43 protein-coding genes and 3 tRNA genes (1 of these 46 only partly in view) are annotated in these 57671 nt (G+C 58.7%); 15 read left to right on the top strand and 31 right to left on the bottom strand.

Features of this window, described 5'->3' with window-relative positions:
• From HMPREF2779_RS08285 to HMPREF2779_RS08245, 9 genes are all read right to left on the bottom strand, one after another.
• Window positions 1-2568 carry the 5' portion of an HtaA domain-containing protein gene (locus HMPREF2779_RS08285; protein ID WP_105361284.1) on the bottom strand. 204 nt of this gene lie to the left of the window's left edge, so only the first 2568 of its 2772 coding nucleotides appear in the window; the start codon lies at window positions 2566-2568; its stop codon lies off the left edge, out of view.
• A 224-nt stretch (window positions 2569-2792) separates the two neighbouring features.
• Complete coding sequence (locus tag HMPREF2779_RS08280) at window positions 2793-4400, bottom strand: enoyl-CoA hydratase (protein ID WP_105361283.1); 1608 nt, start codon at window positions 4398-4400, stop codon at window positions 2793-2795.
• A 351-nt stretch (window positions 4401-4751) separates the two neighbouring features.
• Complete coding sequence (locus HMPREF2779_RS08275; protein WP_233992327.1) at window positions 4752-5873, bottom strand: hypothetical protein; 1122 nt, start codon at window positions 5871-5873, stop codon at window positions 4752-4754.
• A gap of 538 nt (window positions 5874-6411) precedes the next feature.
• A complete protein-coding gene (locus tag HMPREF2779_RS08270; RefSeq protein WP_105361282.1) occupies window positions 6412-8139 on the bottom strand; it encodes a propanediol dehydratase in 1728 nt (575 codons plus the stop codon).
• A gap of 319 nt (window positions 8140-8458) precedes the next feature.
• Complete coding sequence (locus HMPREF2779_RS08265; protein ID WP_105361281.1) at window positions 8459-10429, bottom strand: adhesin; 1971 nt, start codon at window positions 10427-10429, stop codon at window positions 8459-8461.
• Between the two features lie 550 nt (window positions 10430-10979).
• On the bottom strand, window positions 10980-11987 hold the full coding sequence (locus HMPREF2779_RS08260; RefSeq protein ID WP_105361280.1) for an NADP-dependent oxidoreductase: 1008 nt from the start codon (window positions 11985-11987) through the stop codon (window positions 10980-10982).
• A gap of 211 nt (window positions 11988-12198) precedes the next feature.
• Window positions 12199-13869, bottom strand: coding sequence for an LPXTG cell wall anchor domain-containing protein (locus tag HMPREF2779_RS08255; protein WP_105361279.1), 1671 nt, complete (start codon window positions 13867-13869; stop codon window positions 12199-12201).
• A 483-nt stretch (window positions 13870-14352) separates the two neighbouring features.
• Window positions 14353-15153: an SDR family oxidoreductase gene (locus tag HMPREF2779_RS08250; RefSeq protein WP_105361278.1), complete on the bottom strand. Its 801-nt coding sequence runs from the start codon at window positions 15151-15153 to the stop codon at window positions 14353-14355.
• Window positions 15154-15288: 135 nt separating this feature from the next.
• Window positions 15289-15603, bottom strand: a complete 315-nt coding sequence (locus tag HMPREF2779_RS08245; protein ID WP_105361277.1) for a penicillin-binding protein — start codon at window positions 15601-15603, stop codon at window positions 15289-15291.
• 205 nt (window positions 15604-15808) lie between these two features.
• Here HMPREF2779_RS08245 and HMPREF2779_RS08240 point away from each other — a divergent pair, with 205 nt between their 5' ends.
• The 4 genes from HMPREF2779_RS08240 (at window position 15809) to HMPREF2779_RS08225 (ending at window position 21590) form a co-directional block, all read left to right on the top strand.
• Window positions 15809-16123 carry a hypothetical protein gene (locus HMPREF2779_RS08240; RefSeq protein ID WP_105361276.1) on the top strand — a complete coding sequence of 105 codons (315 nt, stop codon included), beginning with the start codon at window positions 15809-15811 and terminating at the stop codon, window positions 16121-16123.
• A 19-nt stretch (window positions 16124-16142) separates the two neighbouring features.
• Window positions 16143-18875, top strand: a complete 2733-nt coding sequence (gene valS / locus HMPREF2779_RS08235) for a valine--tRNA ligase (protein ID WP_105361275.1) — start codon at window positions 16143-16145, stop codon at window positions 18873-18875.
• A gap of 725 nt (window positions 18876-19600) precedes the next feature.
• Entirely contained in the window at window positions 19601-19807 is a 207-nt protein-coding gene (locus HMPREF2779_RS08230; protein ID WP_141754884.1) for a hypothetical protein, read from the top strand.
• Between the two features lie 184 nt (window positions 19808-19991).
• A complete protein-coding gene (locus HMPREF2779_RS08225; protein ID WP_049337994.1) occupies window positions 19992-21590 on the top strand; it encodes an LssY C-terminal domain-containing protein in 1599 nt (532 codons plus the stop codon).
• A gap of 140 nt (window positions 21591-21730) precedes the next feature.
• Here HMPREF2779_RS08225 and HMPREF2779_RS08220 read toward each other — a convergent pair whose 3' ends face one another.
• From HMPREF2779_RS08220 to HMPREF2779_RS08195, 6 genes are all read right to left on the bottom strand, one after another.
• On the bottom strand, window positions 21731-22372 hold the full coding sequence (locus HMPREF2779_RS08220; RefSeq protein ID WP_105361274.1) for a DsbA family oxidoreductase: 642 nt from the start codon (window positions 22370-22372) through the stop codon (window positions 21731-21733).
• A 189-nt stretch (window positions 22373-22561) separates the two neighbouring features.
• Window positions 22562-23929, bottom strand: a complete 1368-nt coding sequence (gene clpX, locus HMPREF2779_RS08215; RefSeq protein WP_070686543.1) for an ATP-dependent Clp protease ATP-binding subunit ClpX — start codon at window positions 23927-23929, stop codon at window positions 22562-22564.
• A gap of 442 nt (window positions 23930-24371) precedes the next feature.
• On the bottom strand, window positions 24372-25061 hold the full coding sequence (locus tag HMPREF2779_RS08210) for an ATP-dependent Clp protease proteolytic subunit (protein ID WP_012903382.1): 690 nt from the start codon (window positions 25059-25061) through the stop codon (window positions 24372-24374).
• Between the two features lie 5 nt (window positions 25062-25066).
• On the bottom strand, window positions 25067-25720 hold the full coding sequence (locus tag HMPREF2779_RS08205; RefSeq protein WP_005505718.1) for an ATP-dependent Clp protease proteolytic subunit: 654 nt from the start codon (window positions 25718-25720) through the stop codon (window positions 25067-25069).
• A gap of 320 nt (window positions 25721-26040) precedes the next feature.
• On the bottom strand, window positions 26041-27342 hold the full coding sequence (gene tig, locus HMPREF2779_RS08200) for a trigger factor (protein WP_105361273.1): 1302 nt from the start codon (window positions 27340-27342) through the stop codon (window positions 26041-26043).
• Window positions 27343-27449: 107 nt separating this feature from the next.
• A tRNA-Pro gene (locus HMPREF2779_RS08195) sits at window positions 27450-27524 on the bottom strand.
• A gap of 268 nt (window positions 27525-27792) precedes the next feature.
• Between HMPREF2779_RS08195 and HMPREF2779_RS08190 the strand changes: the two genes are divergently transcribed.
• Both HMPREF2779_RS08190 and HMPREF2779_RS08185 read left to right on the top strand, forming a co-directional pair.
• Window positions 27793-27863, top strand: a tRNA-Gly gene (locus HMPREF2779_RS08190).
• A 357-nt stretch (window positions 27864-28220) separates the two neighbouring features.
• On the top strand, window positions 28221-28466 hold the full coding sequence (locus tag HMPREF2779_RS08185; RefSeq protein WP_083309675.1) for a hypothetical protein: 246 nt from the start codon (window positions 28221-28223) through the stop codon (window positions 28464-28466).
• A 106-nt stretch (window positions 28467-28572) separates the two neighbouring features.
• Here HMPREF2779_RS08185 and HMPREF2779_RS08180 read toward each other — a convergent pair whose 3' ends face one another.
• Together HMPREF2779_RS08180 and HMPREF2779_RS08175 are read right to left on the bottom strand one after the other, a co-directional pair.
• Window positions 28573-29457 carry an Fpg/Nei family DNA glycosylase gene (locus tag HMPREF2779_RS08180; protein WP_105361272.1) on the bottom strand — a complete coding sequence of 295 codons (885 nt, stop codon included), beginning with the start codon at window positions 29455-29457 and terminating at the stop codon, window positions 28573-28575.
• Between the two features lie 103 nt (window positions 29458-29560).
• Entirely contained in the window at window positions 29561-30052 is a 492-nt protein-coding gene (locus HMPREF2779_RS08175; RefSeq protein WP_005505713.1) for a ribose-5-phosphate isomerase, read from the bottom strand.
• Window positions 30053-30431: 379 nt separating this feature from the next.
• On the opposite strand from HMPREF2779_RS08175, the gene pepN reads away from it, so the two are divergent.
• Both pepN and HMPREF2779_RS08165 read left to right on the top strand, forming a co-directional pair.
• Complete coding sequence (gene pepN / locus HMPREF2779_RS08170) at window positions 30432-32981, top strand: aminopeptidase N (RefSeq protein WP_049337988.1); 2550 nt, start codon at window positions 30432-30434, stop codon at window positions 32979-32981.
• Between the two features lie 289 nt (window positions 32982-33270).
• A complete protein-coding gene (locus HMPREF2779_RS08165; protein ID WP_233992326.1) occupies window positions 33271-34428 on the top strand; it encodes an SGNH/GDSL hydrolase family protein in 1158 nt (385 codons plus the stop codon).
• 143 nt (window positions 34429-34571) lie between these two features.
• Here the strand turns inward: HMPREF2779_RS08165 and HMPREF2779_RS08160 are convergent, their stop codons facing one another.
• Together HMPREF2779_RS08160 and HMPREF2779_RS08155 are read right to left on the bottom strand one after the other, a co-directional pair.
• On the bottom strand, window positions 34572-35177 hold the full coding sequence (locus tag HMPREF2779_RS08160; RefSeq protein ID WP_105361270.1) for a phosphatase domain-containing protein: 606 nt from the start codon (window positions 35175-35177) through the stop codon (window positions 34572-34574).
• A gap of 276 nt (window positions 35178-35453) precedes the next feature.
• Complete coding sequence (locus HMPREF2779_RS08155) at window positions 35454-36317, bottom strand: DUF8185 domain-containing protein (RefSeq protein ID WP_105361269.1); 864 nt, start codon at window positions 36315-36317, stop codon at window positions 35454-35456.
• Window positions 36318-36522: 205 nt separating this feature from the next.
• On the opposite strand from HMPREF2779_RS08155, the gene HMPREF2779_RS08150 reads away from it, so the two are divergent.
• Complete coding sequence (locus tag HMPREF2779_RS08150) at window positions 36523-37431, top strand: acyl-CoA thioesterase (protein ID WP_049363065.1); 909 nt, start codon at window positions 36523-36525, stop codon at window positions 37429-37431.
• A gap of 134 nt (window positions 37432-37565) precedes the next feature.
• On the opposite strand, the gene HMPREF2779_RS08145 is transcribed toward HMPREF2779_RS08150, so the two are convergent.
• From HMPREF2779_RS08145 to HMPREF2779_RS08135, 3 genes are all read right to left on the bottom strand, one after another.
• Window positions 37566-38141 (bottom strand): HdeD family acid-resistance protein, encoded by a 576-nt coding sequence (locus HMPREF2779_RS08145; protein WP_105361268.1) that lies wholly within the window; start codon window positions 38139-38141, stop codon window positions 37566-37568.
• A gap of 290 nt (window positions 38142-38431) precedes the next feature.
• Window positions 38432-40111 carry an energy-dependent translational throttle protein EttA gene (gene ettA / locus HMPREF2779_RS08140; RefSeq protein WP_070633972.1) on the bottom strand — a complete coding sequence of 560 codons (1680 nt, stop codon included), beginning with the start codon at window positions 40109-40111 and terminating at the stop codon, window positions 38432-38434.
• 77 nt (window positions 40112-40188) lie between these two features.
• Window positions 40189-40794, bottom strand: a complete 606-nt coding sequence (locus HMPREF2779_RS08135; protein ID WP_105361267.1) for a CGNR zinc finger domain-containing protein — start codon at window positions 40792-40794, stop codon at window positions 40189-40191.
• 90 nt (window positions 40795-40884) lie between these two features.
• Between HMPREF2779_RS08135 and HMPREF2779_RS08130 the strand changes: the two genes are divergently transcribed.
• Together HMPREF2779_RS08130 and HMPREF2779_RS08125 are read left to right on the top strand one after the other, a co-directional pair.
• Window positions 40885-41637, top strand: coding sequence for an MBL fold metallo-hydrolase (locus HMPREF2779_RS08130; protein ID WP_105361266.1), 753 nt, complete (start codon window positions 40885-40887; stop codon window positions 41635-41637).
• Window positions 41638-41764: 127 nt separating this feature from the next.
• The gene (locus HMPREF2779_RS08125; RefSeq protein WP_105361265.1) at window positions 41765-42181 is read left to right on the top strand and encodes an MmcQ/YjbR family DNA-binding protein; all 417 of its coding nucleotides are present in this window, start codon (window positions 41765-41767) and stop codon (window positions 42179-42181) included.
• Window positions 42182-42862: 681 nt separating this feature from the next.
• Here the strand turns inward: HMPREF2779_RS08125 and HMPREF2779_RS08120 are convergent.
• The 8 genes from HMPREF2779_RS08120 to ffh form a co-directional block, all read right to left on the bottom strand.
• Window positions 42863-43150: an antibiotic biosynthesis monooxygenase family protein gene (locus HMPREF2779_RS08120; RefSeq protein ID WP_005508125.1), complete on the bottom strand. Its 288-nt coding sequence runs from the start codon at window positions 43148-43150 to the stop codon at window positions 42863-42865.
• Window positions 43151-43359: 209 nt separating this feature from the next.
• Window positions 43360-44295 carry a tRNA (guanosine(37)-N1)-methyltransferase TrmD gene (gene trmD, locus HMPREF2779_RS08115; protein WP_105361264.1) on the bottom strand — a complete coding sequence of 312 codons (936 nt, stop codon included), beginning with the start codon at window positions 44293-44295 and terminating at the stop codon, window positions 43360-43362.
• A 3-nt stretch (window positions 44296-44298) separates the two neighbouring features.
• Complete coding sequence (gene rimM, locus HMPREF2779_RS08110) at window positions 44299-44961, bottom strand: ribosome maturation factor RimM (protein ID WP_005505693.1); 663 nt, start codon at window positions 44959-44961, stop codon at window positions 44299-44301.
• A gap of 181 nt (window positions 44962-45142) precedes the next feature.
• Entirely contained in the window at window positions 45143-45388 is a 246-nt protein-coding gene (locus HMPREF2779_RS08105) for an RNA-binding protein (RefSeq protein ID WP_012903360.1), read from the bottom strand.
• 2 nt (window positions 45389-45390) lie between these two features.
• Window positions 45391-45804 carry a 30S ribosomal protein S16 gene (gene rpsP, locus HMPREF2779_RS08100; RefSeq protein WP_105361263.1) on the bottom strand — a complete coding sequence of 138 codons (414 nt, stop codon included), beginning with the start codon at window positions 45802-45804 and terminating at the stop codon, window positions 45391-45393.
• 332 nt (window positions 45805-46136) lie between these two features.
• The gene (locus tag HMPREF2779_RS08095; protein WP_049345639.1) at window positions 46137-46625 is read right to left on the bottom strand and encodes an NUDIX domain-containing protein; all 489 of its coding nucleotides are present in this window, start codon (window positions 46623-46625) and stop codon (window positions 46137-46139) included.
• A gap of 12 nt (window positions 46626-46637) precedes the next feature.
• Window positions 46638-49412 carry a hypothetical protein gene (locus HMPREF2779_RS08090; protein WP_105361262.1) on the bottom strand — a complete coding sequence of 925 codons (2775 nt, stop codon included), beginning with the start codon at window positions 49410-49412 and terminating at the stop codon, window positions 46638-46640.
• A 115-nt stretch (window positions 49413-49527) separates the two neighbouring features.
• Window positions 49528-51105: a signal recognition particle protein gene (gene ffh, locus HMPREF2779_RS08085; RefSeq protein WP_105361261.1), complete on the bottom strand. Its 1578-nt coding sequence runs from the start codon at window positions 51103-51105 to the stop codon at window positions 49528-49530.
• Window positions 51106-51452: 347 nt separating this feature from the next.
• Between ffh and HMPREF2779_RS08080 the strand changes: the two genes are divergently transcribed.
• A tRNA-Leu gene (locus HMPREF2779_RS08080) sits at window positions 51453-51535 on the top strand.
• Between the two features lie 219 nt (window positions 51536-51754).
• Here the strand turns inward: HMPREF2779_RS08080 and pyk are convergent.
• Window positions 51755-53218 (bottom strand): pyruvate kinase, encoded by a 1464-nt coding sequence (pyk, locus tag HMPREF2779_RS08075; RefSeq protein ID WP_105361260.1) that lies wholly within the window; start codon window positions 53216-53218, stop codon window positions 51755-51757.
• Window positions 53219-53739: 521 nt separating this feature from the next.
• Between pyk and HMPREF2779_RS08070 the strand changes: the two genes are divergently transcribed.
• The 3 genes from HMPREF2779_RS08070 to HMPREF2779_RS09260 all read left to right on the top strand — a co-directional run bounded on the left by HMPREF2779_RS08070 (window position 53740) and on the right by HMPREF2779_RS09260 (window position 56865).
• Window positions 53740-54312: a flavodoxin domain-containing protein gene (locus HMPREF2779_RS08070; RefSeq protein WP_049327782.1), complete on the top strand. Its 573-nt coding sequence runs from the start codon at window positions 53740-53742 to the stop codon at window positions 54310-54312.
• Between the two features lie 677 nt (window positions 54313-54989).
• On the top strand, window positions 54990-56318 hold the full coding sequence (locus HMPREF2779_RS08065; protein WP_233992325.1) for a lysozyme: 1329 nt from the start codon (window positions 54990-54992) through the stop codon (window positions 56316-56318).
• A gap of 127 nt (window positions 56319-56445) precedes the next feature.
• Window positions 56446-56865, top strand: coding sequence for an LGFP repeat-containing protein (locus tag HMPREF2779_RS09260; protein WP_233992324.1), 420 nt, complete (start codon window positions 56446-56448; stop codon window positions 56863-56865).
• Window positions 56866-57671 lie beyond the last annotated feature (806 nt).

The following is a 57671-nucleotide window of genomic DNA, read 5'->3' as shown; positions in this document are numbered from 1 at the left end:
ACCCAAGTTGTCGGACGCGCCGGAATCAGCATCAGAACCGCCGTTGGAGCCGCCCTTGTGACCGGCAGTGTTCTGGTCGGCGGTGCTGCTCTCAGAAGCAGAAGCGCTCGCGGAAGCGGAAGCGCTCGAAGATGCCGACTCGCTCGCCGAAGCGGTCGCCGAAGCGGTCGCCGAAGCGGTCGCCGATGCGCTGCTGGAGCTGCTTGCGGAGCTCGATGCGCTCACAGAAGCAGACGCGCTAGCGGACTCGCTCGCCGAGGGGGTCACGGCGGGAACGCTCGGAACCGCGGTCGGGGATGCGCCCACCGATGCGCTCGGGGTTACAGAAGCGCTCGGGGCAACAGAAGGCACCACGGACGCGGTCGGCAGAGACGGCGAGGTGGGCTCCTCCGAAGGCACTGCGGTGGGTTCTGCGGTCACGCTGGGCTCAGCGGTTGCAGAAGGCTCCACGGTCGGCTCCGCAGTGGGTTCAGCAGTCGGCTCAGCGGTCACGGTCGGCTCAGCAGAAGGCGCGACGGTCGGTGCCACGGTAGGCTCAGCAGAAGGCGCGACGGTCGGTTCAGCGGACTTAGTGGGCTCTGCGGTCGGAGCTACGGTGGGAGCAACGGTCGGCTCAGCAGGCTTAGTGGGCTCAGCGCTCGGCTCTGCAGTAGGAGCAACGGTCGGCTCGGGTGCCTTAGTCGGCTCAGCAGAGGGCGCCTCGGTCGGTGCAACAGTCGGCTCTGCAGGCTTGGTCGGCTCAGGTGCCGGGGTCTGTTCCGGTGCCGAGTTCGCTGCCAGACGGTTCAGCCACAGCTGATCCTCGTAGGTGTTCGGGTTCTCGAAGCTGGTCGGGTAGATAATATCGCCGTTGGGCAGTTCGAGAGCGTTGTAGCCGCCGCTCTTGTCGGTCTTGCGCATCGAGGAGAGAACCACCTCGTTCACCTTGTTCAGGGTGTCGTCCATGAACACCAGGCGGGAGCCGGAGGCGTCCACCACAACCACGTTGCCCGCGCGGGTCAGGAACATGGTGGCAACCTCGGTCTTCTCGAAGCCCTCAAGAGTTGCGGACTCGCGAACCACGCTGAAAGTGCCGTTCTCGTACTTGAGAATCTGCACCTTACCGCCGTACCAGTTGTTCCAACGGTAAATGTATCCCTTGGGGCTGACCAGGGTCGAGGGCAGGGCGGTGGTGTACCCCTCGGGCGAGGAGTTCGGCACCAGGGACACGCCGTTGCTGCTCAGGTGCAGCAGGTGGCCCTTCTGGACTACGTTTTCGCCAGCCGCATCGTAGATGGAGGTCGACGGCGCGTACACGAAGCTGCCGTCGGGCAGCGGTGCGAGGGTCACGGTGTTGTTGGAGAACGCGTCGCCGTAGTACTCGTCGAGCGAGTATGCGTTCACAACCTGCGGGTCGATAGAGTCGGGTTTCGGCAGGGCCTGCGAGGTTGCCTTGCCGGATGCGTCAATGATGGTCAGCTTGCCACCGCCCTGACCGTCAATGCTGACGATGCCCCAGGTGTTGTTGGCGGGGTTGTAGCCGATTGCCTTGACGGTGGTGGTGCCGAGGTCTGCGTCGGAGTAGGTGCCGGAGGAGACGAGCTTGCCTTCGGCGGTCACGGTGTACAGCTCGGGCTTGTTGGTCTCGCTGCCGATGACGAGCATGCGGTTGCCGTCAGCATCCACCGCAAAAACGCCCTTGATTGCCTTCAGGACGCCGGTGTCGGTCATCTTCAGGTTGGAGCTGGTCAGCACGGTGTAGGTGGTGTCACCGCTGAAGCTCGGGGGTGCCACGTGCACGATGTGGTTCTGACCCAGACGTGCGGTGTTCTGGGGCTGGTTCACACCCGCGCCGGTGTTGTAGGACTCAGCGACGCTGTAGGCGCTCTTGGGGGTGTTAGCTGCGCTACCGTTGTAGGAGATGCTCAGCGGGTCGAGGCTGGCGCCTTCGTTGTAGAAGTCAGAGAAGGCGTGGTTACCGTCGGCGGTCAGGTTCGCGGAGATGCCGCTGATGCTGACCACGCCGTCCTTCTCGCTCTGCTTAGCGGTGCCGGTGCTCAGGGTCGCCATCTTGACTTCCATGGGGCCCTCGAACTTGCCGGAGGCGTAGTTCTTGGTGCGCACGGTCATGTAGAGGGAACCGGTGCCGTCAGCGAGGTTCAGTTCCACGCGGGGGTTGGAGAAGGTGAGGTTCAGGGCGCAACCGGTTTCGGGGTCCTGACCTTCGGCGCAGTGGCCGGTGAACCAGAGACGGCCGGCAGCCTGCAGGGTGACCTGCTTACCGTCTTCAGAGACGGTGGTGGAGGTCGGGGTGAAGGTGAACTGCTTTGCGGTTGCGTCCCAGGCTGCGCCGTCGGTCATTTCGCGGGGCATACCGTTGTAGGACAGGAAGGAGGCGCGCACGCCCCAGCCGAAGGATGCGCCAGCGGTTGCCTGGTCGCCTGCTGCGACGTTCTGTGCGGCAACGTTCTGGGCGGCGATATTAATGTTCTCGGCGAGAACGGGTGCCAGGGGCAGGGCAACAGCGCCAGCGACGGCGAGGGCGCAGGCTCCCTTGGAGAGGCGGGTGCCAGATGTGAAAATTTTCATTGGTGTGTATCCATGCTATCGACATTGTTAGGACAGGCTTACTATATCGATAGTGTGAGCATTTCTCAACATCAGATTCCAAGAAACCATTTTGTGACAGCGCACGCGAAATATACCGCACCACCTGCACCAATACCCTCGCACGCCGACGACTACATTCCGCCAAGGTAGAGCACTGAGGCAGTGCCTACTCCCCTAGCTTCGCTTCCCCAGACTCTCTTCACCTAGTCTCGCTTCGAAGAGTTAAAACGCGACATACCCAGGGCACCAAGAATCAGACCGCCACCCAAAGTCACCAAAATCGGCAACAGAGGCGAGGACTTCTCAACCCCGCGAGTAATTTGCGCCTCCGTTGCCTTCACACCATTCGGCAATCCAGAATCAGTACGAACCTGAGAGGAAGAACCGTTCAGAATCGCGGCACGGCGAGACTGAGCCGCCGAATCGGTACCCGAGGGCAAATTAGACTCGGGGGTCACCACCTCAACAGGCTGCGCCTCCCCGGTGCGGTACCCCAGCGCCGAAGAAGACGCGGTGGCAGAGCTACCGGCAGCGCGCGGAACAGAAATCGTGGCGTCATTAGTACCCGGAGCCATGGCAGTATCAGCCTGAATACCGCGGGTCTTAGACCTGGAACCCGCAGCGGGTGCATTCACACCGGATGCGTCCGCAGTCTCAGAGGCAGACGCGGAAGATACAGCAACCGGCTTCTCCTCGTTCACATACGAAGAACCGGACGATGATCCACCGCCCTCAGAGGACGCCTGAGTCACCGTAAAACGCACCGTATTGAGCTGAAGGTTACCGTCACCGGCAGCATCAAAAGCCGCCACCAGGTACGTCCTACCAATCTGCAGGGACGCGCCGGGCACGCCAATCACCGCTTCAAAAGCGCCCGCAGAAATAGATTCCGGGCCAACGTGCACAATGGCGAGCGCATCGCCCACAGTGTTGCCATTGGAGTCGATTTCCATGACGATCAGGTCGTAGCCCTTGTCATTCTGGGGGAAGTTCGTGGCACGGACCGTGACAGGCTTCGTATCATCCTGAGAGTCACCCTGCGAGTCCTGAATGGACAGGTGCGCCTTGCCCTTGCGCTGGTTCATCGGGTCATACACGCTATTGTCTTCGGAGATAACGTACTGACCAGAATCCTTGTTCTGCGGGTTATCTACGGTACGGCGAACCGTGTCACCGTTCGTATCGGTGGATGACGTAGGGGTGGGCGAAGGCAGGTTTACCGCCTCGGGACTTGGGGCGGCAGTTGCCTCAGCGGTTTCTGCTTCTTCACGCTCAACATCGGCCGGAGGTTCAGTGGGCTTTGCCTTACCGTTACGCGGATCGACGGCCTGAGCTAGACGCTTCCCATCTTCTTTAACAAAAAATTCGTAGGAGATGTTGTTGATGCTATCGGTCAGAACGATGACGTACACAACTTCTTTTTCCTTGGCGAGGCTCATCAAGAGGCTATATTCGCCCCCATTCTCTCCCTCGGATACCCGCGGGTTCTCAACAATGGAACCGCCGTATTCACCAGTCACGGTGTAGAAGTCGATGTCTACCAGAATGTCTGTAACGCTCAGCTCTATAGGGAATCCGTTCCACCGCAGCAGAAAACCGCCCTCTTGAAGCTGCGCCTGCAAGGTGATATTGGATGCCGCGTTCCACTTCTGCGCCTTCTGTTCTGCGTTGTGGCCAACGCTTTTGGGCGCCGCCGAATATGTGGTGACGGGGGGTTCAGCCGCAATGGAGGGTACAACAAATCCGCATTGAAGTCCCGCAATCAAAAGGGTTGCGGTGCCAACACGGTACTTTATTGATTGAGTGCTCATGCGGTACGTCTTTTCATGGTGGAATTGATGCGTGCTAACGGCATGTCTTCGTATGCTCCTGGGAGCCTCCATGGATGTAAGGTCCCGGAAAGGTCATACCTCACTCCGCCTCGCAATTTCTGCCGGTGAAGACATAGCAGTAACGCGCACCTATTTATCGGTTATTTCAACCCTATCACGAATATTATGGTTCGTTCACGCGAAATTAGATGCTTTTGAACACCCTGAACGCGCAATTCACTCCCATAATCTGCAACTACAGATTATGGGAGTGAGAGATATCTCAAGGCGTATATAAGGCAGGAACAAACGACCTGCCCGTAGACGCCTCTCACAAGCGTGCCAAGGGCATTAAGAACGCAGGATACCCCTGCGGTGAGCCGTCCACACGGCGCCAACCACCAGTGTCAGACCAACGCCACGAATAGCCCAGAACACCCTACCATGCTGAGCACCCTCTTCGCTGGTAGGAGCCGCAACAGAAACCGTAGCATTCACACTGTCCTGGCGGTCAGCGTTCGTATTGGACTGCACCTGGGTGGTGGTCGAATTCACCACGGCAGAACGGGTATTGGCTTCCGAGTGGATGACGGGCGTGAAGCCTTTATTGCCATTACTGGAGGTGGCATCACTCGCGGGTCCCTGGGCGACCGTGCCGGAATTTGCGGCAGCCGCATTAGACGCCGGATCAGAACGCATCAGGAAGGCAGCGTACACCGAGCCGCTCTTCAGCAGAGAACCAGGCATGCCGATAGCCACACTGAACTCGCCGTCCACAATGCTGTCAGGACTGATGCGGGTGTACGAGATGGCCTCGCCCTCAACGTTGCCGTTCGCGTCAGATTCAAACACCGTCAGGTCGTAACCGCCTTTGTAAGCGGGCAGGTGCTTGGCGCTAATGGTCACGGGCTTAGTTTCAGAGTCGGAGCGGACCTCAGCGTATTCAACGCTCAGCTTCGGGGGAGTCTGGCTGTCGCGGGATGCAGTGGTGCTGCCGGGAATTTCCTGAACCTTCTGCATATGAGGGGACTCATTGGAAGTTTCAGCAGGCGCAACCTCGGAGGAAATCTCCTGGTTTCCGTTCTGCTGGTTTAGTGTCTGTTCGTTCTTCTTTTCTTCTTCGCGGATCTTCGCCAGAGCCTTCAACTCATCAGCGGTCAACTGGTGGTTGCCCTCATTCTGATCCGCATACACCTCATCAGAGTCATCCTCAACCGGGATAGTGTGCGGCACAAGGGATCCATCAGAAATCATGAATTCGCCGTAGCCTGCGTCGGTGGTCACCAGATCCATGATGTTCATGGAGTAATAGCCCTTTTGAGGCATCTGTGGCATGTCGAAGGTAACGAGCATTGAGCCGTCATCAGCCCGCGCAATATGCATAGCGGACGGCTCGTAGATGTCAGATACAATAATCGTGCCAGAGGTGCTGTAGTGCTGCAACACCAGATAGACCTTGGGCACATCGCCCACATAGTCACCCTTATAAAAGGGGTACAAGCTTAAGAGTTACCTGACCGTCCTTGATAGATTGCACGCGAAAGAGCATGAATGTGCTTCGGAAGTCGAGTGATAGTCATGTGTGCCATTTCGATCGATGTAGGCGCAAAGCGTGGAATAGGGGCGGCTCACCGCAAGCCGGTGTTTCTATCCAAGTATTTGCGCATCAGTATGTCGGTTACATCCTAGCCCAACACGGATATTGCACTTATTATTGCATTCATATACTAAAACTTTATGTTGCAGCAATTGCCGACATAAAAGGAATTTGAACAGTTTACTGAGATATAAATAACGTAAAATTCGAATACTATAATATATCCCCAATAGTGCATCAAAAAGAGATTTTACCCGGTTCCCGATTACAGCAGAACCCAACGCCCAGGCACACAAAAGATGTCCCACCGAACACGCACCCCATCAGGGCGCACTCAGCGGGATGCCTCTCACTCAGTAGGCCACCTATAGAGAGTCACCTACACGCCTCACAGCGCGCAGAGTGTGCTGAATACTATTCAGCACCCAGCTCCTCAACACCCTCAAGGCGACGATGATACACGTTCACCGCCACAGCACTACCCACAAAAACCACCGAACCCAGCAGGGCAATACTCAACGGCAACGTACCCTCCGGCAGCGGTCCGTTATCCTGAGCGCTCGCCTTCAGTTTCGAACCGACAGAACCATCGCGCGACCTCGAACTACGAGTATAGAAACTACCCGAACCGTCAATACCCCCATTCTTCTGCGGAGAAGCAACAGTCGCCATTTCAGACTCCGAAGACTGATAACCCAGCAGGTTCACCACAGTACGACTAGGCAATAGCGTTGCATAACCAGACATAATCATCGTCTCAGGAGCCTGCACAGAAGTATCAGCCACAGAGCTTCGAGCCTGCGCAGTAATCGCACGAGCAGAACGCTGAGCCTCAACAATATAGCCCAGGGCACCCTCCACCGACGGGATCTTAGCAACATAATCAGCAGCAAGATCAGCAGGCTCAGCAACCATAGAAGGCGCAGAAGAAGCCGACGGAGCCACACGACGACTCGCATCAGAAATTACCGGACCCACCGGGCGGGTGCTAGATTCTGCAGGCTTCGGAGTGTGATTCACCGGAACAGCACGCTGAATCACGCTCACACCAAAAGCGGTGGTCGCCGTCAGCTGCAGCTCCTCAGTGGAGTCACCGCCCACCACAACCACACGGTAGCGTTTGCCGGGGTTCAACGCGGTGCCGGGAACCTTCAAATCAGTGGAGAAAGCACCATCAGCAACCTGCTGAGGATTCACGTGAGTAGTAGCCAGAGGCGAACCCACAGCACCACCATCAGCAGGCATTTCAAAGACCATCACGTCATAACCCAGGCCACTCTCCGCCACATTCCTAGCACTGACGCTAATAGGCTGAAAGTCAGCCGACCCGCGCAACTCCGCAGTAGAGATTTCCAGAGTTGCTTCACGAGTCTCAGCGGGGGCACGTCCATCAGGGCGGTTATGCACCAGCAAACGGTCCTCAGTCACCTCGGCATCGGATGCCGCTTCGGAAGCACTCGCAGAAGTACTCTTCGACGGCGCAGCAGAGGGAGCCGGGGCAGCCGTAGGACGGGGGCTGTCCTTTGCGGCGCTCGGGGATGCGCTCGGGCTTGCGGACACCGCAGGGGCGGGGTTCGCCTCCACCTTTGTGGCGCGGGGAACGCCGGGGGAGGTGTCCGGGAAGAAAATGTTCTGGCGGCTAGCTATAATCTCGTCGACTGTTACACCATGCTCGGGCATAAACTCGACGGAGACAGTCTCGCCGTTGCTCAGATTCTCAATTTCCACCATGTACGGCTGCTCAACGTTGAGGCGCTGGTGGATGCTCAGCTCCATGTTGCCTTCTTCATTCTTTGAGGCAGTCAGCTGAGCTGCGGGTACGGTCATGGTCACCACGACGCCATCTTCAATGGAGATGGCGGACAGGCGAACCTCCACCTGATCCAAAGAAGTTACACCGCCGACCTGCAGGAGAGTGTAGTCGCCAGTCTGAGCCAGCAGATCCAAGGTGATGCTGTGCTGAACGACGTCGGCGGCAACGGAGAGCGGAAGTTCAGGCTTTTCAGACTGCTGAGTCTGCGCATAAGCGGCGGATGCAAAGGTGCCGGGAGCCAGAGTTGCAGGCGCGAGGGCGCCCCCCAAACCGAGGGTTGCGGACGCTACTAGCGCCGCGCCGCGAGCAGTTCGCTGCGTGGAAAACATGGTCACCTATTTTCGTGAGTGAGTGTGATGAATCGTCGCATGACTCCTGCGCCCAAAAGATTGGAAGTAGGCGCAGTATAACGGTTCTCTAATATCGGTGACCGGAGGCGCTTCACAGCGTTTCCCAACCCCGTGTAAACGAGGCGACAAAGAGTTACAGTAATGTATGCAACATCACCATAAATTATAGGCATAATCCTAGATAAACGTAGGCTTAGCCTTAGGAAAAGTTAAAGATGAAGGGGCGCCCAAATCCTATGATTCGGGCGCCCCTTCATCTTCGTGTATATTTTGCCCGTCGGACAATAATTCGCGTGGTTTAGCAGCGAGAGCTGAACTGCATCCCAGTACGGCGACGACGGCTCAAGCGCATACCGGCAAGCAACGACATCGATCCAACAGCACTAATAACCAGCACATTGGAAGCGCCGGTAGCGGCAAGCTGCTCACGCTTCTGCTCAGAAACAGCCTTCTGAGAACCAGAGGCCTGTGCCTTCCGCTCGCCACTCTTCTGAGCCTCGACCTTCTGAGCGGACGCATCCTGAGCACCGGTATTCTGAACCGCAACCGAAGTATCATCCTCCTGCTCGGTAGCGCTCTCCCCCGCCTTCTGCTGATCTGCCGCAGAAGCGGTAGCCTCAGAAGACGCAGAGGCTTCGGGTGCAGCAGCCTCAGCAGAAGCGGTAGCCTCAGAAGACGCAGAGGCTTCGGGGGCAGAGCTTTCAGACTCCGACACCTCGGGGGTTGCGAGCGCATTACCCACGCCATCGCGGTCCACCTTGAAGCCACCGTTCACGATGCGTACGGCGCCGTACGCATCTTCCGCTACAGCACTCACACGGTAGGTAGTGCCGGGCTTAAGAGCAGCACCGGGAATCTGCACATGTGCGGTGAAAGCACCAGTAGAATCAATTTCCGAGACATCAGCCGAAGCAATGACGCCACCGGTTGCTACACCATATTCATCCACGGCGCTCACCATCAGGTGCACCGTGCCGGCACCCTCAAAACCTTGACCACGCAGGGTCAAGGTCTTCTCAGAGTCAGTTTCGGGAACAACGGTTTCTTCCACGTACAGGAGGGCGGCCAACACGGGGTTAGCTGTGTTGTCCTGAGACTGTTCGGCAGAGGTGTCACGAACACGGTCAAAGCGAGTGTTGCGCGGCAGGCTGTAGCGGCGGCCGGGGTTATCCTCGGGCAGTACGTGATCGAACTGCTGCTGTGCAGTGTGCGCAGATACTACGCTCTCAGACTGTGCAGCCGGCTCAGGCTGAACCTTCTCCTCAAACTGCTTCTTCTCAAGCTGTACCTGCTCAGCCATAGCGCGTTCAGCGGTTGCAACCGGCGTGGAGGCGTGCTCTACATTCCAACCATTCATGAAAGGAACCTCAACTTCCTGGGCAGTGTAGCCATTAGCGGCAGACGGCGCGATTTCAACACTGAGCACATAGCGCAGGCCGTCCTGGGCTCGCTGTACTTTTTCAAGCCTGCGACCTTCCACTTCAATACCGTCCAGGAGGGTGCCGTTCATAACGTCGGCACGCGCAGGAGAGGTAGCCAGCAGGATGCGGTTACCCTGGGTATCAAGGGCGTACACGTAGGTCACGACTTCAAAAGCCTGAACCCCACCAAGACCGGTCACCTTGTAAACCACCAGATTCTTATCCTGCGGGATTTCCATCTGACCAGAGAGAATCTGGACACTCAGGGGCTCATCCTGAGTATCTGCAGGCAGTAGCTCCAGGGGTGCGGAGGAGTTGTAGGATACGTCCTCCGTCGCGTAGCCCTTGCCGGGATCAACGACAGCGGTCGCGACGACGTACTGCTGATTGGGGTCGAGGGTACCTGCGGGCAGGGTCAGCTGGGTGCTGAAGCGACCATCCTCCACATCGAGTTCGGGCACGAGGGTCATCGCTACGGCGGAGCCGCGACCCAGCGCATAGAGGGGGTACTGGCGGTATTCGCTCACGTAGACTGCCACACCGTAACGCTCAACAGCACCGCCGGTGAAGCCTTCACCACTGACGGTGATGCTCTGGGAGCGTGCGGGGTTAATGACAACGCCCTGCTCTACGTACACCTGCGGGGAATTCTGGGTAGCGACGTTTTCGATGGGGGTTGCGTTTACCGTGGAGGGAGGATTATCGGGCTCCACCGTAGTTGAGGAGGTGGGCCCACCAGGATTCTGCACCTGCCCATCTGCGTGCGCGGCACCAACACCGGTGACGGTCAGGACGGAAGCAGCAATAGCGGCTGTTGCTCGGGTTTTTGAGTGAGCGGGTTCGGGCATAGAACACACCTTTTTCTGTGAGTGTGAACGATACCCTTCGGTTGATGCCACGGGTTGAAGACGCACGGGTGTTTCTTCGGATCGAGTGTTATAACGTACGGACTAGTTATAACATTCATGTAGTGGTGAAAGTTACCACGAAGGGAATCGCTCTATTTATCGATAATTCCACACTAACAATACTTTTCCATTTATTGCGGTAAATACGCTTTACCTTCCAAGTATTTTCTTGTGCAATAACCCACATAGCATACTTTTCACCTTTCAGAACGCCATCAAGAGCACTCAAAATACATAGACTAGGCAAAACTCTTCAACTCTACCTTGAAGGTCAAAGTTTTATTGCATGCATATGCAGCTTTAATGGATTTGAGATAAAAATATTCTGCACATCCATGCATTTAATTTATTTCTTTTAAGTGAAAAAATTGCAGGTCACAGCGCTTTTTCCCGCACATTGATTAAAAGCGTGCGTACCAATAACCACGCACAAAATAACCCAGCAAAATGATTCCGCCACCCCACCCCAGCACCCTCAGTAATAAACTCCCTATGAATCGGTAATACGAACGACTCTCTTGCCACGCGTATGGCCAGCCTTCAAATCGCGGTAGGCTGCACGGACATCCTCAATCGTGAACCCGTACACGCGATCCAGCCGAATTGACACTTTTCCCTCGGTAACCAGCTCGGCTAGGGCTTCAAAATCCCCGTGTTCCGAGTGGCGGGGGCCTGTAAACTGCGCTCCCCTAATCATGACCTTGGGCGAGGGAACGAGAGTTCCAATGTCTTTACCCTTCAGACCCAGCGAGAATGCCAAGCTGACGTAGTCGCCACCATAGCAGTCCAGGAACTTCGTCACGCGGCCCTCAGCAGCCTTGAGCACACGCTCCCTAACGCCCTCACCGTAGGCAACCGGAACAGCACCCAGTGACCTAACAAATTCGGCATTCGCAGCCCCCGCGATTCCGACGACCCGTGCGCCACGAGCCACCGCATACTGCACGGCGGTGGACCCAATTCCGCCCGAGGCTGCAGAAATGGCCACAGTATCGCCCGCGCCCACGCCAATATGGCGGAAGGCGCCTCCCACAGTCAAGGCCGCGACACCCATTGCAGCGGCATGGTCAAAATCAATAGAGGCGGGCTTAAGCGCAATATCACCGGTATTCACGCAAATTTCCGTAGCCAGAGATCCCCGCTTAGTACCCAGACCGGGGGCACTAACAATGGTTCCGAAGACCTCGTCACCCACATGGTAACCCGATACGCCGGGCCCCACCTCGAGCACCGTGCCGGAGAAATCACGCCCTACTCCACGAGGGAACTGCGATTTCTTTGATTCAAACCAACGGCGGGGGTTCCTGATTTTCATGACGCGCGAGAGCATCCTGAGCTGCGGAGCGCCCTCAAAGATCTTATAGTCCACAGGATTCAGGCCGACCGCACGCACCGCAATCTTTACCTGTCCCTCTTCGGGGTTCTCCCCCGGTACGTTCGCGAGCTTCAGATTCTCCACGGGCCCAAAGCAGTCATACTGCACCGCCTGCACGCTCATCGTTTCTCGTTCCTTTATTCCCGATTCGGGACTCCAAAACTCACAGGCTCAGGAAACCCGCAACAAACAAATCTGCACCGGCTTGTCCAAGTATCGCGATTGTTACGTTCCGCAAAATACCGCCTAAACGCCCTCGCGGTCTCCTAGGAATATTTTATTCCCAAGGAGACCGCGAGGGCGTTTCATAAGACTCTATACGAAAGGATAAACCTTAGAGGCTGCGGCGGCGCAGGAGCATCAGTGCGGCACCAGCAATCAGAGCTGCGGCGCCAACGCCTGCAATACCTGCAACACCCTCAGCACCGGTGTTAGCCAGCTGCGGCTTCGAGGAAGCCGAAGAAGAGGTCGAAGTCGAACCCTTGGTGCCGGAGGAGCCTACGGTGTGGCCCTTGGAGCTAGAGGAGGTAGCAGCAGATGCGTTGCCAACCTTAGCCTTGGGTGCCTGAGAAGAAGGTACGCGGGTCTCGCTCACCACAACCGAGCCATCTTCGCGCATCTCAGCGGTGAAGACACTGGTGGTGCCGTCGCCATTATCGCGAACGGTGGTGTTGTCACCCTCGGTAGCTGCCGGCAGGGTGGGCGCCGGGTGGTCCGCATCGCTCACAACAGCAGTGGTTACTGCTACCTGGTGTACCAGACCATTGGGGTCGCTGGTTGCCACCATTGCGTAGGCGTAACCGGGCTGCAGGCGCTCGGACAGGATGCTGACCTTCGCACGGAAGGTACCCTCCATGATTTCAGAAGCAGGCACATCGTAGGTTGCCAGAGCCTCGCCGGTGATGTTGCCGTCAGCATCCAGGCGGTAGATGTTAATCTGAACGCCCTGAGCAACAGACTCGTGGGTGAAGCCGGAGCCGTTGAAGGTCAGAACGTTGTACTGGTCGTTCGGATCCAGGGAAGCATCCTCGGTGGTGAGGGTTGCGTTCTCGGGTGCCGCGGGAGCCTCGGGTGCAGGGCTCTCTTCCTTCGGAGCTTCCGGTGCCGGGGTTACGGGAGCGGGAGTCTCATCCTCGGGCGCCGGGGTCACGGGGGCAGGAGTCTCATCCTCGGGGACCTCCGGTGTGGGGGTAGCGCTCTCAGTAACCTTGAAGGAGGAGATAGCTACGAGCCTCTGATCGGGCTGACCCTGCGGGTTGCTTACAGCAGCCAGTGCGTAGGATGCGCCTGCGGGCAGCTTGCTTGCCTCAACAGTGAAGGCGGTCTTGAAGGAGCCGTCCTGAATCTGGTCTGCAGACACGGAGACGGTTGCGATAGCCTCGCCGGTGACCTGCTTGTTTGCATCCAGTGCGTAGATGCTGACCTGAACGCCGGGGCCAACCTTCTCGCCGTAGAAGCCGGTAGCAACAACACTCACGGTGTTGAACTGTGCATCACCGGGGAAGTGAGCGTTCTCAATAACGACGGAGGGGTCAGCCTGCTTTGCCTCGGGGGCCGGGGTTGCCGGAGCAGTGGGGGCAGGAGTCTCTGCCTTGGGAGCCTCGGTAGCGTCTGCCTTAGGAGCTTCAGCCTTAGGAGCCTCGGTTGCCTCAGCCTTGGGGGTCTCAGCCTTAGGAGCCTCGGTTGCCGGAGTGGTGGGCTCGGGGGTTGCCGGAGCAGTGGGGGCAGGAGTCTCTGCCTTGGGAGCCTCAGTAGCTTCAGCCTTGGGTGCTCCGGTTGCCTCAGCCTTGGGTGCTTCGGTCTTAGGAGCCTCAGCCTTGGGGGTCTCGGTTGCATTGCCACCAGGCAGGGAAGAAGTCTGAGAAGATGCCTTCTGATCAACAACCTGCTGCTGCTGATTGGCGGGTGCTTCTGCCGCAAAGGTTGCCGGGATTGCTGCCACAGAACCAGCGGTAAAAGCTGCCGCAGCTGCGATCTTGTAAACGCGACGGGTAGTCTTCGACATTTTTCCTCGATCTCTGAATTATCGGTGGTGAACCTACGCGGTGCGCCTCCGTCTTTGGGGGGGCGCGCAGATTCACATATGGGTGTGCTGCTAAAAGGCTAACACCCGACTCTGAGTCTTCTACCCTCTTTAAGCAAGAGTAATGAAATCGTTATAAAACCACCCCTCAAGTTGAGAGTTAACACAGACCAATTGTGGTGTTTTTCGGTCATGTACTGACATATGAACGCCGGTAACCCTACATTTTGATTGCATTTGAGGAAAATATGATACTTTCCATGGATAATTTCACCCCAGCTATTTCACCATGGTGAACCTTAAAGTCTCACGTACTACTTTATGGTTCCATCAAGTACTCCTTGACACCTCTCCCCCGCCCATTCCCACCCCACATGACACCCGGACCCAAGCTCCACACAAGCCACAGATCTCCCGGGCACACCAGCAAAAAGCCTCGCATCAGCGAACGCAAGAGCACAAAGCTTAGCCCTCCTTGCGAATCACCTTAAACTGGCTCGGCTGTGCCACCGGGCGAATCGTAATGCGGTCAAGGTTCACGTGGTGCGGAACGTTCAGAGCAAAAGTCACCGTCTGCGCAACATCCTCGGCAGTCAAAGGCTTCTCAACTCCGGCATAAACACGGTCAGCCGCCTCTTTAGAACCCAGACGGTTCAGGGAGAACTCTTCGGTGTGCACCATGCCCGGGCAAATCTCAATCACGCGCACATTATGCTCTGCCTCTTCCAGGCGCAACGCCTCCGTCAGGCCGCGAGCGCCGAACTTCGCCGCATTGTACCCGGCACCGCCCTCGTAGCCGTGTTCCGCGGCGGTAGAGGTCAGGTTCAGGATTGTGCCGTGACCGTTCAGTCGCAGCGCCTCCGCGAAGGCGCGCACCATGTGCAGAATGCCGAGCACGTTCATCTGGTACATCTTCAGGTAGTCGACCGTCTTACCCTCCGCAACCTTATCCACGCCAATAGCGCCACCGGCAATATTAACCAGGGCGTCAATGGTGCCCTGCTCCTCGAGAATCTGCTCGGCAACGAAGCGCACGGAATGCTCGTCAGTCACGTCGCAGGTCACCGGGTGTGCACCCGTCTCTGCGTAGAGGGTGTAGAGGCGGTCAGTGCGGCGAGCCAGAGCATAGACGGTCCAGCCGCTTGCCACCAGATGCTGTACGGTGGCTCGACCAATACCGCTGGATGCGCCGGTCACCACGGCCACTTTGCCGTCACCGGTATGGGGCAGGAAAGGAGATGCAGGAATGTGGGTGTTCTCAGTCATACTTTAATCCTAGTAGAGTGATGCCCGCGGGTGCTCAGTTCGAGCAGACTCGCGGGCATATATTTTGAAATTTTCGATAGTGAGATAGGTACCCGCCGCCGTTCAGAACAAACGATACAGACACCATCACCCGTGCTACTTGCGGCGGCGCGGCAGACCCCAGCGGCTCCTGCCGCCGTCACGGAATCCGAGGCGATGCTCAAAGTACACGGGCGAGCTACTGCCGGTCTTAATCGTGTCCGGAGGGACCGTACCTTCACGCGCAGACAGCAGATAAAGAACCGCAGCGCCGGGCATGAACATAATCAGCGGTAGCACGAAACGCATACGCGCCTCACCATAGCCGCTACGCACCGTTAAATGCCAGACGCACAACGCAACCAGCACCAGGTGCAGTATCAGCAGAACGGTTTCAGGCGTACCCAAACCAAAAATACTCAGAGAACTCATTGGCAGCTCCTCAAAGGTCGTGTATCTTCAGTCTACGCCGCACCCGCTTTGCTGAGAAGGATTCGGGGGCTGTTGATACTGCAGATTTTCGCGCCTACACTGCTGGTAGTCGAGAGCGGCATATTAGGGGGCTCTCTCCCCATTTCCGTTTTTCACTGAGCTCACCGCTGAATCGCCGATTACTCCTCATATTGGGAACCTCCACATGACAGCAATACCGCACCAGCGCATCACCGCGCTACACGAGCAGCGCCAAGCGCTCCAGCAGAGGGCGCACGGCATCCGTGCCGCCACCGGAACCCGCTACAGTTCTGAGGTTCACCTGCTGCTCGGGCAGAGCTACCTCGACCCCGCCAGCTGGCAGGAACTCACCTCCTCCAGCGGGGTACGCGCCGCAGCACGCAAGGCACAATTTGCGCGCCGGTACCGGCACCTCCTGGCGCGTCTAGAAGCCGCCATTGAGCAGTACGAACAGGCAAGCACAGCGCAAAATTCCCCTGGAGCTGAGAGAATGCCGTGAATATGAGAAAATAGCCGTTATGGCTGAAAACATTTTGGGCTCAGACTCGCCCGTACAGATTAACGTTCCCGACCGCCCCGCCCTCGAAGGCCTCGAAGAGAAGCTCTCGCAGCGCTGGGCCGACGAGAAGACCTACGCATTCGATGAGAACACCACTCGCGAACAGGTCTACTCTATTGACACCCCGCCGCCGACCGCATCCGGCTCCCTGCACGTGGGTCACATGTTCTCCTACACCCAGACCGACGTCATTGCACGCTACCAGCGCATGACCGGCAAGAACGTGTTCTACCCCCTCGGCTGGGATGACAACGGCCTACCCACCGAACGCCGCGTTCAGAACTACTACGGCGTTCTCTGCGACCCCTCCGTGGCAGACAACGATTCCTTCCGTGACCTGATCACTTGGAAGGCAGACGGCACCCCCAAGCCCGACCGCAGCCAGGCAAAGTGGCCGCGTATCTCCCGCAACAACTTCATTGAACTCTGTGAAGAGCTCGCGGTTGAAGACGAGAAGGTCTTCGAAAACCTCTTCACCACCCTGGGTCTATCCGTTGACTGGTCGCGCACCTACCGCACCATCGACGCGCACTCCCGCAAGGTCTCCCAGCTCGCCTTCCTGAAGGACCTGGCAGCAGGCAACGCCTACATGGCTGAAGCACCGACCATGTGGGACGTCACCTTCCGCACCGCAGTGGCACAGGCTGAGCTGGAAGACAAGGAACGCCCCGGCGCGTACCACCGCATCAGCTTCCACCGCCCCAACGGCGAGAAGGTCTGGATTGAGACCACCCGCCCCGAGCTGCTGCCCTCCTGTGTAGCCCTCGTGGCGCACCCGGACGACGAGCGTTACAAGCCGCTGTTCGGCACCACCGTCACCTCCCCGCTGTTCGGCGTTGAGGTCGAGATCAAGGCGCACCCGCTGGCACAGCCCGACAAGGGTGCCGGTATCGCCATGATCTGTACCTTCGGTGACACCACCGACGTCACCTGGTGGCGTGAACTACAGCTGGACACCCGCGCCCTCATCGGTCGCGACGGCCGTTTCTCCCGCGAAACCCCCGAGTGGATTACCTCCGCCGAGGGTCGCGAGCGCTACGAGCGCATGGCAGGCACCACCGTCTTCACCGCGCAGAAGACCGTCGTGGAGATGCTGGTTGAAGCTGGCGAAATGGACGGCGACCCCAAGCCGATTACCCACCCCGTGAAGTTCTACGAGAAGGGCGACAAGCCCCTCGAAATCGTTGCTTCCCGCCAGTGGTACATCCGCAACGGTGGCCGTGACGCTGCACGCCGCGAGAAGCTCATCGAGCGCGGCCGTGAGATGAACTGGTACCCCTCTTTCATGCGTAGCCGCTACGAGAACTGGGTTGAGGGCCTGAACGGCGACTGGCTGATTTCTCGCCAGCGTTTCTTCGGCGTTCCCTTCCCCGTCTGGTACCCGCTGGACGCTGAGGGTGAGCCGGATTACGAGAACCCGATTCTGCCAGCCGAAGAGATGCTGCCGGTTGACCCCGCATCTCAGGCTGCTCCCGGTTACACCGAGGATCAGCGCGGCGTAGCGGGCGGTTTCATCGCTGACCCGGACGTTCTGGACACCTGGGCTACCTCCTCCCTGACCCCGCAGATTGCGACCGGTTGGGGTGTGAACCCGGACCTGCACGCGAAGACCTTCCCCATGGATCTGCGCCCGCAGGGTCACGACATTATCCGCACCTGGCTGTTCTCCACCGCTGTTCGCGCGGAGACCCTGGCTTCCTCCGTGCCGTGGTACAACACCGCGCTCTCCGGCTGGATTCTCGACCCGGACCGCAAGAAGATGTCCAAGTCTAAGGGCAACGTTGTGGTCCCCAACGAGGTGCTGGAGAAGTACGGTTCGGACGCTGTGCGCTACTGGGCTGCTTCCGCTCGTCTGGGCGCTGACACCGCCTACGACGAAGGCCAGATGAAGATTGGCCGCCGCCTTGCCATCAAGTTGCTGAACGCATCCAAGTTCGTGCTGAACCTGGGCGCTACCGAGAAGTCCGTCATCACTTCTCAGGCTCAGGGTCGCGTGCTGATCAACGCTCTGGACCGTTCCCTGCTGGCTCGCCTGGCGTACCTGATTGAGGAAGCAACTGCCGCATTCGAGAAGTACGAGTACGCTCGTGCCCTGCAGATTTGCGAGAGCTTCTTCTGGTCCTTCACCGACGACTTCGTTGAGCTGATTAAGGACCGTGCGTACGGTGCTCGCGGCGAGGAGGAGCAGGCTTCTGTTCTGGCTGCACTGGCAACCACCCTGGATGCTCTGCTGCGCCTGTTCGCGCCCTTCCTGCCGTTCGTGACCGAAGAGATTTGGTCCTGGTGGCGTGCAGGTAGTGTGCACCGCGCCGAGTGGCCGCAGGCACTGCCCATTCTGGAGGGTACCCTGCTGGCTGAGTACTCTGCACAGAACCCGACTGCTGGCATTTCTGCTCAGTGGGTCCTGGCGGACGCTGACCCGGCTCAGATTGAGTCGCTGAAGCAGATCCTGCCGGATGTTGCTGAGGCTCTGGGTGGCCTGCGTAAGGCTAAGAGCGACGCGAAGGTTAAGCAGCGCACCGAGGTTGAGTCCGCAACTATTGCGGCTCCTCAGGCTCAGCTGGATCGCATTGCTGCTGGCATGTCTGATCTGAAGGCTGCCGGTAACGCTCGTGAGCTGTCCCTGGTGGCGGCTGAGGGCGAGTTGGAGGTTCGCGATGTTGTGCTCGTTGTGGAAGAAGCAGCTGAGTAATCGCGTCTTAGCGTTTATCGCTTGATTTTATGACGCCACTTTGGTGTTGGTAACGGGGCGGTACCGATTGACGGTACCGCCCCGTTTTCTGTGCCTGCTGTTCGTTGTAGCTCGCCGGGTGTGAGACCCCGGCGTCTGACCTCTACGGCTCTGACTATAGGCTTTGTCCAAGCTACGCCCGTGGATGTCTGCTCCAGCTCTCTGAGAATCTTTATCAGCGATTCCCCCCACAATGTGGGTTTTAGCTTGCTGGCATGTGGGTATTCTGCAAGATTTCCAACCCATTTTTTCATTCATCAATGTGCAAAGAACATAATCAACCTTATGAGATTGACTGTTGCTTTATGTATGATTGTTGATGCGAGGGTTTTACCATCAGGAACAACCCTCTACTCAGCTTCAGCAACAGACAAATCACCGGTACGAGTAACGACATACCCCGACCAACCGCACGACAGTAAACCACCCGTCAGACGCAGCGATGCGTCCTGACTCTGACCCGTGCCAAAGTAGGCACACCCATAATTACTATGAATTCACACTCTTCATCTTCCGGATTACCGCAAGAGCCTCAGGCGAGGCAGAGCTCAACCCCGAGCACACCGCCAGGAGCGCAAACCAACATTTCCCCCAATCAGCTTCAGCACTATCATACGAGCCTGAACGAGTACATCAGCCAGGCACGTGAACATGCCCAGGCGTTGCGTGCCAGCTACACCAACGAAGTGTATGAACTCTGGCTTCAGCATATTTCCACCAGCGCCGCCACCGATGAGGCGAGCATCGCCTCCGGTTCGTTGACCGCTCAGCAGCTTGAGGAGCTGACCCGCAAGTGGGTGCGCCTCATGCGTGAAAGCCGCGATATGCAGCACCACGAAAGCTCTATCGCCGCCGCACGTGCCGCGGTTGAGGCTAAGCGCCTCCCCGAGTAGGGTCACCTTATATTCTCTTTCACGCGGCAACACCAGCACTTTCACGTTGGTACCGCGTTTTTCTGCGGCGGGGCAATCGAGCCAAGCGATTAAGCCCTGCCCGGAATGCATACTTCACACGACCTGCCCCTTGCTATAGTTATGGATATTCAAAAACCCTAACTATGTTGCAGAAAGGGCGGGAATGTCCCACCAAAAACGCGTCCTGCGGCCTATACGTAGCGATGTCGCTCCCCCAGTTACCTCACCACCGGTCTACCGTGGTGATATTGACGCGCGCGGCGCGGCGCAAGACCTCGTCCCGCGTAGCTTGTGGGTCGATTTCTGGGACACTATTTTCTTCATCTTCGCCGGCGTCGCGGCCCTCGTGCTGACCTTCATGATTCTGGCGAATACGGTCGGCCACTCTTTTTGGGGTTTCCCCATCGCCTTCATTTTCTGGGCGGTCACCGCATACCTGACGCTACCGCGTTTTCACGCCATCATGACCCGCATCTACGTGCCCGACTACTTTATTGGGCGCACCCGCACCCCGGACGGTCTGCTCGGCGACCCAGTCAATATCGGTCTGATTGGTACCGAGGAGCAGATTCACCAGGTCATGCAGGACGCCGGCTGGACCCGCGCTGACGACGTCACCCTCGTCTCCTCCTGGAAGATTATTCTCTCCACCATCACCCGCCGTTCCTACGCGGAGGCGCCCGTCTCCCCGCTGAAAATTTTTGGCAAGACGCAGGCTTTCGCCTATCAGAAGGAAGTGGACGGCAACCCCGAGAAACGCCACCACGTACGCTTCTGGAAAACCCCGGACGGCTGGTTGCTGCCGGGCGGTCACCAGGTGGATTGGTTGGCGGCGGGCACGTACGACTCCGGTGTGGGTTTCAGCTTCTTCACCCTGCAGGTCACGCACCGCATTGACGCCGAAACCGACTTTGAACGTGACTACATTGTGGAGTCCATTCAGTACGCTCACCCGGAAACTCACGTTGAGATTCTGCACGATTTTTCCTCCGGTTACCACGCCCGTAACGGCGGCGGCGACGCGATCCGCACGGACGGCGCGCTCCCGGTCATCGTGCTGAACAACGAGGGCCTGGAGCCGCAGGAGCAGGAAGAAATTCACCTCTCCAGCGCGCACGACCTGGCGTACCGCATGCCGCTGAGCCTGCTGGTCGGTTCGGGTATGCTCATCGCCGTGACCCTCGCAGACATTATCAACAGCGTCATTCTGGCGCTTAACCGCCCGGCGATGCGCGCCAAGCTACTGGAGGAAGGCTCCGGCAATGACCTTGAGTTGCTGAACCTCTTCGATCAGGTGGATAGCAACATGCTGTTGACCGTTACCAGTACGGTGCTAATTGGTTTCGTGGCGATTTATTCGGCGGTGCACCTGTTCCTGCTGTGGAGCACGCTGCGCGGCTCGTCGAAGGCTCGCCGCCTGGCTCTACTGTTGACGGCTCTGAACTTCGCGGCGATTACCGGCGGCGTGCTGTGGGGGCACCAGTCCCTGCCACTGTCCACGATTTTCTTCCAGCTGGGCGTTGCGGTCTTCGCAATGCTGGCGTTCACCTCGGACGCAGCGGTTCAGTACACGGCAACCCGCACCTTCCATATGCGTGATACGAAGATCGTGCAGCGCGCAACGCACCCGAAGGTTCTCAAGCACAGGGCTCAGCGCAAGGCAAAGAAAGCACAGAAGGCGCAGGCCCAGAAAGCGCAGAAGGCCCACAATGCGCAGAAGGCACGCAAAGCTACCTCTGCAAGTAGCGCTCACCGCGCGTAGATTGCACGTTTCAGCGCAACATAGTGAATAGAAAAGTACCGCCCGGTCAGTACATGACCGGGCGGTACTTTTTTGCTCTGAACCCGCAGACTCTACAGAGCCTGCGCACATTGCAGGAATCTCAGCACATTGCAGGGTTCTTAGGCTTCGCCCTTTTCGCCGTGGAAAATCGGGCCCACGTTACGGGGGCGTTTGAGCTCAAAGAAGCCGGGGTAGGAAGCCAGCGCCAGGGCGCCATCGAAGAGCTTACCTGCCTCTTCACCGGCGGGGCTCGGGGAGATGACAGGGCCGAAGAAAGCGGTGCCGTTAATGGAAATCAGCGGAACACCCACATCGGTGCCGCCCACGGTCTCCAGTGCCAGGTCCAGGGAGGCGCGCATCTGCTCATCGTACTGATCGGTGAAGGCGACATCCGCCAGCGCTGCGGGCAGGTTGACCTCCTCCAGCGCCTTGACGATTGCGTCACGGTAGGAATCAGCCTTGTTGTCGTTGTGGTGAATCTGCTCACCCAGAGCGTCGTAGAGGGGCTTGATGACCTCGTTGCCGTGCAGCTCACGCACAGCGGTAATGAGGCGGGTCGGCGCCCAGGACTGGTCCATCATTGCCTGGTAGTCGGCGGGCAGGTCGCGGCCCTGGTTGTGCATGGACAGGGAGAAGGGGCGCCAGGTCACCTCAACGTTGCGGACCTTCTGCACCTCACCAATCCAGCGGGAGGTAATCCAGCACCAGGGGCAAATCGGGTCGAACCAAAAATCAACCTGTGCGGGTGCGTTCTCAGCCATGAGTGTTCCTCTCTCATACGGTTGCGCCAGCCGCTACTATGAGCCGGCGCTTATTCTTCGGTACACGCTCTTCAGCACACGCTCTTCAGGACATGCCAACGAGAGCGGTACCTGCTAGTGAGCCGTCACCCCGTATAACCGGGGCGACGGCTTCTTTATTCCCTAGCCTTATCGGCTGGAAGTATTCGGTTATGCCGCCTGACGGTCCGTTTCCTTCACGGAGGCGGCCTTCGCCTCCTCCGTCACGGTGCGAGTGGTCTCGGCTTCAGGATCGGGCGCCTGCAGCACGTAGCGGGGTTCCGTGCCGTTGAGCACGGTGTCCTCACCAATGACGATGGACACCACGTCGGTGCGGTCCGGGATGTCGAACATAATCGGCTGCAGAATCTGCTCCATCATGGAGCGCAGGCCGCGGGCGCCGGTACCGCGTTCGGCGGCGAGGCGCGCAATAGCCGCGACTGCTGCGTCGTCGATGATGAGTTCCACGCCGTCCAGGGCGAAGAGGTGACGGTACTGCTTGAGCAGCGCGTTCTTCGGTTCGGTCAGCACGCGAGCCAGCTCTTCTTCGTTGAGCTCGCTCAGGGTCGAGATGACCGGCAGACGGCCAATCAGCTCGGGGATGATGCCGTAGTGCGCCAGGTCCTCGGGCATGATCTGGTCCAGCGGGTTCTTCACGGAACCGCCCAGTTCAGCACCGAAACCGATACCGCCGGCACCCACGCGGGCTGCGATGCGGTCGTCGATATTGTCGAAGGCGCCAGCCACGATGAAGAGAATGTTCGAGGTGTCAATCTCAATATTCGCGTGTGCCGGGTGCTTGCGTCCGCCCTCCGGCGGTACGGTCGCCACGGTGCCCTCAATAATCTTCAGCAGCGCCTGCTGCACGCCCTCACCGGACACGTCACGGGTGATGGAGAGGTTCTCGCCGCCCTTGCGGGCAATCTTGTCGATCTCGTCAATGTAGATGATGCCGCGCTGAGCCTTGGCAATATCACCGTCAGCGGCGTTGATGAGGCGCAGCAGAATGTTCTCCACGTCGTCACCCACGTAGCCCGCCTCGGTGAGGGTGGTTGCGTCGACCAGGGCGAAGGGCACATCCAGCTTCTTCGCCAGGGTTGCCGCCAGGTAGGTTTTACCGCAGCCGGTCGGTCCGAGCATCAGAATATTTGACTTGCCCAGCTCCACCTGCTCCCCCGCGGTCGCCGAAAGAATGCGGGAAGTCAGCACCGGGTTATCAATATCGTGGATGCGCTTGTAGTGGTTGTACACCGCCACCGCCAGGGTGTGCTTCGCCGCGTCCTGACCGATGACGTAGTCGTTGAGGTAGCTGTAAATTTCGCGCGGAGTAGCCAACTGAGATGCAGGCGCCGCCGCGGGGGCTTTCACCTTCAGACGCTCTTCAGCGAGGATCTCTTCGCACAGCTCCACGCATTCATCGCAGATGGAAACGTTCGGGCCGAGCACAATCTTGAAAACCTGCGCGCGAGTCTTCTTGCAGAAGGAGCATCGCATGCTGGCGTTGGGCTGTTCGGGAGGCACAATGATGTCTGTGGCCACGAAGATTCCCTTTCGATCGGCGTGGTGAAATCGGTGCAGAAGGGTCAGTGACCTGATGTCTGCGGTGATTTCTCAGGAGGGGCACCGGTGGGTGGTGGGTGCCGTGGTTTGAGTGAGAAACCGGTATGAAATACTCGAATTTTCTCCCTCTCTAAGGCTACCGGAGTTCACCCCGGAACCAAGAATTACGCACCGCAAATGAACGGACTTACCGGGCATATGACAAAGCGCGTCTTTTATGACGGCGGCGGGGCTGATACTCCGGCAAGAAAGCGCAGGTCAACACCAGATATCAGCTTGTCTCGCCGCCCCCACCTGGCGGGCACAAATCAGCGGGCACAAAAAGGCGGCACCGTACCGCGCACCAGCCCGAAGGCTCGCACACGGAGCGATGCCGCCCCTCCCCCGAAAAACGCTCCGGGGTATTCCTCAAAACTAAAGTTTAGGTGTGGGAAATAGCGGTGTTGGTCGCAGGCTTACGCAGCTTACGAGACTCCAGCACCTTATCGACCAGGCCGTACTCCAGGGCAGCAGCCGCAGTCAGAATGTTGTCACGCTCAATGGAGCGGTCAACTTCCTCGTAGGTCTTGCCCGAGTGCAGTGCCAAGGTCTGTGCAGTCCACTCACGCATACGCATAACCTCGTTCGCGTGAATCTCAATGTCAGAAGCCTGACCGCCCTGCTGGCCGCTCAGTGCGGGCTGGTGAATCAGCACGCGAGCGTTCGGCAGTGCCAGACGCTTGCCGGGGGTACCTGCAGCCAGCAGAACCGCCGCCGCGGATGCCGCCTGGCCCAGGCACACGGTCTGGATCTCGGGGCGGATGAACTGCATGGTGTCGTAGATAGCGGTCATCGCGGTGAAGGAACCGCCGGGCGAGTTAATGTACAGGGTGATGTCACGCTCGGGGTCCTGCGCCTCCAGAACCAGCAGCTGAGCCATGATGTCGTCAGCGGATGCGTCGTCCACCTGGGTGCCCAGGAAGATAATGCGGTCCTCGAACAGCTTTGCGTACGGGTCCTGACGCTTGTAACCGTAGGGGGTGCGCTCCTCGAAGCTGGGGAGCACGTAGCGGTTACTCGGCATAGCCGGCGCCGAGGTGGTGATATCGTTCGGCAGGTAGTTCATGTGCATCTCCCTTATGCGTTCTTCGATTCGGGCAGCTTACCGGCGGTGGTGGCAATGTGGTCGAAGAAGCCGTATTCCAGGCCTTCTTCCGCATTGAACCAGTTGTCGCGGTCGTTATCCTTCAGGATGGTTTCGAGGCTCTTACCGGTGCGCTCAGCGGTGATCTCTGCCAGGCGCTTCTTCATGTCCAGAATCAGCTCAGCCTGGGTGCGGATATCCGATGCGGTACCGCCAATACCGCCGAGGGGCTGGTGCATGAGGATGCGGGCGTTCGGGGTTGCGTAGCGCTTGCCGATAGTGCCTGCGGTGAGCAGGAACTGACCCATGGATGCTGCCATGCCGGTCACCACGGTCACCACGTCGTTCGGGATGAGCTGCATGGTGTCGTAGATGGCCATGCCGGCGGTGACGGAGCCGCCGGGAGAGTTGATGTACAGGTAGATGTCTGCCTCGGGGTCTTCAGCCGAGAGCAGCAGCATCTGGGAGCAGATGAGGTTGGCGTTGGAGTCGCGCACCTCGGAGCCGAGCCAGATAATGCGCTCCTTCAGGAGGCTGTTGTAGACGTAATCTTCCTGGGCACCAACGATGGGGGTTGCCATAGACGGCGCGGGCGCCACGCCGGCTGCCTGGGAGGCGCCGATGGGCAGAGGCATGTAGCTGGACATTCTTCCTCTTCTTCTCTAATAGGTCTTCGCTGCGTCTTTGCGCGATTTACGCGCCGGAGCGCACGCGAAAAGTTTCGTTGCTACTACCTTACCGATAGTTGCTCTCCCCCGCTTCCCTTCGGGTTGTTCGTTCGCCAGGGGGTGAAGCAAAGGCGAAAACCTCGGTACGGAATAACTTGAGGGCGGAATAGTTTGAGGTGAAAAGAGCCTCAGCGGGCACCCAACCAGTAATTCGGTGGATGCCCGCTGAGGCTACACGTTTCAAGCAATCAGCTCACGCCCTCTAGCGGGGTGGCTTTTTGCAGACCGTGGCGGGGGATTTAGGCAGCTGCCTCTTCGCCCTCGCCCAGGTACTTGGACAGGTCAACAACGTTGCCCTTGGTGTCCTTGACCGCTGCGGTCTTCAGCACTGCTGCGAGAGCCTTGGAGCGGCGAACCTCGCCGACCAGTGCGCCTGCCTGGCCGGAGCCGTCCAGCATCTGTGCGAACTGGTTGGGGTCCATGCCGTACTGGGAGCTCATGGTGATGATGTAGTTGATCATCTCAGCCTGGTCAACGGTCACTTCTTCCTTGTCCGCAACAGCGTCGAGAACCATCTCGTTCTTGAATGCGGTCTCGGTGTTCTCGCGAACCTCGGCGCGGTGCTCCTCGGTGTCGTGGCCTGCTTCAGCGTTGGGGTTGTTGAAGTGCTGCTCGAGCTGGTCCTCGATAACCTTCTCGGGGACGGGGATCTCAACGAGCTCAACGAGCTTTGCGAGGACCTTGTCGCGTGCCTGGGTGCCCTGCTCGGCAACCTTAGCCTCTGCAACCTGCTTCTTGATGTCTTCCTTCAGCTCGTCGATGGTGTCGAACTCGGAAGCCAGCTGTGCGAACTCGTCGTCAGCTGCGGGCAGCTCGCGCTCCTTGACTGCGGAGAGCTTGACCTTGATGACAGCCTGCTCGCCTGCGTGCTCGCCACCGGAGAGCTTGGTCTCGAAGGTTGCGTCCTCGCCAGCGGACAGGCCGGTCAGAGCCTCGTCGATGCCGTCGAGCATGGTGCCGGAACCAATCTGGTAGGACAGGTCGTTTGCTGCGTCAACCTGCTCGCCATCGATCTCAGCTGCGATGTCGATGGTCACGAAGTCCTTGTCAGCTGCGGGGCGCTCAACGGTCTTCAGGGTGCCGAAGCGCTCACGCAGAGCGTCCAGTGCCTGAACCTCGTCCTCAGCGGTGACCTCTACCTCGTCAACCTCAACCTCGAGGCCCTCGTAGTTGGGCAGCTCGATTTCGGGGCGGACGGTGACGGTGATGGTCAGCTTGACGTCTGCCTCACGGTTCTCGGTGGAGGGCTGGGACTGAACGTCCAGCTCGGGCTGTGCCAGGGGGGAGAGTTCGTTCTCGCCCAGTGCCTGTGCGTAGTAGTCGTTCAGAGCGTCGTTCAGGGATGCCTCGACGATGTAGTCGAAGCCCGCACGCTGCTCGATGAGCTGCTTGGGCAGCTTACCCTTGCGGAAGCCGGGAACGCTGATCTGACCCGAGAGGTTCTTGTAGGTGCGGTCCAGGTAGGGCTTGAATTCTGCGAAGGGAACCTCGACCTCAATCTTTGCGAGGGTCGGGTTGAGCTTCTCGACGGCGGTCTTCACGTCCGTGATCTCCTCATATAGTTTCGGTGCGGCACGAATCGTGTGTGCCGCGGTTGCTTAGTGGAAAGAGCGCCACGACCTTGTAGCGTCGCGGCAACCGTTTCACGTCGGGGCGACAGGATTCGAACCTGCGATCTCCTGCTCCCAAAGCAGGCGCGTTAGCCAAGCTACGCCACGCCCCGTGAAACCGACCGTGTTGCGCACTTGCGTGTTTAACACAGTCAGTGCCCTAGTTTACCTGTTTTCCCGCTAAATGCCCAACACAGCGGCTCGTGCACGGTTTATTTCCACTGAGCGCGTACTCCCCTAATAAGGATGCGCAGACCGGCACAAAAAGAGGAGGCGAGCGCCCACAAGAACAGGCAAAGGCCACCACGCAAAACCGCGCCAACACGCCAAAGAGTTTGACAGCGCAGATGGAACCTCGCTACTATGGTAAAGTTCCATTCCGGGGATGTAGCTTAATGGTAAAGCCTCAGTCTTCCAAACTGATTACGCGGGTTCGATTCCCGTCATCCCCTCGCACAATCCCCCCGACGTTGTCGGGGGGATTTTTTGTGCTCGGGGATGCCGGGAATCGCTTACGGGCGAAAATGCATTCCCTCGCGCGCTCGGGATTTTCGCCCTCCAGCCCGTCATCCCCTCGAGAACTATCCTGAACGAATCGTGGGAACCGCTTCCGCATGCGGATTTGTTTCCTCGCGCGCTCGGAATCCGCACGCTCCAGCTCGTCATCCCCGACAACACACGGAGCCCCTACCGCACTTACCCCACCTAAAAACTTCACCCCAATAAAGCAATAGGAAACAGGTACGAATATTTACCCCAAAACATGGTACACTTATTCGAAAGTAATCTATTTCAGATAGGAAAATCCAGTGACCTTGAAGATTAATGAAAAAGCTTTGGAAAAGCTCGTACAGCAACAGATTGCTACAACGACTCAGAAGTATCAGCATGAGTTTGACCGCATCGCCTCAACTATGAAGGGTAAACCGGTGGAGTTGATTCTGCCGGAACTGCAGAAGTTTGTGAAGCAACAGGGTGGAAATATTGATAATGCACAGCTGAAGGAGTGGGCTCAGTGCCTCTCTAAGGGCGAGAAATTCATCTTCACTTCATAAGCCCTCACAAAATCAGAGCAGTAGAGCTAAGCGAGGAGCCCCAATTTATTATCGAGGACTCCTCGCTTTTCTCGTATCCACAGCCGTGAGTTAGAGCCGGATACCACTACATCTGGCAGCCGGGGCACCAGTAGAGTTTGCGGCCTGCGATTTCTTCCATGCGGATGGTGGTTCCGCAGCGGCGGCAGGGCTCGCCGTGATGCATGTACACATAGTTGGCGTGGTCGGGCCACGCTTCGGTTTCGGGCACGCCGGGGCGGTCTTCAGGCTCGGTGGTGATGATGCGCCCCACGCGCACGCCGATGACCAGCAGGTGCTTATTGTCTTCCCAGAGTCGCTCCAGCTCCTCGTCGCTGAGGCTCTTGCCGGGGCGTAGCGGGTCAATTGCCTGGCGATACAGCGACTCGGCGCGGAAGATATTACCCACACCGGAGATTGCCGCCTGATCCATCAGAATCACACCAATCGGGCGGGAGCTCTTGCGTGCCGCGCGGTAGAACTGTTCGGGGTCGGCATCCGGGTTGAGCGGGTCGGGGCCGAGCTTGGAGCGGACGGTGCGCACCTCCTCCGGGGTGAGGGTGCGGCAGATAGTCGGGCCCACCAGATCCGCCCAGCCGTGCTCCGAAACAATACGGCAACGCACCGTACTCTTCGGTTCGGGAGGACCGGCGTAAGGTTCCCCCTCCCCCGCGGCGTATTCTTTTTCGCCGATCTTGCGGGGCGCACCAATGCTCGAAGCACCCGTGAACGTCTCGTCCCCGCCAAAGCTCCAGTTACCGTAAATACCCAGGTGCACGTTCAGGGTCAGGTCGTTCTCGAAGGTCACGAACAGGTGCTTACCGTGCGCGTACGCCCCGGTGATGGTGTGCCCATCCAGCAGGGCGGCACCCTCAGCGTAGCGGCCCTGCGGGGAGGAAACCTGCACGCGCTCGCCGGTGAAGACGTCACTGATTTGGCGGGCGATACGGTGGATAGAGTGGCCTTCGGGCACGGGTTCTCCTCGAAAACTTGTCGGCTAGAAATAGTGCGGATTATATGGGATGCAGAAACGACTGAGGCGCATAGCCTGCACTATGCGCCTCAGATTTTAGAGCTTAGGCAGCGTCAATCTGCTTGCCGGCAATGTCGCCGGTCTGCTCGTACTCAGCCAGCTGACCGATACGGCGTGCGTGACGCTCCTCGTTGGTCCAGGGGGTAGCCAGGAAGACCTTGATGATTTCCAGTGCTTCTTCCTTGCTGTGCTGGCGGCCGCCCACAGCAACGACCTGTGCGTTGTTGTGCTCGCGAGCCAGTGCCGCGGTGTCGTGGTTCCACGCCAGAGCCGCGCGGATACCATCAACCTTGTTCGCAGCCATCTGCTCACCGTTGCCGCTGCCGCCCAGCACAATACCCAGGGAGTCCAGGCCAGCCTCGCGGTCACGCTTCACGCCAAGGGCTGCATTAATGCAGAACGAGGGGTAGTCGTCCAGCGGGTCGTAGTCGGCGGGGCCGTGGTCAATCATTTCGTAGCCCGCAGCGGTGAGGGACTCAATCAGGTAGTGGCTCAGTTCGAGGCCAGCGTGGTCGGTTGCGATGTGTACGCGCATGGTACTCTCCTGGTGATTTTGTCTTGGTGTGACGTGCGTTTGTGCGTTCGTGGGAGGCGCCGGTTCTCAGTTCTGAGCGCCGTTACTAGAGTGCGCCGCGCATCCATCAGGTGGGATGCGCTTCCCCGTTTGGGGTTTTTCTGTCTTAACTGTATCGAATTCGCGCGGGTTCGGGTAATGCGGAGCCTTCTAGACCCCCACCTATACGGTAGACTGTGGGGTATGGCACTTTTTGGTGTCCCGATTCGCCGCGCCCAAGCTTGAACGCCTCCAGCGCTACGTATGCAGCGTCGCAGGAGCCACGCACCTCGGGAACCAGCGCACCATGACAGGGCGTGTCAACACGGCACGCTATTCACATCTAAGGAGAGGGAGCTGTATGCCCGGCCTGAACCTAACCCGCAATGAGGCAATCGAACGCGCATCCATTATTAAGCGCGTGCACTCGTACCGTATTGAACTTGACCTTCCGAAGGACAAAGACGTCTTCTCCTCGAAGGTTGAAATCCGCTTCGATGCTCAGGAAGGTGCCTCCACCTTCATTGACGCCATCACCTCCTCGGTCAAGTCCATTAACCTCAACGGCGAAGAGCTGAGCACCGACCTGGCGGACGGCGAGCGCATCCAGCTGCCGAACCTGGCGGCTGAGAACACCCTGGTCATTGACGCAGAGATGTTCTACACCAACACCGGTGAGGGTCTGCACCGTTTCGTAGACCCCGCCGACGGCGAAGTGTACCTGTACTCCCAGTTTGAGGTGCCGGACTCCCGCCGTGTGTTCCCCGTCTTCGAGCAGCCCGACCTGAAGGCTGAATTCGAGTTTATTGTGCGCGTTCCCTCGCACTGGGTGGTTGTGTCTAACCAGCCCGAGGTGAAGGTTGAGGAGAAGGAGTGCGGTTGCGGCCGTGCGAAGACTTGGTTCTTCAAGCCGACCCCGCGCATGTCTTCGTACATTACCGCGATTGTGGCTGGCCCCTACGAGAAGGTCACCAGCGAGCTGACCAACTCTGAGGATCGCGTGATTCCGCTGGGCGTGTACGCCCGTAAGTCCCTCATGCCGTTCGTGGATGCTGAGGACATGTTTGAGCTGACCCGTCAGGGCTTCGAGTTCTACGAGGAGCAGTTCAAGACCCCGTACCCGTTCGAGAAATACGATCAGCTGTTCGTGCCCGAGTTCAACGCCGGTGCGATGGAGAACGCTGGCTGCGTGACCTACCTGGAGACTTACGTCTTCCGTTCCAAGGTTGCGGAGGCTCTGCGTGAGCGCCGCGCTATCACCGTTCTGCACGAGCTGGCTCACATGTGGTTCGGCGACCTGGTCACCATGAAGTGGTGGAACGACCTGTGGCTGAATGAGTCTTTCGCTGAGTTCATGTCGACCCTGGCTGCTGCGGAGAATACCCGCTACGCGAAGGAGGCGTGGGCTACCTTCGCCGCGTCGGAGAAGACCTGGGCGTACCGTCAGGATCAGCTGTCTTCGACTCACCCCATTGTGGCTGAGATTCGTGACCTTGCCGATGTTCAGGTGAACTTCGACGGCATTACGTACGCGAAGGGCGCTTCGGTGCTGCGTCAGATGGTGGCGTGGGTTGGCCAGGAGAACTTCATGGCTGCTCTGAAGGTGTACTTCGATAAGCACAGCTGGGGCAACACCGTTCTGGACGACCTGCTGGTTGAGCTGGAGCGCACCTCCGGCCGTGACGTGCGTGCGTGGAGCGCTAAGTGGCTTGAGACCGCTGGCGTGAACACTCTCGCCGTTGAGGTTGAGAATGACGAGGCGGGCAACATTTCGAACCTGGGTATCCGCCAGTCCTACGCTGAGGGCTTCGAGACCCTGCGCCCGCACCGTGCAGTAATTGGTTTCTACAACCTGGTGGACGGCAAGCTGACCCGCACCGACCGCATCGAGCTGGATATTGACGGCGAGCTGACCGTGGTTGAGGAGGCTCTCGGCAAGAAGCGCCCCGACCTGCTGCTGCTGAACGATGAGGACCTGGCGTACGCTAAGATTCGCCTGGACGAGCGTTCCATCGAGACCGCTATCAAGCACCTGGGCGACATTGATTCGTCCGTGGCTCGCGGCGTGGTCTGGGGTTCGCTCTGGGATACCGTGCGTGACGCTCAGATGCCGGCACGTAAGTACGTTGACCTGGTGCTGAACAACATCGGTAAGGAGACCAACTCCACCGCTCTACGCACCCAGATCAACAACCTGTCCGCTACCCTGCACTCCTTCGTGGCTCCTGAGGCTCGCGAGGAGACCCGCCACCGTGCCGCTGACCGTCTCTGGGAGCTGGCATGCGTTGCAGAGCCCGACTCGGATGCTCAGCTGCAGCTGCTGCAGGCGTTCATCAACCAGACCCGCACCGAGGAGCAGTACGACAATGTGCAGCGCCTCTTCGAGGGTGAGCTGACCCTTGAGGGCCTGGACATTGACGCCGACCTGCGTTGGAACCTGGTGTGCCGCCTGGCTACCGGTGGCCGTTTCTCCGCCGAGCAGATCGCTGCGGAGTTGGAGAACGACAACACCGCGAACGGTCAGCAGTACGCCGCTCAGGCATACGCATCGATTCCGACTGCGGAGGCTAAGGCTGAGTACTGGAACAAGATCATGGTGACCGGCGAGCTGTCGAACATGATTCAGCGTTACGCTATTTCCGGTTTCAAGTCCGGCAAGCCCGAGCTGATTGCCCAGTACGATGAGCCGTACTTCGAGCAGATTGAGGGTATTTGGCGTTCGCGTTCGCACGAGATTTCCATGCAGATTATTGGTGGCATGTACCCGAGCGAGCCGACCGCTGAGTTGCTGGAGCGTACCGAGGCGTACCTGGCTTCTCTGCCTGAGGATGCTGCGGCTCTGTACCGTCAGATTGCGGAGGCACGCGACGGCGTGGCTCGTGCGCTGAAGGTTCAGGCGGCTGACATTTAACAATGCTTGTGAGCTGAGGCGGGTTCGCCACCTGCTCTCATAGGTTTTTACTCATGGGTTTTTATTCGTCCCCTTCTACCCCGAGATTCGGGGTGGGAGGGGACGTTTCTATATGGGGGTTTATGCCGGTTCTATTTTGAGTTGTGCCCCAAGTTGCACACCGGTTTGCATACAGGTTTGCACACCGAATCTAATTCTTGTCACTGCGGTGCATATTTTTTGTTATTTTCATTTGAATATCCCTCAAAAGCTCTCTACTTGGGGTTGCGCCTATCGTATACTGTTGTGCATGCCTTCTATCAAGTCTCCTATCGCGAAAGTTTCTCTGACCGGTGCAATCCTTGCTGTGGTTGCCGCCGGTTCCTTTGGCGTGTACTCCGCAGGAGGCTTCACCGCACCCGGTAGCACCGCTGCTACCGCTGCTACGGGCGCCGAGCCTACCCAGTCGGCGCAGGAAAGCCCCAGCGAGTCCCCCTCCCCCGAGCCGACTCCGGAACCGACCACCCCGGCGCAGAAGATGGAACGCACCGCGCAGAACGCCTTCGGCAAGGAGGGTGCGCAGGCAACCGGTGAGATTCAGGCGCCGTTCCCCACCTCCGCTGATGCCGCCGACATGCTGGTTCAGCAGTTCAAGGGTGGCGTGGTCATGTACACCCCCAAGTACGGTCCGGTTGCGGTGGAATCCGGCGTCTACGAGCACTGGTGGAAGCAGCGTGGGTACAGCGACTTTGCCGGTTGGGAGGGTCTGCCGGTGAGCTGGCGATCCAAGAAGGGCGTTCTGTACACCAAGTTTGAGAAGGCTGAACTCTACTGGGATAAGGCGAACGGTCTGCCGCGTAACACCAATGTTCTTGGCGCTAAGGATGCCCTGGTGATTGGTGACTCGCAGGTGACCGCAACCTCCTGGGTTGGTTTGGGTCTGAAGCAGGCAGGTTTCGTCCCGTACCTGTTCCGTTGCGGCGGCATCGGTTTTGTGACTGCCCGCGAGGGTGTGTGCCCCTCCTACTATCAGGGTGTGATGGGTGGCCGTTGGGCTCTGCCGAGCGGTAACCCCGGCGTGATTTACCTGGACGCCTCCGGCAATGACATTTACATTCACGAGGATGAGACGAAGGCGCGCGAGCACGTAAACGCTCACCAGACTCAGGTCATTGAGCAGCTGCGACGTATGTACCCGTCGTCGAAGATTGTGTTCGGTGGTGTGGTGTCTATGGATGAGGCGTCTGCACCGGATAAGCAGGTGGCGCATAAGCGTCACGTGGCAAACGAGGTGGCAAGGCAGGGTGCCCGCGAGACCGGCGTGCTGTTCATGGACACCTCGGGCTGGCAGAGCCTCTACCTGGCTGAGGGTGACATGGCTGATGGCGTGCATCTGAAGGAGAAGGCGCACCATAAGCTGGCGGGCCCCTTTGCGACTCGTCTGCGTGAACTGCTCGGCACCGCGTAAACTAACTGTGTAATCAGCCGAGTACATCAGCTTCGATCAACGCATATAGCATTAGAATGAGGCGCCGGAAGGGTTGAATCCTTCCGGCGCCTCATTCGTTTGAGTGGGTTACCCACCGCAGCTCTTAAGTTGGTGTGCGGGTTTTATACCGCGACGCTTGCCTGGCGTTCCTTCGCCTCAGCCTTCTGGTGTGCGAGCACGCCCTCCGCAAGGCGACGCTTCTGACGCTCACGAGCGGCTTCCTTCTCACGCTGCTCGGCAGCCCAGGCGACCGGGTCAATGTCGATCGACTCGTAGTGCCATTCGCCAATGTAGTCGCGAATCGGGGCGACCCAGGTGACGGGAATGCCGCGGCGCAGGTACACCTCGTGGTCGGTGTCTTCAAAAGCGTGGATAATGCGGTTGCCGTCAGCAATCAGGGACTCAATGACGGAGTCCTTCCATGCGGGGCTGTTGGAGCCGTCGTTGCCGGGCTTAGCGAACACGTGCTTGGGTTCCAGACCTGCGCGGGCGATGAACTGGTTCAATTCCTTCATGTAGGTGCCATCGCGGCCGGTAATTACTACGACCTCTGCGCCGGTGTCTGCTGTGATTTCGCGAACACGGTCGGCAACTTCAACATTGACCGTGGCGTTGCGGATGGCCTTGAAGAATCGGCGGTTGCTTGCGAAGAAACCGGTCAGGTACTTGTCCATCTGATCTCGGTTGCTGGCAAGGGTACCGTCAATGTCGACTGCAATCAGATCCATATAGGTCTCACTTTCGATCCGTACGGGAAGAATGCGCCTGGTGAGGGCGCAGCGGAAGAGTTCCCGTGCGGTGTGGCTGGTAATCGGTGTGTCAAAGACGCCCCGGTGAAAGGGCGTAGTCTTTCTAGAATACCCTATTTTCGTAAAGTAATGCCCTATCGAATGTCATTATTACAACTACCCCGTTGATGTCATACGGCATAGAAAAACCGCTGGTGGCGCAGGCAAAGAGCCCACACCACCAGCGTAAAAAATCTAGAAATGTCTCGAGGAAAGTTAGAGTAGCGAACCGGAACCGCGGCGCACCAGCACCATACCGGCGGGCGCCACAATGCGCAGCCACTCCTCCGAACCTACATGCGCAGCGAACAGCGGCAGATCGCCCGTGAAGCCTTCCGGGATGAAACCAAACACGCGCAGGGCGAATGCCGCGCCGGTCGGAACAAGCACGGTATCGAACTCAGGTAGGTATTCCAGCACCATATCGGAGGACCAAATACGCGAGCGCACCGTGGAAAGCACAGCAGCGCCGGGGTTCTCGGGCAGGGCGCGTTCTACCGCCTCCAGGCCTTCTGCGGTGGCGCGGTGGAACTCTTCAACCGGGACGGTACCAACCTCGTACCAGCCGCTGAGCGGGGCTGACTTGCCAGCCCAGCTAGCGTTAACGGTCACCGGCGGCATGAACAGCACCAGCTGCGGGTTCTCTTCGTTGCCCTGTTCTTCTGCCTGCTTCTGCAGACGCGCCAGACGGTCCAGCAGCGCCTGCGCCTGTACGGTCATGTCCAGGGTGGAGTCAGCCAGCAGGTGCAGGGCTCGCAGACCCATGATGACCGGGGTGTCCGAGGAGGCGTCCTCCGGCTCCAGGGAGCAGGCGAATACCGCCACCACGCGGCCGCGCGCGGTCAGGCGGATAGCGGCGTCCGGGTTCACCGCCAGGGCGCGAGAAGTGTAGGTGGCAAGGTCCTTGACCACTGCGGCACCCTGCGCGCCGCCGGGCAGGATCAGGTAGGGTTCTTCCACGCCTTCGTGGGGGTTGTACTTGAGCTCAATGGGTGCTGCCGCATTCGGTGCGCTGTTCTGGTCGGGAGCGTTCTCCTGCACGGGGGTATTGTCAGGGGTGGTTTCAGACGGCGTAGTCATTTCTGCTCCTTTTCGGCGTTGGCCTGCTCGGTGGCAAGTTGGTGGGTGATATCTGCGATGGTGTGTTAGGCAGACGTTCCAGATCGACAATCCGGGGCATCGTTCCTAGTCAATGTTCCGAATCAACCTGTCGTGGTTGTCTCAGAGCATGCTCTCCCACTCTACGCCAGAAACCGGTTCATTGAAAACGTGCGAGAATAAAACCATGACCAAGCCCACTGTGACCCAAAACCTCATGCGGATGCTGGACCTCTCCCCCGTGGAGGCGGCGCCCGCCTCCTTCGGTAGCGATGAAGTGTCTACCGGTGTGACGCTCACCCGCGAGCAGCCGCGTACTTTCGGTGGTCAGGTTCTTGCCCAGTCGATTATTGCCGCCGACCGCACGGTGGAGGGCAAGGACATCCACTCGATTCACGCCTATTTTCTGCGTCCCGGCGATATTGAGCGTGAACTGTTCTTCGCCACTCAGCGTCTGAACGATAGCCGTTCCTTCTCGACCCGCCGCGTGCAGGTGTTCCAGGATGAGGCGCCCATGTTCTCGGCGATTATGTCTTTCCAGTCCGATAGCCGCGGCCCGGAGCACACCGCAGTGACCATGCCGGAGGTGCCGGACCCCGAGTCGCTGCCGATGGTCAGCGATTATCTGGGCCAGCTCCCCCACCCCATTGCACAGGCGGTCGCGTGGGAGCGCCCGATTGATATGCGACACGTGGACGCGCCCCTGTACACTCAGGCGGATGCCTCCTCGACACAGCCGCGCGCCTGCGTGTGGTTCAAGACCTTTGACCGCCTGGTGCATGCTGATGGTTCTGAGGCCTCGGAGGCGGAGCACCGCGCCGCTATCGCCTACGCTTCGGATTATCTGCCGCTGGAGCCGGCTCTGCGCCGTCACGGCAAGTTCTGGCTGGAGCCGGGCCTCAAGAGCGCCTCGCTGGATCACGCGATGTGGTTCCACCGTTCGGCGCGTGCCGATGAGTGGCTGCTGTACGTGCTGGATTCCCCGAGCGCGCAGGGCGGCAGGATGCTCGCGCAGGGTTCGATTTTCAATCGTTCCGGTGAGCTGGTGGCGACCGTGGCGCAGGAAATGATGTTCCGCCTGCCGGAATATCGATAAAGCAGAGCACCGCTAGGACTACCGGAAGGCGTCAGGCGAACCTGGCAGAGCATACAGAAAGACCGTGTGAGGTGGTTGTCTCACACGGTCTTTCTTATGTTCTAGTGTACGGTCTAGAAGCCGTTTGGAAGCTCTTATTTAGCTTCGCCGTCAATCACACCGTCCGGGGAAATGTGCACGGTGCTCTTGGTGCGGCGGGAAACAAAGAAGTCACCCACGAATACCAGACCGGTCACCAGAAGACCCAGTGCTGCCATCCATACTGCCGCCACGCCGTAGATTATCGGGAACAGCACCACGAGCAAGCCCAGAATAAGGGTACCAATAGCAGAGAGCTGCAGGTGGCGTCCGGCGGCGTAGCTCAGGTATTTCACGCCCTGGGCAGTCATCAGACGAATCAGCGCCCACATAATCATCCACGTACCCACAATGGTCGGGATGAAGGTTGCCTGTTCACCCACCGAGGCAGTCAGCAGAATCAGGCCAGCCACCACGGTCAAGATGCCGTCAACCAGGTCCCAGCCGGTACGTGCCTGCTTTGGCGTGCCGAAGTAACGTACCAGTTCAAACACGCCACCAAGCCACACCGAAATGGAGAACACATAACCCAGAACTACCAGCGGAATAGCGGGATTGGCGAACATGTAGATTGCCGCTGCAATCAGCAACAGACCGGTAACCAAGGACATCCAGTTATATTTTGAAAGCATAATGCTCTTCTCTTCGTAATCACATGTGTCAGTTGTACTTACGCACATACCCATTATAAACCGTAAATATGAAGTCCGCCACGATATATCGGTCGCCACTGAGCGAACTATTTCTACCGGCGAACACGCGACCCTCCCCTCGCCAGCACATACAGCAGCCAACGCGCGCAGCATCCAGTACACACAGCGCGTACGGCATCCAGCGCATATGGCATCTAGCGGGCACAGCAAAGCCCCGCCTCCCCACGCTTCAACAGCGCAGGAGGCGGGGCTCGCTACCGAACTAAACCCTATCGGGTCAGCTTGCGGTGCACCACGCGGTGCGGCTTGGCGGCCTCGGGGCCGAGGCGCTCAATCTTGTTCTTCTCGTAGGACTCGAAGTTACCCTCGAACCAGTACCACTGATCCGGGTTCTCGTCGGTGCCCTCCCACGCCAGGATATGGGTTGCCACGCGGTCCAGGAACCAACGGTCGTGAGAGACGACCACGGCGCAGCCGGGGAATTCCAGCAGCGCATTTTCCAGGGATGCGAGGGTCTCAACGTCCAGGTCGTTAGTGGGCTCATCGAGCAGCAGCAGGTTACCACCCTGCTTGAGGGTCAGCGCCAGGTTCAGGCGGTTGCGCTCACCACCGGAGAGCACACCCGCCTTCTTCTGCTGGTCCGGGCCCTTGAAGCCGAACGCGGAAACGTACGCACGCGAAGGCATTTCAACGTTGCCGACCTGGATGTAGTCCAGACCGTCAGAGACGACCTCCCAGAGGCTCTTCTCCGGGTCGATGTTCGCGCGGTTCTGGTCAACGTACGAGATCTTCACGGTCTCGCCGACCTTCAGCTCGCCGCCGTCGAGGGGCTCCAGGCCAACGATGGTCTTGAACAGGGTGGACTTACCCACACCGTTCGGACCAATCACACCCACAATGCCGTTACGGGGCAGGGAGAAGGACAGACCGTTAATCAGGGAACGGCCGTCGAAGCCCTTCTGCAGGTTCTCAGCCTCAATAACGACGTTACCCAGGCGGGGTCCCGGAGGAATCTGAATCTCTTCGAAGTCAAGCTTGCGGGTCTTCTCAGCCTCCGCAGCCATCTCCTCGTAGCGTGCCAGACGAGCCTTCGACTTAGCCTGGCGGCCCTTAGCGTTGGAGCGGACCCAGTCCAGTTCCTCGCTCAGGCGCTTAGCGAGCTTAGCGTCCTTCTTGCCCTGAACTTCGAGGCGGGCGCGCTTCTTCTCCAGGTAGGTGGAGTAGTTACCCTCGTAGGGGTACAGGTTACCGCGGTCAACCTCGGCGATCCATTCTGCCACGTGGTCGAGGAAGTAACGGTCGTGGGTAATCGCGATGACGGCACCCTCGTAGGACTGCAGGTGCTGCTCCAGCCAGAGCACGGACTCTGCGTCCAGGTGGTTAGTGGGCTCGTCGAGCAGCAGCAGGTCAGGCTTCTGCAGCAGCAGCTTGCACAGTGCCACGCGGCGGCGCTCACCACCGGAGAGGTGGGTAACGGGCATGTCAGCGGGCGGGCAGCGCAGCGCCTCCATAGCCTGCTCCAGCTGGGAGTCCAGGTCCCATGCGTTAGCGGCGTCGATAGCCTCCTGCAGCTGACCCATTTCCTCCATGAGGGCGTCGAAGTCAGCGTCAGGCTCAGCCATGAGTGCGGAGATTTCGTTGAAGCGATCCAGCTTGGACTTGATTTCGCCCACGCCCTCTTCAACGTTGCCCAGAACGGTCTTCTCTTCGTTCAGCGGCGGCTCCTGCATGAGGATACCCACGGTGTAACCGGGGGTCAGGCGTGCCTCACCGTTGGACGGCTGGTCGAGGCCAGCCATAATCTTCAGGATGGTCGACTTACCCGCACCATTCGGACCAACCATACCGATCTTGGCGCCGGGGAAGAACGACATCGTCACGTCGTTAAGGATGACCTTGTCGCCCACAGTCTTGCGGGCCTTGATCATCTGATAAATAAATTCAGCCATAGTTACCTATTTTAGCGTGATTCTGCGGCGCGCTGACGACTTAGTCAAATATTCCCCACCTTCAGCCTGCACGATTTTTAGTCACCTTCAGCCTGCGCGCGTTTACGTTCATAGGAGCGGGCGGCGCGGATACGGTCACCACAACGCACGCTGCACCATCTACGTCGCGCATGGGTTCGCAACATGATGCGGTCGCAGTCGGGTGCTTCGCATTCAGAGAGTTTATCTGCTTCTTCGCCGGTCAGTAATGTGATGGCATCATAAGCGATGCGAGCGATGGCGCAATCCACCTCTTGGGTGAGGGGGTCTTCAACTCGCCGCGTGTACCGCCGGTTTTCTGCATCCCACGCTAGAGCGTTCATGGTGAGCGCTTCATGTGCCGTCTTGTTAACGGCATGAAGCGCACCCGGGTAGGGAGGGCGCTGATATAGGTACGCGTCAAACAGTTCTTTGATGACGTATCGAAAGCTGATGAATCTGCTGGCGCAATAGGCTTGTAGCTCATACGAGTTATTCACGATGTGGTGTTCGTGCGCCCATTCAGTGGCTGTTTCTGGGGTTCTGAGCAAATCGCATTGTTCGCCACCGGGTGTTATATAGAGCGTATTTGCTAACGCTATGCAGGGGTGTTCTTGGCTTCCGGGTGCAGCAGGAAGGTGGGCGGTTCGGTGAGATTTTTCCATACTTCTCATGGTATCACTTGTATTTTTCCGTGAATATACCTATTGTTAATCACGGCAAAAACATAATTTATCCATGAGAGGAACACTTTTATGCCTACGATTAACGTCATCACCGGCCCCACCGTCCTGATTGAATACGCGGGTTTGCGCTTCCTGACCGACCCCACCTTTGATGCCCCTCAGGACTACGACATGGGCATTACCGTTCTCAAGAAGACTGCCGGTGCCCCCATCACCCCCGAATCGGTTCTCCCCATCGACGCAGTCCTGCTCTCGCACGACACCCACCCCGACAACCTCGACACTAGCGGCCGCGCCCTCCTCCCCAAGGTCGGCCACGTCATCACTACCGAAGACGGCGAAAAGAACCTTCAGGCAGAAGGCCTCACCAATGTCACCGGCCTGGCTCCCTGGGATACCTTCATCGTGGCAAAGGATTCTGCTGAAGTTACCGTCACCGCAATGCCTGCACTCCACGGCCCGAACATCCCCGAAATTCAGGAGGTAACCGGCCCCGTTATTGGTTTCCTCCTGCAGGCCGCAGGAGAACCGACCGTATATATTTCTGGCGACAACTCCGAACTTCACGTTGTAGAGGAAATTGCTCAGCGCATTGCGCCTGTTGATGACGCTATCCTTTTTGCGGGTGCAGCACGCCCCCTCGGACCCGAGCTCAGCGTAACCATGACCGCCGAAAACACCGCAAAAGCGGCAAAGCTTCTGGGCGCCCAGCGGGTGTACATTGCCCACACCGACTCTTGGGGCCACCTGGGTGAAGACTTGCAGGATACGATTCAGGCCTTTACCCGCGAGGGAATTGACTACAAGCTCATGAATAAGTAGAGCGCTAAAAATTTCTGGGGTGTATGCGAACCATTGCATACGCCCCAGTTGTTGTATCAACACCTTAGACGTCAGCGCCATAGAGTCCATCAACAGAACCCATCAATGACCAGATAAACTCGAAGCTATGAGTACAAACCCCTCCCCCAAACTTCTGGCCCCCGAGGACCTCGAACGCACCGTTGACCGCCTCGCGCTCGCCATGCCGCTGGCGACGCGCGATCAGCCGTTCGGGCCCGAGCACACGGTGTACCGAGTGGGCGGCAAGATCTTCGCCATGTACACGGAGGGCATCGGCTACCCCATCGTGAACCTCAAAACCGACCCGGAAGAATCCGAGGTGTTGCAGCGCATCTACCCGAGCATCATTCCGGCATGGCATATGAATAAGCGGCACTGGATTTCTGTGAGTGCCGGCGAGGGCGTCACCGAGCGGGTGCTAGAGGAGTTGGTCGAGGATGCGTACCTACGCGTCATGTACTCGCTACCCAAGGCGAAGCGACCCATCGAGTTCCGCGAGCGCCCGGTACCCGAAAAGCACTAGGGTCTGAAGGAATCTTTTAAACAGCGGAGCGGGCGAGCACCGGTCCGGACCACCGGCTTGCTCACCCGCTTTGCAAAGCACATTCCTATCCGCGATTGGGAGGGTCATCAACCACGATGAACGCTCGAACCACCAAGCTCCCATCCCATATATTGCGGGGTTCCGTACCATGCACCACTTGTGTGAATACGTGATAGTTGAGTCGGCGCCCTTGCCAGATCTTCCTATGCAGAGGAGGCGCTCACATGGGTGCACTGAATATTTCCCTTGAGTGACTCAGCTACGTCATGCGATGTAGCTGAGAGGGGATCGCTGTCTTCGCCCGAACTACCGGCACGGACGAATGTGTGCTCTCGAGAATAATAATAGCCTTTTTGCATCACGGTGTCACTTTCGGGTTGAGGTATTCCACCTGTTCCTATTGAGCGTATTTCAGGTGTTTTATAGCACCGAACCCACATATCCAATCACAGCGAATACCTGCGGATTTTAAGCCCCGAAAAATCAAGGAGGGGCCGCCCTAAACCCTCCTTATATCGCCTCCACATGGGCTAATACCCACTTAAAGCAATATATAGAAAAGTTAGTGCGACCCCTCACTATATGAGATAAAAATGAGATAAACCCCTACTCAGAGCGATTACCGACGGGATTTATCTATTACTTCCCCAGAGTGACCGGTTACTCGCCGAACTCCACCTTCTCGAAGCTCATGGTGCCATCAGCGTGAGAAACAACAGTATTCGGGTCACGTTCACGACGAGCCGCCGCGTACGCATCATGGCTTGCTTCATCAACCCAGCGGGTCACCACGAAATAGTCGCCACCCTCATCCAGGGGGCGCCACAGTTCAAACCCCTCAAAGCCTGGGAAAGAGTCAGCGATGTGGCGGGCAGCGGCAAAGCGCTTCTCCAGCTCAGCACGATTGTCGCCAACGACAGCCAAACGGTGAACCTTAACAACGGACATGTGTCCTCCTTCTGTTGAGTACATGCTTTCAACGATGAAAGCGGGTTATAACCTCGCACCAGCTATAGGTGAGCTATATTCTTAGCGAGGTTAACCTCAGAATAACGGTTCGCGGGTACAAAAAATAGGGGTTAGCGCCAACTAACAGTTATATGACGCTAACCCCCATTCAAAGAATCACGAGGCACCCGCAGGCACCCGTTCGAAGCTTAGGAATCCGGCTGGGCCTGCACGGTATCAGGCTGTGCCGCCTGAGCCGCGCTATCAGCCTGCGGTGCGGGGTTCTTCTTCGCCTTCTTCTGAGCCACCTTCGCCGGGTTCGCAAAATACACCCCGCGCTCAGCCAAGAAGCGGCGATCCTTCTTATCCCACTGCTCCACCGGGTACGCCTCCAACAGGTCCGGGCGACGCTCCAGGGTGCGCTCAATCTGACGGTCACGACGCCAACGCGCAATCGCACCGTGATTACCCGACAGCAGCACCTCCGGCACCTCACGCTCACGCCACATCGCGGGCTTCGTGTACACCGGATACTCCAGCAGACCACCCGTATGCGACTCCTCCTCCAGGGAGGCGGGGTTACCCATCGCGCCCGGAATCAGGCGGGTGATAGCCTCAATCATCGCCATGACCGCAACCTCACCACCGTAAAGCACATAATCGCCGAGGGACACGGGCATCACGCGGAAGCTCTCCTGCGCCCAGTCCAGCACACGCTCATCAATGCCCTCGTAGCGCGCCGGAGCGAAGACAATATGCTTCTCCTCCGCCAGCTCATACGCCATCGCCTGATCGAAAACGGCACCCGCCGGGGACGGGACAATCAGCAGCGGGCGGGTATCAGCGGCGGGTTCGGCGAGCCTAGTGCCCTCAGACTTAGCATCCTCAGAAGCATCTTCGGTAACGTTCAGCGGGGAGGCGGCAAGCACCTCATCCAGCGCCAAACCCCACGGCTCCGCCTTCATCACCATGCCCGCGCCACCGCCATACGGGGTGTCATCCACCGTACGGTGACGGTCAAAGGTGTACTCACGCAGATCGTGCAGGTGCAGATCCACCAGACCCTTCTCGCGTGCCTTACCCAGCAGGGACAGCTTCAGCGGCTCCAGGTACTCGGGGAAAATCGTGACCACATCGTAGCGCACGGACTACTCCCCCGCCTGCTCGGTCGCCTGCGCAGAATCCTGCTCAGCGTCCTCGACCAGGTCAATCAAACCCGCCGGAGGGGTCAGCAGCACAAAGCCGGGCTCATCCTCGGTCGAGGGAACCACCTCGGGCACAATCTCCTCAACAAACGGAATCATGATCTCTTCACCCGCACCGGATGCAAGGCGCGGCGAACGAGCCAGCTTAATCAGCAGCAAATCCTGAACCGGCATGGTCTGCAGACCGGTCACCTTGCCCAGCGGCTTGCCAACAGCCGGGTTATCCACGGGGCTCTCACCCTCGGGCACGTCAGCGAGCAGGTACACGGGCAGGTTCACGAGCTCCTGCTCGTAGAAGCCCTCTTCATCGCCCTCATCCTCGGGCACCTCGTAGACCAGGCGGCTACCGCGCAGCTCCTCAGCCTGGTTGCGGGTGGTCACCTCATCAAAACGGACCACCAGAATCTTCTTGTTCCAGCGGGCACCGGCAACCGTCAGCTCACCGGTAGGCGCCACCGAAGCGGCAGCAGAGCCGGGCTTAAAATTCTCGATACCGAGCACCTCACCGCGGGCAAAACGCTCCTGCGGGGCATCAGTAAAGAGCTGAACCGTCACCTCACCACGAATACCGTGAGGCTTACCGATACGAGCCACCACAACCTGCATAATTTTCCTCCGCTGGATACAAGCTAAAAACCTACGCCGTGCACGTGCACGGCTCCCACTATTCTACCGGGCACTTAGGACGGGCGCATTCTGCCGCCCGCACTACCACCGGGACCCGGGTACGCGAAAGCCCCCGCCTTCCGGAAAAACTCCGGGAGCGGGGGCTTCAAGCGTTTACGAGCTAGCGTCGCTTTTTGTCGGTGTCGATAATGTCGATACGCATCGGCTCGCCATCAGAAATAGCCTCCATCACCAGACGGATGCTCTTGGCGGTACGACCAGACCTGCCGATAACTCGGCCCAGGTCATCCGGATGCACGCGAACCTCAAGGGTTTCACGGTGACGCTGAGTGCGCAGGCGCACCTTCACGTCCTCCGGACGATCGACAATCCCTCGAACCAGGTGTTCGAGTGCGTCAGCCAACATAATTACTCAGCTGCTTCCTCAGCCTCAGCCTCGGGTGCTGCTTCCTCAGCAGCCTCTTCAGCCTTGGGGGTGATAGCCTCGGGCAGGATCACGGAACTCTTTTCGGGAACAACGAACTCAGCCTTAGCCTCGACGGGCAGAACCTTGGACTCTGCCTTCTCGCCCTTGAATGCAGCCCAGTCGCCCGAGAGCTTCAGCAGAGCCAGAACCTGCTCGGTCGGCTGTGCGCCGACGGAGAGCCAGTACTGAGCACGCTCAGAGTTGATCTCGATACGCGAGGGGTGCTCGGTCGGGTGGTAAATACCAATCTCTTCGATGGTCTTACCGTCGCGCTTGACGCGCGAATCAGCAATCACGACGCGGTAACGAGGATCGCGGATCTTACCCATACGCTTGAGACGAATCTTAACAGCCACTTTAGTGGTTACTCCTGTTTCATAATTTGGTGCGAGGCACGCGGTTCAGCACCCGTGGGGCGGGCCATTCACGGCGCCTCTATGGACACAACGGCGCGCGAAGAGAGGGGTCGCGCGTCGCCGGGTACTCAGCTAGGGTATCAGAGCCCGAGATTTTAAGCTAGCGACACGGAAAAATAATTGCCGCAGGCACCGAACATCACTTTTAAACAGCGTTCTGTTCCCGTGATGTGCCCGGCTGTGCCCGGTCACTCGGCTGTTACTCGGCTCAAATAGCTGCCCCGGCGCCCTCACCGATGAGCTCTAGTCGAGGTTGCTAGGAATTGATGTGGCTAGGAGTCGAGGTTGCTCATCTCCAGAGTCTCCCCCGTCTCCAGGGCGCGGTAGCACTCACGCAGACGCTCCACCATCGACGGGCGCACATAACCCTCCAGGTTCTCCGGAGCCACCCACTCGTAGGTCACCAGCTCGGCATCCTGCAGGGTAATCTTCGTATCCGCCGCAATCACGCCGCCGTCGTACATGTAGTAGGTCGAATCACCCCACACACCCAGCGACAGGCCGTGGAAAATCAGCAGCACGCGACCCAGCTTCAGGTCCAGGCCCAGCTCCTCCACAATCTCACGCTCGCAACCGGGCTTGGGGGCCTCGCCCGCCTCCACGGTACCGCCGGGAAGAATCCAGCCGTCCTTATAGTTCGGCTTCACCAGCAGCATCTCGCCGCGCTCATTACGAATCAGCGCGCCCGCCGCCAAACGGCGCGTAGGCAGGGTGGCGATAAAAGCCTTCAGCTCTTCATCGCTCAGATAGGAATCCTTCATGGCTTCTTTCCTTTAGCGGTCGGTTTTCTTCGCAGCGCGCTGCCTGATGCTACGCACTATACCCAGGGCACGCTCACGCAGTCCAGAGGGTGCCTGCTCCATGGACGGGGCGGCATCCTCCACCGTGCGGTAGTTGCCCTCACGTAGGTCATCAATGAGAGTGCGCTTGGTCGAGGGCTGCTCACCGGTGGTATCCCCCGGATGCACCAGCTCAGCATCCGCAACCGGGCGGGCATGCTTCTTCAACTGGGTCTGCTCGAAAGAACGCAGAACCGTCGGAATCAGAGCCGACTCGACCGTAGCGTTCAGCGCAAAGAGCGCGGCAGCCACCGAGAACTTACGGCTCGCCTTACCCTGCGCGCGGCGGCGGCGCGCCACATTCGCCAAGGTCAGGGCAATAGCGCTCTGAGCCGTCACATCCGTGCCCAGGACAAGACCCACACGGCGGGTCTTCGCACGAATCTGCTCCGGGGTCAGGCGCTTGCGGCGCGAACGAGGCGCGGGGCCCTGAGTGGATGAACTCTGCGGTGCGGGGCCCTGGGATGCCGGTGCCTGATGCTCGGTATTCTGCGATGCGTTCGGCGCAGGTTCGTCGCCCGCCGCGGCATCAGATTGTGCACCCTCAGCCGAGGTCGCCTCAGCCTGCGATGCGGAAGACTGGCTGGAGTACGGTGCGAGGGCAGCCCTCAAATGGGCAAGAACAGCTTCTTCTTCCTCCGGGGTGAAATTCCTGCCCCCCGTAGGCTGCGCATCGTCCTTCTCGAAATCGCGGTCCTGCTCATAGGGACCCTCGAAGTCATCAAACGCCTCGGCGTCCAGGAAGTCTTCTTCCTCATCAAGAGCGTCTTCCGGGAAAGACATATGAGTGTACTCGAAGGGAATATGGCCTTCGCTGATGGCGTCCATCCACTCGGCGAGGGTCACGCGGCGGCCGGTCGCAACCAGTCGGTAGCTACGCTCCATGGGCGAGGGGAAGTTACCCGGGTAGGGCTCGACTTCCTCATCTTCCCCAGAGAAAGTACCTTCAGGCACATCAGCAGTTTCAGCCTCAGCAGGTTCAGCCGCAGGCTGCGCGAAACCCTCATCCTCGTTGCCGAAGATGCGCGCCGTGCTAATCGACGCCACATCAAAACCGGTGGTCGGCACCAGCGCCAGCTCCGTGGGAACATCCAGCAGCTGCAGCACCGACTCCAACGCCAGGGTATTGCTCGTATCGCGCAGGTACGCATTCAGACGGCGACCGGCAATGGAGTCAGCCTCCACACCAAACATCGCCATGACATTAGCGATGCCCTGCTCGATTTCCTCCTCATCGGAACCGAAAATCTTCGAACCCGACAGCTCCGGGGCGCTACCGGGAAGCTCCGACAGCAGGTCCTCCAACACGCCACCAAAACGTGCGACCTCCTCACGGCTGAGGGCACGGTTCAGGCGCTTAGGCACACGCTGCCAGGTGAACTCCTCCACGATATTCTCGTAGGGTTCGCCGAACGCCTCCAGGTACCACTCCTCATCCGAGTAGGGTTCACGGGCGGGCTCCTCATAGACCACCAGGTGCTGCTGGTTCGCGTTACCCTCAGCAATCAGGGCGTTGCAGTTCAGCAGGCCCAGCAGCGCCATCAGGTCCACCGTGTCAGCAGAAATGAGGGTCCACTCCCCCGCCGGCGCGGCAACAACCTGCCGAGTACCGGCAGGAAGGTACGCCAAAAGAAGCCCGGTAATCATGTCAATGGGCAGGTCAACGAGCATGGCGGCGTCACCGTCCACCAGGAACTCCAGCTCACCCTGCCCATTGGGCAGCTCCTCCCACACGGTCGCCTCACCCTCAAGGGCGGCACCGGTAACCGGCAGCTGATCCACCAGCTGCGCCACGTAATCCTCAACGGGGGTACCCACGTGCAGGTGGCCGTCAGCGACCTCCAGCACGTTCATGTAGCCCTCATCATCCACAGCGCATAGCACGTAGAGCTGCACCTGATGCTCACCCATCTCGTAAGCAATCAGCTCCGGGGAGGCGGCGGTCGCCTCAATGAGGGCGGCAATCAGCTCCTCATCGGTGGTTGAACGAGCCATGATGCGGCGGCGCTGAATCTTCTCCTCCAGCTCCATGGTCTGCTCGATGCGCTCATTGCGATGCTTCTCGGCGGTGCGCTCCTCGTCCTGGGCGCGCAGGTACTCGGGGCTATCCGATTCGCCGGTTCCGGCAGGTGCGGGGGCGTCGTCCCACATGCCGGTGAGCTTATCGACGGTCCATTCTTCGCTCTCCAGGGCGGCGGCGAGGCGGTCAACCTTCGTGCGGTCGTTCCAGGCGCGCTGCGTATCGGGGTCTTCCGCCTTCACCTCATCGTGTATGCTGCGGGCTTCACGAATGAGGTTCAGAATGGTTGCGGCAACGTCGTCAACGGCGGGGTCGTCGCTCTCGCTGGAGTAGACGAGGTCGCCCGCCAGTTCGGCGGAGTGCTCCCCGTACTCGAGGGCGATACGCGCCCAGACGGGGGTGTACCCGGGAAGGATGCTCGATTCATTGTCGAAGCCGTCCGCATAGTCGTGTGCGATGCCGTCTTCTAGATTGCCCGAAGGGTTGTCTTCAATATCCTCTGCGGGAGCATCAGAGAAGCCCAGCGAGCTCTCCTCAACTACAGACTCTCCTGCAGATTCTCCAGCAGAGTCACCGGCAGGGTCCTCTACAGCATCATCAGCGAAGGCGCGCTGAGACCACGGCGTGACCTGCTCATTCAGCTGATCATCCGCGTTCTCTCGATCCCAATTCTGCTCGTTCTGAGCCATTGATACCTTCCCTTCACACCCATTCATGCACCCAAACCGGGCACCATACCGGTACGGGTGCGCCCCGTCACCACGTGCGCACCCGTACCACCCCTCACGGGGCTCATATTTGCTCTTACTGCAGGAACTTCTCGAAGCCCTTCGGCAGGTTCATGCTGGACAGATCCATCTCCTGGTTCTGACCCTGCTGACCGAACGCAGCACCGGCGCGAGCCTGCTGCGCCTTAGCTGCTGCCGCCTCCTGCGCCGCACGCTTCTGCGGGTTGCCGGAACGAGCCTTCTTCTTCTTGTTGTTCTTCGCGTTCTTACGAGCGCCACCGGCCGCAGCCGCCATACCGGGCATCTGCATACCACCGGGCATGCCGGGCATCTTGCCCGAAGCAAGCTTCTTCATCATCTTCTGAGCCTGAGCGAAACGCTCCATCAGCTGGTTCACCTCAGACACGGTCACACCCGCACCCTTAGCGATACGGGCACGGCGAGAACCGTTAATGATGCGCGGAGCCACACGCTCGTGCGGGGTCATGGAGCGAACAATCGCCTCCACGCGGTCAATCTCACGCTCATCGAAAGCCTCAAGCTGCTGACGCATCTGAGCCGCACCGGGCATCATCATGAGCAGCTTCTTCATGGAACCAAGCTTACGAATCTGCTGCATCTGAGCCAGGAAGTCCTCAAAAGTGAAGTCTTCCTGATCGATGAACTTCTTCGCCATGCGGTCGGCTTCAGCCTTATCCCACTGAGCTTCAGCCTGCTCAATCAGAGTCAGGATGTCACCCATATCCAGGATGCGGCTTGCCATACGGTCCGGGTGGAACTGCTCAAAGTCAGTGACGTTCTCACCGGTGGACGCGAACATAATCGGCTTGCCGGTCACCGAAGCCACCGACAGCGCCGCACCACCGCGAGCGTCACCATCAAGCTTAGACAGGACCACACCGGTGAAGTCCACACCCTCGTTGAAGGCGTTAGCGGTGTTCACGGCGTCCTGACCGATCATCGCATCGATAACGAACAGAACCTCGTGCGGCTCAATAGCGTCACGAATGTTACGTGCCTGCTGCATGAGCTCAGCGTCAACACCCAGACGACCCGCAGTATCGACAATCACCACGTCGTGCAGCTTAGCGCGAGCCTCAGCCACACCGTCACGTGCCACCTGCACGGGATCACCGGTGGGCACGTCAAACTCGCTGGTCACACCGGGGTGCGGCGCGTACACGGGCACACCCGCACGCTCACCAACAACCTTCAGCTGGGTCACCGCATTGGGGCGCTGCAGGTCGGATGCAATCAGCATCGGGGTGTGGCCCTGGCCCTTCAGCCAGTGAGCCAGCTTGCCCGCCAGGGTGGTCTTACCGGCACCCTGCAGACCCGCCAGCATGATGATGGTCGGGCCGCTCTTCGCCATGTTGATGCGGCGGGTCGAACCGCCGAGGATGCTCACCAGCTCCTCGTTCACGATCTTGACGATCTGCTGGGAGGGGTTCAGTGCCTCGGAAACTTCCGCACCGAGAGCACGTTCCTTCACGTGGGCGGTAAATTCGCGGACCACGGGGACGGCGACGTCAGCGTCGAGCAGGGCGCGGCGGATTTCGCGGACGGTTGCATCAATGTCTGCCTCGGAGAGGCGGCCCTTGCCGCGCAGGTTTTTAAAAGTTGCCGTCAAGCGGTCGGAGAGAGAATTGAACACGAGCCGTGATCACTTTCTTAACGTTGAGGTGGCCCCCAGCCGCGAAGGCGAACGGGGATGGTTAGTCAGTCTTTAAGGATACAGGATGCGCGCTTTCTCCCCCGCCTCCACCTGTGGATAAGTGGCGCCGGTTCACCCTGAGCTCAGGATTTACGCTCAACATCCCCTCCCGCACCCCTCAGCAAATGCGCGGCAGGTACCAGACTTACCCCCTCATAGAGGCGCAACAGAAACCCTCAGTAGATGTTCCGCGCCCCGCCTCGGCGCCCCCAACACGTCTGATAGATTAGATTTTCTAGACAGCCTGGGTTAGAATTCTAAATGTGTTACGCACAAATGCGTGATATGCCCGAGTGGCGGAATTGGCAGACGCGCCTGACTCAAAATCAGGTTCTTCGGAGTGTGGGTTCGAGTCCCACCTCGGGCACCAGCCCAAAAGCGGCGGGAAAGCTTCAAGCTTTCCCGCCGCTTTTCTGTATCCGCTTCTGTACCCCTTGTACCCCACCCGCGCATCAGATGGGACAACTACACCAACACACAAAACCGCCGCCCGGCCGTGAGAATTCACGACCGGGCGGCGGTTCTATATACCTAGCGTACAGGCTGAGGATTACCCTCAGCTACGCATCGAAAAAGATTGGTGAGCAGCTTAGCGCTTGACCTCGTTCTCCTCGTAAGGACGCAGAGTCTCACGCTCGCCCTCAGCACCGTAGACGCGGTGTACCTGAACCATGTTGGTGGTACCTGCGCGGCCTGCGGGAGCGCCGGCAGCAACGACGACCAGGTCGCCAGCTTCTGCCAGACCGTTCTTCAGCAGGTACTCGTCCACGAACTGGAACAGACCTTCCTGATCGGTGATCATCTCAACCTGCTCAGCGTCAACACCCCACAGCATGGACAGGAAGGAGCGAACCTTCGGGCTGGTGGTGAACGCGACAATCGGGGTCTCGGGGCGCAGACGTGCCAGACGACGTGCGGAGTCACCGGACTGGGTGAAAGTAACGATGAGCTTTGCGTCCAGCTGGTCAGCGATGTTCACTGCTGCGCGGGTAATTGCACCACCGCGGGTGCGGGGCTTGCGGTCCAGCTCGGGCACGCGGTACAGGCCGCCCTTTTCGGTGTCCTTGACGATCTCGGCCATAGCCTGCAGGGTCAGGATCGGGTACTTACCGACAGAGGTCTCACCGGAGAGCATTACTGCGTCTGCACCGTCGAGGATTGCGTTAGCGCAGTCAGAAACCTCTGCACGGGTGGGGACGGGGTTGTCGGTCATGGACTCGAGCACCTGGGTTGCCACGATGACGGGCTTTGCCCAGCGGCGTGCCATGTCGATTGCCTTCTTCTGGACGAGGGGAACCTCGGAGAAGGGTAGCTCAACACCGAGGTCACCACGAGCGACCATGATGCCGTCGAACTTGTCGATGATGTCCTGCAGGTTCTCAACTGCCTGGGGCTTCTCGATCTTGGCGATGACGGGTACGCGGATACCCTCTTCTTCCATGATCTTGTGGACGGGGTCAACGTCTGCACCGGTACGGACGAAGGAGAGTGCAATGATGTCTGCACCCATCTTCAGTGCGAAGCGCAGGTCGTTTGCATCCTTCTCGGTCAGCGCGGGCAGGGAGACTGCTGCGCCGGGCAGGTTGATGCCCTTGTTGTTGGAGATGGGACCACCAACGACCACGCGGGTGCGAACGCGGGTGGGAGTTACCTCAATAGCTTCGAGGCGAATCTTGCCATCGTCGAGCAGGAGCTTGTCGCCGAGCTTTACGTCGCCGGGCAGGCCCTTGTAGGTGGTGCCACAGATTTCTGCGGTACCTTCAATGTCTTCGGAGGTGATGGTGAAGTCTGCGCCGGGCTCAAGGTATTCCTTGCCGTTTGCGAAACGCTCGAGGCGAATCTTGGGGCCCTGCAGGTCGGCGAGGATAGCAACGTCCTTACCGAGCTTTGCAGACTGGTCACGGATGGTGTCGTAGCGTGCCTGGTGCTCGGCGTGGTCACCGTGGCTCATGTTCAGACGGGCGACGTTCAGGCCAGCCTTGATTGCCTCGAAGATCTTCTCGGGAGATTCGATTGCCGGACCGATGGTTGCAACGATTTTTGCGCGCCTCATGTACCTAACCTTTGTGTGTTGTTTTGTGTGACCCCTGAGGGATCACACTGATTTTCCGGGGAAGACTAACGTCAAATTCCCAATTATTCCCACGCGTTCTAACAGGTAACCACATGCCGGATGCGTGGGACTCTTTCTCAATTATAGGGGTTTTGCGCCCTCTTGGGTATGTTTCTCCCAACTCTTTCCACCGAAGAAATTGTGTTTCACGTCGCATTTTGAATGTTACCCCCCTCCATCGAACACACCACAGAAAGCCGGTTTTCACCCCCACCACCTCCGCCTCTCCCAGAAAGTAAATTAGGGTACTTTTTACCCATAGATAGCCAGCACTGCACAATATTTAGTCGCACTCGAGAACGTTCGAGCATATTTCAAAAACATAGAGACACTCAGAGTGGGCTATGAGAAGATAGATAGGGCATCCAAAAGCTGGGCGATTTCACATTTTCGCGCGCCTAGCCTATATTGGAACCCATAATTAGTATTTGAAATGCGAAATATATCTGGAAGGTTCACAGATGACTACTCGCGTGCTGATTATCTTCGGCTCCACCTACGGCTACACCGAACAGTACGCCACCTGGCTGGCAGAAGATCTGCGTGCACTCCCGCAGGCCCCCGAGGTTGAGACTGTCCCCGCCTCCAAGGTCACCCCCGAGCAGGCTGAGGCATTCGACGCTTTCGTCATTGCCGGCAGCGACTACGGTGGATTCCTCAACGGTGCACCGGCACTTCGCAAGAAGATCCTGCCGATTATTGCGCCCAAGAAGAACCGCACCGCGTTCTTCACCGTCTCCTTCACCGGTGAATACTCCAAGAAGCTGCTGGACAAGGCTGTCGCCAAGAGCTACACCCCCGAACTGACCGAAGGTCGCCCCGTCTACCACCTGCGTGGCGGCATCGACTTCGACAAGATTTCGCTGGCTCACAAGACTGCCCTGAAGGGCCCGGTGCGCGCATGGCTCATGGCGAACCCGCACCCGAACGAGGGTATTCAGCAGATGCTCGAATGCTACAAGACCGGTAAGGCTGAGTATATCGATCGCGAGACCCTCAAGCCGCTGGTCGAGGACATCGCCAAGTTCCTCTAAGTCCTTCGGGAAACACAAGCTTTCACCTCTTCCCACCCGTCTCTTTCAGCCGGACATCAGAACCTGAAAGAGCGGGCGGGAAGAGCCGAGATAAACGTGCCAACAGGCACCATATACGTGGTCGATGACTCTTCATCTCTCCTGCATCGACCATGCAACTCCGGGTGCCGGTGCGAGGCCGCGCCAAATACAGTACCCGGAACATGAGGGGTGGGTCTTTGTGTGTGCGGCCCACCCCTTTCCTTATGTCCGCAAGCCAAAGCCCCGGCAGCGTAGCCTCCGACAGAGCAGTCCACAGAGTGAAATTCACAATGCCCCGGCGTGTCGCGCACCTAAAATTTTTTGCAAAAAATTGAGCCCATAAATGCACCGACAAGCCGCAAAACCAAACAGGTCCCCCAAAGACCCCAAATTACTGTGCACTCCATGAAAATTATGCCGCCAGGATGACACCCCAAAGCATTGCGCACAGCGGTGCAGGTACCGTAGGCTGATAGCTGTGTCAGCCGCTTGACATACCCGGCAACCGACACACACATCACTTCAACTACCCCACATATTCACTCGTGCCAGAAGCCCCACACAGGGCCGCATCGACACATCCACCTCTCAAACACAGGCAAAAATCAATAAAGAAACTCCAGACTGCCGCGCGCTCCGCGGCAGCCCGCTCCATCATGGCGTCCGCAGTCACCCTGGTCGCCGCGTCCCTCACCTCCGTTCCCGCTGCATTTGCCGCTCCCACCGCGAGCGCAGCCGCAGAGGCCAACCCCAACGCATCCTACGAGGAGCTCAGCTACGCTCCCGCTCCGGATGCGTCCCTGGTCGAACGTTCCAACCCCGCCATGGGTGCGGGCGAGCGCGAACGACTGGGCACCGCGAACGCACGAACCGGTGCCACCTCCCCCGCTTCTACCGCAACTCTGAGCGGTATTTCCGCAACCCAAAGCTCGGCACAGGGTCTGGCGGCTGGTCAGGGTCTGGCATCCGGTCAAGCACTGGCACAGGGCCGCTCCTCCTGGTCTCCCTCCGGCGGCACCCTCGGTATGGATGTCTCCTCGCACCAGCAGAACGTTGACTGGGTGAGTGCCTACGCCGCAGGTTCCCGCTTCGCCTACGTGAAGGCAACCGAGGGCACCTACTACACCAACCCCTACTTCGCTCAGCAGTACAACGGCTCGGCGCAGGTCGGCATGGTACGCGGCGCCTACCACTTCGCGAACCCCAGCACTTCTTCTGGCGCCGATCAGGCACGATACTTCGTGCAGAATGGTGGCGCGTGGACTGCTGACGGCCAGACCCTGCCGGGTCTGCTGGATATTGAATTCAACCCCTACCTCGAGTACGGCAACACCTGCTTCAATATGACCCCGGCGCAGCTGACCGCCTGGACCCGCAACTTCGTGGACACCTACCGTTCACTGACCGGTCGCGCCCCGATGGTGTACACCGCAACCTCCTGGTGGTCGCACTGCGTGGGTTCGCCGCAGTTCGGCACTCTGCCGCTGCACCTGGCAAGCTACTCGACCGTGGTCGGTGCAATTCCGGCGGGTTGGAGCGGCTACGACATTTGGCAGTTCACCGACTCCGGCCCGTTCGTGGGTGACTCGAATTTCTTCCCCGGCACCGTGAACGATCTGAAGGTTCTGGCAAAGAATCCCAACGCAGTGCACCGCAACTGGGCGAACGGTCAGGACCGCGTAGTTGAGGAGCGTGCGTTAGAAGACCGCGCCGCTCAGGATCCTAACCTGGTGACCACCGCGACCGGCTCCATTGATATTCGCACCGGCATTGGCAACTTCTGGAATAAGAACCGCGCCTTCTACGGCAACCCGATTGGCACCGAGTACTCCCTGGGGCAACGGCGTGTACGCCCAGAAGTTCACCAACAACAAGACCATCTACTGGACGAACTCGCACGGTTCGCGCTGGCTGGTCACCAACGGTGCCCTGGATCAGAAGTTCCGCTCGGATGTGGCTCGTTTCCGCGGCCTTGCCACCAATGAGGAGTCCCGCTCCGACACTATGGCGGTGTCCTTCGCTAACGGTGAGGGTGCCTACTGATCTGCCGCTACCGGCACCCACATTATCAACGAGCGCGGCGCATTCTACGCAGCCTGGCGCAAGGCGGGTATGAAGGGCGCTCCCACAACCGATGAGCAGAACCTGGGTAACGGCATCATCAAGCAGGAGTTCTCGGGTAGCACCACCTACGTGTGGTCCGCGCAGACCGGCGCCCACCGCCTGCACACCGGTGGCGCGTTCTACCACCGTTTCATGCAGCACCGCGGCACCTGGGGTGCTCCGGTGACCGACGAGACTAGCACCTCCATGGGTGCTCAGGTTCAGTTCGCCTCGGGCAAGGTACTGCTCTGGTCGGATGCGTACGGCGCCTATGAGACGAACGCTAACGACTCGATCTTCAAGCACTGGGCGCAGAACACCGCCCGTTACGGTGCGGCACGCGGCGACGAGTCCTATGTGAACGGCGTGTACTACATGGACTTTGAGCGCGGCACGATCCGCTGGACCGCGCAGCGTGGAATCTACTAAACAGCGCGGCAGCTACTAAACGGCGTGTAATCTAATTAACGATAAAACGCGCATATAAACGCATATAAAAACGAGGGGCACCTGGCAGAGGTGCCCCTCTTTCTTTCGCTACAGGTCGTATCTTTTGAACAACACAAAAATCAAGATGTGCTCTGTAGCGGGTGGGCTACCGAGTGAGTAGAGAACCCGGCTATGTTACCCGTGCAGGCAGGTAAATTTATGTCGAGGCGGTGCGCCGCCGCGAAGCGTTAGTGCGGAATCGTCCAAGAATTTCGGATTAGTGAGACCTCTTCCGAAGGTGTCTAGAGGGGCGCCTGACCGGAAGTAAGGACTCAACGGTGAATAACAGCACGGTACGAAGATGCTGAAATTCATCCGGGTATAACGTTCCGGGAGAAGGAATCGACATCTAGGAGGGCCTAAACCTTCACACGTTACATCCCGATACATCAAGGGTATGTGCAGGGACGTTCGAAACTATCTCTTCGGAAAATATTATGCTTCAACTATTAGTTGAATGTTTACAATGTAAGTATGCATTTTAAGGTCTATAGAGTCAAATAAGGTGGATCTATTGAACTAATTTGGTGGGAATTTTGAGATATTTCCTTGGATATTTCAAAAATAAATTCCTAGATTTATTACGTTTAGGTGTGTCACACTCACAGAGATTTTCAGATCTTTACGATAACGGCTCTCAAAAACCCGGCACTAAACATCTAGTTAGAAACGCTAGTTAAAAACACTAGGACGCACCCCCGCGTCGTATGCACAGCAGAAAGAGTACCCCTACTCCCCCCCCCCCA

Origin of the sequence: Rothia sp. HMSC069C03 (assembly GCF_001811075.1) — a bacterium.
GTDB classification, from domain to species: Bacteria; Actinomycetota; Actinomycetes; order Actinomycetales; family Micrococcaceae; genus Rothia; species Rothia mucilaginosa.
Note: the sequence above shows the minus strand (reverse complement) of the source record. Positions and strands in the feature narration are given on the sequence as shown.

Coding starts and splice junctions, on each gene's coding strand:
- HMPREF2779_RS08145 (WP_105361268.1), bottom strand. CDS start 38,141: ATGCTTTCAAAATATAACTGGATGTCCTTGGTTACCGGTCTGTTGCTG.
- HMPREF2779_RS08125 (WP_105361265.1), top strand. CDS start 41,765: ATGAGTACAAACCCCTCCCCCAAACTTCTGGCCCCCGAGGACCTCGAA.
- HMPREF2779_RS08240 (WP_105361276.1), top strand. CDS start 15,809: ATGACAGCAATACCGCACCAGCGCATCACCGCGCTACACGAGCAGCGC.
- HMPREF2779_RS09260 (WP_233992324.1), top strand. CDS start 56,446: ATGAAGGGCGCTCCCACAACCGATGAGCAGAACCTGGGTAACGGCATC.
- HMPREF2779_RS08150 (WP_049363065.1), top strand. CDS start 36,523: ATGACCAAGCCCACTGTGACCCAAAACCTCATGCGGATGCTGGACCTC.
- HMPREF2779_RS08245 (WP_105361277.1), bottom strand. CDS start 15,603: ATGAGTTCTCTGAGTATTTTTGGTTTGGGTACGCCTGAAACCGTTCTG.
- HMPREF2779_RS08120 (WP_005508125.1), bottom strand. CDS start 43,150: ATGTCCGTTGTTAAGGTTCACCGTTTGGCTGTCGTTGGCGACAATCGT.
- HMPREF2779_RS08265 (WP_105361281.1), bottom strand. CDS start 10,429: ATGCCCGAACCCGCTCACTCAAAAACCCGAGCAACAGCCGCTATTGCT.
- HMPREF2779_RS08255 (WP_105361279.1), bottom strand. CDS start 13,869: ATGTCGAAGACTACCCGTCGCGTTTACAAGATCGCAGCTGCGGCAGCT.
- HMPREF2779_RS08070 (WP_049327782.1), top strand. CDS start 53,740: ATGACTACTCGCGTGCTGATTATCTTCGGCTCCACCTACGGCTACACC.
- HMPREF2779_RS08205 (WP_005505718.1), bottom strand. CDS start 25,720: ATGTCCAGCTACATGCCTCTGCCCATCGGCGCCTCCCAGGCAGCCGGC.
- HMPREF2779_RS08280 (WP_105361283.1), bottom strand. CDS start 4,400: ATGAGCACTCAATCAATAAAGTACCGTGTTGGCACCGCAACCCTTTTG.
- pepN (WP_049337988.1), top strand. CDS start 30,432: ATGCCCGGCCTGAACCTAACCCGCAATGAGGCAATCGAACGCGCATCC.
- HMPREF2779_RS08165 (WP_233992326.1), top strand. CDS start 33,271: ATGCCTTCTATCAAGTCTCCTATCGCGAAAGTTTCTCTGACCGGTGCA.
- rimM (WP_005505693.1), bottom strand. CDS start 44,961: ATGCAGGTTGTGGTGGCTCGTATCGGTAAGCCTCACGGTATTCGTGGT.
- HMPREF2779_RS08090 (WP_105361262.1), bottom strand. CDS start 49,412: ATGGCTCAGAACGAGCAGAATTGGGATCGAGAGAACGCGGATGATCAG.
- HMPREF2779_RS08160 (WP_105361270.1), bottom strand. CDS start 35,177: ATGGATCTGATTGCAGTCGACATTGACGGTACCCTTGCCAGCAACCGA.
- HMPREF2779_RS08175 (WP_005505713.1), bottom strand. CDS start 30,052: ATGCGCGTACACATCGCAACCGACCACGCTGGCCTCGAACTGAGCCAC.
- HMPREF2779_RS08065 (WP_233992325.1), top strand. CDS start 54,990: ATGGCGTCCGCAGTCACCCTGGTCGCCGCGTCCCTCACCTCCGTTCCC.
- HMPREF2779_RS08095 (WP_049345639.1), bottom strand. CDS start 46,625: ATGAAGGATTCCTATCTGAGCGATGAAGAGCTGAAGGCTTTTATCGCC.
- HMPREF2779_RS08220 (WP_105361274.1), bottom strand. CDS start 22,372: ATGGCTGAGAACGCACCCGCACAGGTTGATTTTTGGTTCGACCCGATT.
- HMPREF2779_RS08270 (WP_105361282.1), bottom strand. CDS start 8,139: ATGTTTTCCACGCAGCGAACTGCTCGCGGCGCGGCGCTAGTAGCGTCC.
- HMPREF2779_RS08210 (WP_012903382.1), bottom strand. CDS start 25,061: ATGCACATGAACTACCTGCCGAACGATATCACCACCTCGGCGCCGGCT.
- HMPREF2779_RS08250 (WP_105361278.1), bottom strand. CDS start 15,153: ATGACTGAGAACACCCACATTCCTGCATCTCCTTTCCTGCCCCATACC.
- valS (WP_105361275.1), top strand. CDS start 16,143: ATGGCTGAAAACATTTTGGGCTCAGACTCGCCCGTACAGATTAACGTT.
- HMPREF2779_RS08260 (WP_105361280.1), bottom strand. CDS start 11,987: ATGAGCGTGCAGGCGGTGCAGTATGACTGCTTTGGGCCCGTGGAGAAT.
- HMPREF2779_RS08155 (WP_105361269.1), bottom strand. CDS start 36,317: ATGACTACGCCGTCTGAAACCACCCCTGACAATACCCCCGTGCAGGAG.
- HMPREF2779_RS08135 (WP_105361267.1), bottom strand. CDS start 40,794: ATGGAAAAATCTCACCGAACCGCCCACCTTCCTGCTGCACCCGGAAGC.
- HMPREF2779_RS08225 (WP_049337994.1), top strand. CDS start 19,992: ATGTCCCACCAAAAACGCGTCCTGCGGCCTATACGTAGCGATGTCGCT.
- HMPREF2779_RS08105 (WP_012903360.1), bottom strand. CDS start 45,388: ATGTTGGCTGACGCACTCGAACACCTGGTTCGAGGGATTGTCGATCGT.
- HMPREF2779_RS08130 (WP_105361266.1), top strand. CDS start 40,885: ATGCCTACGATTAACGTCATCACCGGCCCCACCGTCCTGATTGAATAC.
- pyk (WP_105361260.1), bottom strand. CDS start 53,218: ATGAGGCGCGCAAAAATCGTTGCAACCATCGGTCCGGCAATCGAATCT.
- ettA (WP_070633972.1), bottom strand. CDS start 40,111: ATGGCTGAATTTATTTATCAGATGATCAAGGCCCGCAAGACTGTGGGC.